The sequence below is a fragment of the Sphaerospermopsis aphanizomenoides BCCUSP55 genome, assembly GCF_001586785.1.
In the GTDB taxonomy this organism is placed as follows: Bacteria; Cyanobacteriota; Cyanobacteriia; order Cyanobacteriales; family Nostocaceae; genus Sphaerospermopsis_A; species Sphaerospermopsis_A aphanizomenoides_A.
The window spans coordinates 1-53,824 of the sequence record NZ_LUFH02000028.1 but is presented as its reverse complement, the minus strand read 5'-3'; the positions used below and the strand labels follow the sequence as shown (position 1 = coordinate 53,824).

Annotated in this window: 41 protein-coding genes and 1 pseudogene; 18 read left to right on the top strand and 24 right to left on the bottom strand. The window is 39.8% G+C overall.

The genetic code is table 11. From position 1 onward, the window contains the following. The first annotated feature begins 155 nt into the window (after positions 1–155). Positions 156–677, top strand: coding sequence for a response regulator (locus A0J48_RS09385; RefSeq protein WP_200322465.1), 522 nt, complete (start codon positions 156–158; stop codon positions 675–677). 8 nt (positions 678–685) lie between these two features. On the opposite strand, the gene A0J48_RS09380 is transcribed toward A0J48_RS09385, so the two are convergent. Further along, on the bottom strand, positions 686–6,229 hold the full coding sequence (locus tag A0J48_RS09380; RefSeq protein ID WP_200322464.1) for a PAS domain-containing protein: 5,544 nt from the start codon (positions 6,227–6,229) through the stop codon (positions 686–688). 72 nt (positions 6,230–6,301) lie between these two features. Between A0J48_RS09380 and A0J48_RS09375 the strand changes: the two genes are divergently transcribed. Beyond that, positions 6,302–7,621 carry a DUF58 domain-containing protein gene (locus A0J48_RS09375; RefSeq protein ID WP_200322463.1) on the top strand — a complete coding sequence of 440 codons (1,320 nt, stop codon included), beginning with the start codon at positions 6,302–6,304 and terminating at the stop codon, positions 7,619–7,621. 176 nt (positions 7,622–7,797) lie between these two features. On the opposite strand, the gene A0J48_RS09370 is transcribed toward A0J48_RS09375, so the two are convergent. The 4 genes from A0J48_RS09370 to A0J48_RS09355 form a co-directional block, all read right to left on the bottom strand. After that, positions 7,798–10,974: an MFS transporter gene (locus A0J48_RS09370; protein WP_200322462.1), complete on the bottom strand. Its 3,177-nt coding sequence runs from the start codon at positions 10,972–10,974 to the stop codon at positions 7,798–7,800. A gap of 248 nt (positions 10,975–11,222) precedes the next feature. Continuing rightward, on the bottom strand, positions 11,223–12,992 hold the full coding sequence (locus A0J48_RS09365) for a sensor domain-containing diguanylate cyclase (RefSeq protein ID WP_200322461.1): 1,770 nt from the start codon (positions 12,990–12,992) through the stop codon (positions 11,223–11,225). A 9-nt stretch (positions 12,993–13,001) separates the two neighbouring features. Further along, a complete protein-coding gene (locus A0J48_RS09360; RefSeq protein WP_200322460.1) occupies positions 13,002–13,982 on the bottom strand; it encodes an ABC transporter substrate-binding protein in 981 nt (326 codons plus the stop codon). A gap of 93 nt (positions 13,983–14,075) precedes the next feature. Then, positions 14,076–15,047: a stage II sporulation protein M gene (locus A0J48_RS09355; protein WP_200322458.1), complete on the bottom strand. Its 972-nt coding sequence runs from the start codon at positions 15,045–15,047 to the stop codon at positions 14,076–14,078. A 79-nt stretch (positions 15,048–15,126) separates the two neighbouring features. On the opposite strand from A0J48_RS09355, the gene A0J48_RS09350 reads away from it, so the two are divergent. Continuing rightward, positions 15,127–15,960: a hypothetical protein gene (locus A0J48_RS09350; protein ID WP_200322456.1), complete on the top strand. Its 834-nt coding sequence runs from the start codon at positions 15,127–15,129 to the stop codon at positions 15,958–15,960. A 4-nt stretch (positions 15,961–15,964) separates the two neighbouring features. Continuing rightward, complete coding sequence (locus A0J48_RS09345; RefSeq protein ID WP_200322454.1) at positions 15,965–16,747, top strand: RDD family protein; 783 nt, start codon at positions 15,965–15,967, stop codon at positions 16,745–16,747. 250 nt (positions 16,748–16,997) lie between these two features. Here the strand turns inward: A0J48_RS09345 and A0J48_RS09340 are convergent, their stop codons facing one another. Further along, a complete protein-coding gene (locus tag A0J48_RS09340; RefSeq protein WP_200322452.1) occupies positions 16,998–17,786 on the bottom strand; it encodes a DUF1868 domain-containing protein in 789 nt (262 codons plus the stop codon). Between the two features lie 159 nt (positions 17,787–17,945). Here A0J48_RS09340 and holA point away from each other — a divergent pair, with 159 nt between their 5' ends. The 3 genes from holA to A0J48_RS09325 all read left to right on the top strand — a co-directional run bounded on the left by holA (position 17,946) and on the right by A0J48_RS09325 (position 20,665). After that, positions 17,946–18,932: a DNA polymerase III subunit delta gene (holA, locus tag A0J48_RS09335; protein ID WP_200322450.1), complete on the top strand. Its 987-nt coding sequence runs from the start codon at positions 17,946–17,948 to the stop codon at positions 18,930–18,932. Positions 18,933–19,162: 230 nt separating this feature from the next. Further along, positions 19,163–19,660 carry a DUF4168 domain-containing protein gene (locus tag A0J48_RS09330; protein ID WP_200322448.1) on the top strand — a complete coding sequence of 166 codons (498 nt, stop codon included), beginning with the start codon at positions 19,163–19,165 and terminating at the stop codon, positions 19,658–19,660. 366 nt (positions 19,661–20,026) lie between these two features. Then, entirely contained in the window at positions 20,027–20,665 is a 639-nt protein-coding gene (locus tag A0J48_RS09325; RefSeq protein WP_200322446.1) for a hypothetical protein, read from the top strand. A gap of 224 nt (positions 20,666–20,889) precedes the next feature. Here the strand turns inward: A0J48_RS09325 and A0J48_RS09320 are convergent, their stop codons facing one another. After that, positions 20,890–22,425 (bottom strand): YifB family Mg chelatase-like AAA ATPase, encoded by a 1,536-nt coding sequence (locus tag A0J48_RS09320; RefSeq protein WP_200322444.1) that lies wholly within the window; start codon positions 22,423–22,425, stop codon positions 20,890–20,892. A gap of 148 nt (positions 22,426–22,573) precedes the next feature. Between A0J48_RS09320 and A0J48_RS09315 the strand changes: the two genes are divergently transcribed. From A0J48_RS09315 to psbA, 4 genes and pseudogenes are all read left to right on the top strand, one after another. Continuing rightward, a complete protein-coding gene (locus A0J48_RS09315) occupies positions 22,574–23,179 on the top strand; it encodes a Uma2 family endonuclease (protein WP_200322442.1) in 606 nt (201 codons plus the stop codon). A gap of 54 nt (positions 23,180–23,233) precedes the next feature. Next, positions 23,234–23,722 (top strand): annotated as a pseudogene (locus A0J48_RS09310) (Uma2 family endonuclease); the annotation flags it as partial. Positions 23,723–23,812: 90 nt separating this feature from the next. After that, a complete protein-coding gene (locus A0J48_RS09305) occupies positions 23,813–24,163 on the top strand; it encodes a histidine triad nucleotide-binding protein (RefSeq protein WP_200322440.1) in 351 nt (116 codons plus the stop codon). Positions 24,164–24,376: 213 nt separating this feature from the next. Continuing rightward, complete coding sequence (gene psbA / locus A0J48_RS09300) at positions 24,377–25,459, top strand: photosystem II q(b) protein (protein WP_200322438.1); 1,083 nt, start codon at positions 24,377–24,379, stop codon at positions 25,457–25,459. Between the two features lie 309 nt (positions 25,460–25,768). Here psbA and hrmK read toward each other — a convergent pair whose 3' ends face one another. Further along, positions 25,769–27,643 (bottom strand): hybrid histidine kinase/response regulator HrmK, encoded by a 1,875-nt coding sequence (gene hrmK / locus A0J48_RS09295; RefSeq protein WP_200322436.1) that lies wholly within the window; start codon positions 27,641–27,643, stop codon positions 25,769–25,771. Positions 27,644–27,825: 182 nt separating this feature from the next. On the opposite strand from hrmK, the gene A0J48_RS09290 reads away from it, so the two are divergent. Then, entirely contained in the window at positions 27,826–28,692 is an 867-nt protein-coding gene (locus tag A0J48_RS09290) for a branched-chain amino acid ABC transporter permease (protein WP_200322434.1), read from the top strand. A gap of 130 nt (positions 28,693–28,822) precedes the next feature. Here the strand turns inward: A0J48_RS09290 and psaX are convergent, their stop codons facing one another. Next, a complete protein-coding gene (gene psaX / locus A0J48_RS09285; protein ID WP_200322432.1) occupies positions 28,823–28,936 on the bottom strand; it encodes a photosystem I protein PsaX in 114 nt (37 codons plus the stop codon). A 277-nt stretch (positions 28,937–29,213) separates the two neighbouring features. Next, entirely contained in the window at positions 29,214–30,113 is a 900-nt protein-coding gene (gene lipA, locus A0J48_RS09280) for a lipoyl synthase (RefSeq protein ID WP_200322430.1), read from the bottom strand. Between the two features lie 309 nt (positions 30,114–30,422). On the opposite strand from lipA, the gene A0J48_RS09275 reads away from it, so the two are divergent. Then, positions 30,423–30,992: a response regulator gene (locus A0J48_RS09275; RefSeq protein ID WP_200322428.1), complete on the top strand. Its 570-nt coding sequence runs from the start codon at positions 30,423–30,425 to the stop codon at positions 30,990–30,992. A gap of 254 nt (positions 30,993–31,246) precedes the next feature. Here A0J48_RS09275 and A0J48_RS09270 read toward each other — a convergent pair whose 3' ends face one another. The 8 genes from A0J48_RS09270 to purC form a co-directional block, all read right to left on the bottom strand. After that, the gene (locus A0J48_RS09270; protein WP_200322426.1) at positions 31,247–32,557 is read right to left on the bottom strand and encodes a DNA cytosine methyltransferase; all 1,311 of its coding nucleotides are present in this window, start codon (positions 32,555–32,557) and stop codon (positions 31,247–31,249) included. A 93-nt stretch (positions 32,558–32,650) separates the two neighbouring features. Further along, positions 32,651–32,926, bottom strand: a complete 276-nt coding sequence (locus A0J48_RS09265; RefSeq protein WP_200322424.1) for a hypothetical protein — start codon at positions 32,924–32,926, stop codon at positions 32,651–32,653. A 193-nt stretch (positions 32,927–33,119) separates the two neighbouring features. After that, positions 33,120–34,274 carry a lipid-A-disaccharide synthase gene (gene lpxB / locus A0J48_RS09260; RefSeq protein ID WP_200322422.1) on the bottom strand — a complete coding sequence of 385 codons (1,155 nt, stop codon included), beginning with the start codon at positions 34,272–34,274 and terminating at the stop codon, positions 33,120–33,122. A 152-nt stretch (positions 34,275–34,426) separates the two neighbouring features. Further along, the gene (lpxA, locus tag A0J48_RS09255; protein ID WP_200322420.1) at positions 34,427–35,245 is read right to left on the bottom strand and encodes an acyl-ACP--UDP-N-acetylglucosamine O-acyltransferase; all 819 of its coding nucleotides are present in this window, start codon (positions 35,243–35,245) and stop codon (positions 34,427–34,429) included. Between the two features lie 189 nt (positions 35,246–35,434). Beyond that, a complete protein-coding gene (gene fabZ / locus A0J48_RS09250) occupies positions 35,435–35,950 on the bottom strand; it encodes a 3-hydroxyacyl-ACP dehydratase FabZ (protein WP_200322418.1) in 516 nt (171 codons plus the stop codon). A 90-nt stretch (positions 35,951–36,040) separates the two neighbouring features. Then, positions 36,041–36,889 carry a UDP-3-O-acyl-N-acetylglucosamine deacetylase gene (gene lpxC, locus A0J48_RS09245; protein WP_200322416.1) on the bottom strand — a complete coding sequence of 283 codons (849 nt, stop codon included), beginning with the start codon at positions 36,887–36,889 and terminating at the stop codon, positions 36,041–36,043. Positions 36,890–37,032: 143 nt separating this feature from the next. Continuing rightward, a complete protein-coding gene (locus tag A0J48_RS09240; protein ID WP_200322469.1) occupies positions 37,033–39,576 on the bottom strand; it encodes a BamA/TamA family outer membrane protein in 2,544 nt (847 codons plus the stop codon). Between the two features lie 67 nt (positions 39,577–39,643). Next, entirely contained in the window at positions 39,644–40,384 is a 741-nt protein-coding gene (gene purC / locus A0J48_RS09235; protein ID WP_200322414.1) for a phosphoribosylaminoimidazolesuccinocarboxamide synthase, read from the bottom strand. A 1,165-nt stretch (positions 40,385–41,549) separates the two neighbouring features. Here purC and A0J48_RS09230 point away from each other — a divergent pair. Next, positions 41,550–41,828, top strand: coding sequence for a DUF7219 family protein (locus A0J48_RS09230; RefSeq protein WP_200322412.1), 279 nt, complete (start codon positions 41,550–41,552; stop codon positions 41,826–41,828). A 54-nt stretch (positions 41,829–41,882) separates the two neighbouring features. On the opposite strand, the gene A0J48_RS09225 is transcribed toward A0J48_RS09230, so the two are convergent. The 4 genes from A0J48_RS09225 to A0J48_RS09210 all read right to left on the bottom strand — a co-directional run bounded on the left by A0J48_RS09225 (position 41,883) and on the right by A0J48_RS09210 (position 47,774). Then, complete coding sequence (locus A0J48_RS09225; protein WP_200322410.1) at positions 41,883–44,459, bottom strand: adenylate/guanylate cyclase domain-containing protein; 2,577 nt, start codon at positions 44,457–44,459, stop codon at positions 41,883–41,885. 157 nt (positions 44,460–44,616) lie between these two features. Further along, a complete protein-coding gene (locus tag A0J48_RS09220; protein ID WP_200322408.1) occupies positions 44,617–45,735 on the bottom strand; it encodes a glycosyltransferase family 4 protein in 1,119 nt (372 codons plus the stop codon). Between the two features lie 169 nt (positions 45,736–45,904). Further along, a complete protein-coding gene (locus A0J48_RS09215) occupies positions 45,905–47,056 on the bottom strand; it encodes an NAD-dependent epimerase/dehydratase family protein (RefSeq protein WP_200322407.1) in 1,152 nt (383 codons plus the stop codon). Positions 47,057–47,255: 199 nt separating this feature from the next. Further along, positions 47,256–47,774: a hypothetical protein gene (locus A0J48_RS09210; RefSeq protein ID WP_200322406.1), complete on the bottom strand. Its 519-nt coding sequence runs from the start codon at positions 47,772–47,774 to the stop codon at positions 47,256–47,258. Positions 47,775–48,012: 238 nt separating this feature from the next. Between A0J48_RS09210 and A0J48_RS09205 the strand changes: the two genes are divergently transcribed. The 3 genes from A0J48_RS09205 (at position 48,013) to A0J48_RS09195 (ending at position 50,459) form a co-directional block, all read left to right on the top strand. After that, on the top strand, positions 48,013–48,360 hold the full coding sequence (locus A0J48_RS09205) for a hypothetical protein (RefSeq protein WP_200322405.1): 348 nt from the start codon (positions 48,013–48,015) through the stop codon (positions 48,358–48,360). A 91-nt stretch (positions 48,361–48,451) separates the two neighbouring features. Continuing rightward, positions 48,452–49,963 (top strand): stress-responsive protein Ycf46, encoded by a 1,512-nt coding sequence (gene ycf46 / locus A0J48_RS09200; protein WP_200322404.1) that lies wholly within the window; start codon positions 48,452–48,454, stop codon positions 49,961–49,963. Between the two features lie 145 nt (positions 49,964–50,108). Further along, positions 50,109–50,459: a DUF1257 domain-containing protein gene (locus A0J48_RS09195; RefSeq protein ID WP_048868763.1), complete on the top strand. Its 351-nt coding sequence runs from the start codon at positions 50,109–50,111 to the stop codon at positions 50,457–50,459. 165 nt (positions 50,460–50,624) lie between these two features. Here the strand turns inward: A0J48_RS09195 and A0J48_RS09190 are convergent, their stop codons facing one another. Then, on the bottom strand, positions 50,625–51,062 hold the full coding sequence (locus A0J48_RS09190) for a putative toxin-antitoxin system toxin component, PIN family (RefSeq protein WP_411841125.1): 438 nt from the start codon (positions 51,060–51,062) through the stop codon (positions 50,625–50,627). Further along, complete coding sequence (locus A0J48_RS09185) at positions 51,049–51,270, bottom strand: hypothetical protein (protein WP_200322403.1); 222 nt, start codon at positions 51,268–51,270, stop codon at positions 51,049–51,051. Before A0J48_RS09185 ends, A0J48_RS09190 begins: the two co-directional genes overlap by 14 nt. A 545-nt stretch (positions 51,271–51,815) precedes the next feature. Between A0J48_RS09185 and A0J48_RS09180 the strand changes: the two genes are divergently transcribed. Next, positions 51,816–53,824, top strand: a 2,009-nt coding sequence (locus A0J48_RS09180) for a GTPase domain-containing protein (RefSeq protein ID WP_200322401.1), incomplete at its 3' end; no start/stop codon positions are given.

The window sequence follows — 53,824 nt, the reverse complement described above, 5'->3', positions numbered from 1 at the left end:
AGTAGTCGTGAAAAATAAATTTTATCTTTTGTAGAGGGAACAGGGAACGGGGAACAGTTAACAGGTAAGGAATACAGAGATTTTTGTTTGTTTCAAAAATGTTAAATTAATTTTGCTCAGGTACTTAAATAAAGCTTGCAAATTCTGGTGGAGAGATGAACAAAATTTTAGTGGTTGAAAGTGATACGGTACTGTTGGAGCTTTTGGCTGAATTACTTGATTTACATGGATTCTGCTCTATTAAAACCACATCATCTGCACAAGGATATGATCTCGCTAAACTAGAAAAACCTGATTTAATTTTGTGTGGACATTTAAGTACAAATATCAGTACAAATATCAGTAAAAATATCAATACTTACGAAACCTGTTGGGAATTTTTGCGAAACATCCGCGAAGATTTAGATACAGCAAATATTCCCTTTATTTTAATGACTGGACAAGTTTTAGACACAATTCCCAATTGGCAAAATTACCTGACACATCAAGAGATTTTACTGAAACCATTTAACTCACAAGTTTTGCTGGAAAAAATTTATATAGCAGGAGTCAGGAGTCAGGAGTCAGGAGTCAGGAGTCAGGAGTCAGGAGTCAGGAGTCAGGAGTCAGGAGTCAGGAGTCAGGAGTCAGGAGTCAGGAGTCAGGAGTCAGGAGGAAGAATTAGAAGCAGCTATTGACTACTGAACTAATCTTTTCTTAAAGTTTCTTTAATCATTTCTGTCAGATATTTGAGGGTCACGGGCTTACTTAAATACTTATTGGCACCAGCTTGGAGGCATTTTTCCTCATCACCGGGCATAGCTAATGCTGTCAGGGCAATGATGGGAATTGAGGCTATTTGAGGATTAGCACGAATGTGGTGTATTGCTTCTAAACCGTCCATCTCTGGCATTTGGATATCCATCAAAATAAGATCAGGGGTGTGTGTGGTGGCTAAGTTGATCGCTTCGCGTCCGTTGTTAGCCAGGATCAGCTGATAACCACGAGCTTCCAAATAGGCAGAAACAGTATCAATGTTAACTAAATTATCTTCCGCTATTAGGATTAATGGAGACTTAATTACTTCCTCAGATACGAAGTTTGCCGCTTGGATCTGAGTGAAATACCCATGCTGTGGTGACGTGGTGAGTGCCAATGGCGGCACACTAGACGCAGACAGAATAGAGAAACTAGAGTTGACAGAGTTTTTGGGGATGTAAGGTAAACGTACTGTAAAACAACTACCTTGACCTAGTTCACTAGTGACATTAACAGAAGCACCATGCAATTCGACTATTTGTTTAACTAAGGTGAGTCCTAATCCTGTACCGCTATACTTGCGATTCAGGCTGCTATCAATTTGCATAAAGGGTTGGAAGAGTTTCCCTAGATCTGTAGTAGCAATACCAATTCCTGTGTCAATAACAGAAAAGCAAAGCGAATAGAGATTATGGGGTTCACCTGGAGGACAACCTTGCTCTGCTGTACAGACTACTAAAGATTCTAGATGAACCTCCAGTATTACCTGACCACCAGAGGGAGTGAATTTGACCGCATTATTGAGCAGGTTAATTAATACCTGCCGCATCCGGCGTTCATCAACAATGATTTCTCCCAAGTCCTTTTGAATATTGGTGTTCAGGTGAATCCCTTTCTGTATTGCCTGTTGTTTAACAAAGGTTAAACTGGATTTGCACAGATGGGAAATGGACACTGAGGACATTTCTAATTCTAGTTTCCCAGCTTCAATTTTCGAGACATCAAGGATATCGTTAATCAATTCTAATAGGTGTCTACCACTGCGTTCTATGGTCGAGAGGGAGTATTTCTGGCGTTCGTTGAGAACTCCAAACACCTCGTCTTGTAAACTCTCTGATAGACCGAGAATAGCATTAAGGGGAGTGCGGAGTTCGTGACTCATATTAGCGAGGAACTCATCTTTGAGGCGGGTAGCACGGGAAAGTTCAGCATTGGAACGTTCTAACCTTTGTTCATATTCCTTGCGAGACCGGATATCACGCAAGATAGTGGAGAAAAATTCTACCTCTCCCTGGGGAGATTTATGGGCGATGATCAGTTGGGATACAGGAATTTCTTCCCTCTGGGCATTTAGCAATGCGGTTTCTCCCACCCAAGTACCATTAGCGATCGCTTCTGGTATTCCTGCTTCTAAAATTATTTTCAGCGCCCATTCTGGATGGTAATTGGGAATGCATTTTTCTTTAACCGATGCGTTGCTATCCACATTCAAGAGTCGTCTAAATTCGGCATTATTCCAGAGTACACTCCCAGCTGCGTCGGTCATGCCAATGTAATCAGTTGAGGCTTCGAGGATAGCAATCAATCGTTTTTGTTCTTGTTCTAAACGTTTGCGGTCACTGATATCCTCAGCCGTGCCAATTGTCAGCTTGACATTGCCGCTACCATCTCGCTTGAACACAGAATCCCGTCCATAAAGCCAGCGCCATTCCCCATTGGCGTGTTGCATCCGATATTCAAATTCTAAAATTTCTCCATCCTGGGTAGCATTGAGCAGGTTATATTGGGCTGGGACTCGCATCAGGTCATCGGGGTGCATGAGATTTTGGAACAAGTTCGATCCCATGGACTGAATCTGTTCTGGGGTATAGCCTAAGACTGCGGCAATTTCGCGGTTAACGTAAACATTTCGCTGTTCTTGGATGTCATAGAGATAGAGAATGTTGGGCGAGGCATCAGCTATTTGTTGAATAAATTGCTGGCTTTCTTGGAGGGCAAGTTCGGCTTGTTTGCGCGCACTTACATCTTTCATGAAACAGTGATTGCCAATGAATTCCCCCTGCTCGTTATAGGCAGAAATCATTGTCACTTGCTTATAAAAGACTGTGCCATCTTTGCAAACACCTCTGGCTTCGGCTTCCACTTTGCCCGTTTTTAACATTTGGTGATAAACTGCTTCCATCTGGGCAATGTCTTCTGGATGCACAGTGTTCTGCCAGGTCATGCCGATCATTTCATCGGGTTCATATCCACACATAGCAGCATAGGCAGGATTAATAGAGATATAAAATCCCTGTGCATCTAATCTTGATATTCCCTCCACGGCATTTTGCATGGCTGCATTCATCTCTCGCATTTCTGCCTCAGCTTGTTTGCGTAGATGCAGTTCGTTGTATAAATCGCTCATGTCAAAGTTAACACCAATCATTTTTTGGGCTGTTCCCTGGTGACGCTGGATAATGGCATAAGCTTTGATCACCTTGATAGTTCCATCCGGCCAAACGATCCTAAATTCATTGTCAAAGTCTTTTTCGCCAGCAATTGCCTGCTGCACAGCTGCACGATTAGTTACCAAATCATCGGCAAGTAAACAGTTTTCCCAGGCTTGATAATTACCTTGAAACTCTGATGGTTGAATTCCGTAAAGTTCGTACATCCTTTGATCCCAAAGCAGGCGATCGCCGATAATATCCCATTCCCAAATACCAATTTTTGCTGCATTCAGCGCCAATTCTAACCGTTCTGACAGATCGCACAGTTGTTTTTCTACCTGTTTGCGATGGCTAATGTCTGTTTCTGAGCCTGTGAGGCGAATAACTTGACCGGATTCATCCCGTAATGCCTGCGCTCTATCCAATATCCACAGATAAGAACCGTCTTTGCATAACACTCGGTACTCGATCTCAAAAAACTCAGTTTTCCCAGCAAAGTGATCGTCAATGGCTGCTATGACCCGATCATAATCATCAGGGTGAATATGTGTTAAAAATTCCTTGGGACTATCGCCAATATCCTCTTCATTGAACCCGCGCATGGTTTTCCAACGAGTAGAATAAAAGATTTTATGAGTCTTGAGGTCAAAGTCCCAGATTCCATCGTTACTTCCCCTCAGAGCTAACTGCCAGCGTTCTTCACTTTCTCGCAGTGCGGCAGTTCGTTCTTCCACCTTGATTTCTAGTTCTTGGTTTAAATGTGCTAATTCTCTTTCTGCCTGGACTCGCAGGTGAACATCCTGGACTGTGCCAAATAACCGTTTAACCCGTCCTTGCTCATTGAGTTCGGCTCTGGCGATCGCTTCCACGAATTTGAAAGAACCATCTGGCTGGTATGCTCTTAACAGCAGTTGATAGGGTTCTCCCTGATAAATTGATCTTTCTACTGCTTTGTGAAGTGTTTCTGCATCTTCTGGATGGTAAAGTTGCAGGTTTTCTGCGTAAGTTGGTTCTCCCAAAGAAGGATCACGCCCTAAAATTCGGAATAGTTCCGCAGACCAGGTAATTTTCGCGGTTTCAATATCAAATTCCCAATTGCCAATCTTGGCTACCCGTTGGGCTTCGGCTAATCGAGACTGACTTTCACGCAGGGCTATTTCGATTTGCTTGCGTTCAGTAATTGGTGTACTTGTACCAACGATGCGATAAATGCGGGATGAAGTATCTCGGATTGGAGTTAAGGTGGTAATCCACCAGGTGATTTTGTCCTGAAATTCAATACATTCTTCATAGCAAATAGGGACTCCAGCCTGGATACAATTAGTATAGTGTTGTCTTATTGCTGGTAATGGGGGTTTACCTCGCATTTCTTCAGTTAACATCCCCGTTAACCGTTCACAGGCTGGGTTGAATTCTAGAAAGCGAAATTCGCCATTTTTGAGGACATCGACGGTAAAAACTGCCTGTTCTACGCCTTCATAAATGCTGCGTAAAAACTCTTCTTTTTCCCCCAGGGCTGCTTCTGCTTTTTGCCTTTCTGCTAGTTCAGCTTGTGCTGTTTGGTGAGCGATGGCGTGTTGAATAGCGATCGCCAGTTGGATGGCTATTTTATTTAACAGGCTCAAATCGCTAACTTCCCAATGGCGATAATCTGCACAATGATGGCCAATTAACAATCCCCACAGTTTTCCTGTCACCAATATTGGTACAACTAAATTAGCTTTTACCTGATATGGCTTTAATAGTTGCAGGTAACATTCGGGATAACCAAATTCGTGAATGTTATCAATGGCAATAGTCTGACCTTTGCCATACAATTCCACTGCTCTCTCCTGAAAACAGGTATCTTCAATGCAATGGTTGATGGATGCTACCCAATCTTTACCCACGGACTCGGCAACAACAATACCACTCCAATCTGGCTGAAACTGATAAACGAGTAGGCGATCGCACTTCAAAAACGCCATTACCTCTGTCACGGCTGTGTTGAGTATTTCTTGTAAGTTCAAGGAAGACCGAATCTGACTGGCAATTTTAGTCAGTAATCTTTCTCGTTGTATCTGCACTTCTAAAGCAGCAGTCCGATCTTTTACCTGCTGTTCTAGTTCGCTATTGTGGGCTTGCAGTAACTCTTGGTTGTCAGATTCCAATCGGGTGACTTTTTCTTCTAGGACTTCTAGCATTTGGTAGATTTCCAGCGGATTCAGCACATTTAACAGATTGGTCTGAGTAACAATACCTAATAACCTCTTTTCCTTATCTGTCACCACTACCCGATTAATTTGTCGTTCTTGCATCAACTGCCGCACTGACCACAGGGAAACATCTCCTCGCACAGAAAATACGGGGTAACTCATGACTGTTTGTGCTTGGATGGTGGCAAAATCTAGTTCTAAAGCTAAAAACTGGACTATATCTCGCTCGGTGATAATTCCCACAGGAGTCAGGTGATGCTTGTCTGGTGCTACAATTACTACTGAACTCACCCGATTTTCTGTCATTAATTGCGTTATTTCCACAATAGTAGCGGTGGGTTGGGCATGAACCACTTTTTTTGTCATCACCTCCGATGCTACACGCAAATGTAACAGGTCAATGGGGCGTAATATTTGGCGCAAACTTTCATGGGTGACCAATCCTGCTACTGTTCCCTGGTCATCTACTAAAGGCAAATGGCGAATATGATGTTGTTGAAATATACTAAGGGGGATAAATAAGTTTGTAAATTCGGAAACTTGCAGAGTGACAACTGGAGATACCATGACTTCAGAGATGGTTAAATCTGCAAGGTTTTGTTCTCTAGCACTGATTCGCACTAAATCACGTTCGGTTACAATTCCTACTAGCCGATTGTTCTGCACAACCAGCACGCAACTACTTTGTGCATGAGCTATGATTAGTTCTGGTTGAGAATCAACCTCGCAACTAAAAGAGCAGCTTCTACCACTAGCACTCATCAAAGTGATAGCTTCTACCACACAGGCAGTGGGGGCGATAATCAGAGGATGACGAGAGATTGCAGGTTCTAAGTCCATGTCTGTAAGTATATTTGCAGCCACCTTGTTACCTCATCCAGAAATGGTGGTTTTGCTGATTACCTGGTGGGATAATGCCAATTTTATTCAACATTTATGCTGCCCGCAAATAGAGTTTATTTTTTATTAGGTTCAGCAATAGCCCTATCTCCCATTTTATCTGTGATTATGGGTATTTCCTTAGCTATTGCCGTGATTTTGTTATTTGATGCTGTTGTTTTAGGACTGATGTTTGTTGACGGTTTGCAAGTAAGAAAATACCGCGTTAAAATTAGCCGGCAATTACCCTCACGTTTATCTATTGGACGCGATAATTCCATAGTTTTGAAAATAGCATCGGTTAGTACAAATACTGTTATTCAAATTCGTGATTATTACCCAACAGAGTTTGCTGTTTCTACACCAACTCTGGGCGTTATCCTGACTGCAAATAACGCCCAAGAATTGACTTACACTGTACGACCAAACCAACGCGGAGAGTTTGCTTGGGGAAATATTCAAGTGCGACAGTTGGGAAGTTGGGGGTTAGCATGGGATGATTGGCAAATTCCCCACAATACAACGGTGAAAGTTTATCCTGATTTGTTGGGTTTGCGATCGCTCTCCATTCGTCTGACACTGCAATCCTCTGGTTCTATCCGTAAAATTCGCCAAATGGGAATAGGAACAGAATTTGCAGAACTGCGTAATTATCGCAATGGAGATGATTTGCGGTTTGTCGATTGGAAAGCTACTGCTAGACGTTCCTATGGTAATACGGGACCTTTAGTTAGAGTGCTAGAACCAGAACAAGAGCAAACTTTGTTGATATTACTAGACCGTGGCAGATTAATGACAGCCACAGTCCAAGGTTTGCAGCGATTTGACTGGGGTTTAAGTACCACATTGTCCTTAGCATTAGCAGGATTACACAGAGGCGATCGCGTGGGTGTAGGTGTATTTGACCGCCAAATACATACGTGGATACCTCCCGAACGGGGACAAAATCACCTCAATCACTTAATTGATCGTCTCACACCTATTGAACCAGTATTATTAGAATCGGATTATGTCGGGGCTGTAACTCATGTAGTTAAACAACAAACCCGCAGGGCGTTAGTAGTAGTTATTACTGACTTAGTGGATATCACAGCTTCATCAGAACTTCTAGCAGCACTTTGCAAATTAGCGCCCCGTTATTTACCCTTTTGTGTCACTCTCCGCGATCCACAAATTGACCAAATAGCACACACTTTCACAGAAGATGTTACCACAGCTTATACTCGTGCAGTATCTCTAGATTTATTAGCACAAAGACAAGTTGCTTTTGCCCAATTAAAACAAAAAGGTGTCTTAGTTCTTGATGCACCAGCAAATCAAATTTCTGATCAATTAGTGGAACGATATTTACAACTGAAAGCGAGAAATCAATTATAGGGAATAGGGAATAGGGAATAGGGAATAGGGAATAGGGAATAGGGAATAGGGAATAGGGAATAGGGAATAGGGAATAGGGAATAGGGAATAGGGAATAGGGAATAGGGAATTATTTATTCTCCCCATCACCCCATCATCCCTGTCACCTGTCACCTGTCACCTGTCACCTGTCACCTTTAAAGAATAGGATTAGGAGTGATGACTGCTAAAACTCCAGCTACTGCTGACGCAACTAGGGAGACAACAGCGGCATTAAATAACCACCAAGCAGCATCAGCAAGGGCTTTTTTACTGTCAATTGCTTGTTGTTTTGCTTGTTCTCTAATCACTTGCAGTCTTCTTTGAGTTTCTTGTTGAATGCGTTCAGCTTGATGTAATACGCTATCTCTTGCAGATTCAACGCGATTGATAATTTGATTAGCTTGTTCTTCAGAAATATCTGGACGAGAACTGAGGATAGCAACTAAAGTATCACGGTCGAAATGAGAAAGGCGATCGCGCAAAGCTTCAAACCCTGCTTGCGGGTCATCGAATATTTTGGCAAAATCCTGTTGAATGCCTTCATAATTGAGTTCGGGACGTTCTAAGGAGTTGAGATAGTCACGAATTCTGCCGAAAATTCTATCGACTAGCGATCGCACTCTTTGTTGAATCTGCTCGAATTGTTCCACAATGGAATCCCGCACAGATTCAATTTGGTCTACAATTCTGTTTGCCTCTGCTTCTGAAATATCCTCACGTTGGGAAAGCAAAGCTACTAATGTTGAACGGTCAATTCTAGAAACACGGTCGCCTAAACTACCAATACCTGCACGGGGTGAAGATAGCAACAATTGTAAATCACGTTTGATTCCTTCGGGATTCAGTTCTTCTTTGTGTGTGTTGCGGAGGTAGTTTTCTAAATTGGCTTCAAAGTCTAGCACTTGTTTAGTCGTGCGTTGTGCTAAACGTTGCGGTGCTTTAACAATGTTATTGATTGCTGTTTGTACAGAATTAATGATTTGGTTAACTTGTTCCTCACTCAAATCTTCACGCTGGGACAGCAATTTAACTAAAGTTTCTTTGTCAACTTTTGAGAGTCGGTCGCGCAATGCTAAAACACCTTGTTTGGGGTCACTAAACAATTTTTGCAAATCCCGCTGAATACCTTCAGGATTCAATTCTTCTAAGTTAGTATTCCGCAGATATTCGGCAATAGCCGTTGTAGTTTGTTCATATTGTTCTTTGGCTTTGTCTACCACTTTCTGCGGTACTTGAAGAATATTATCTCTTACTCCTTCTAAAGCATCTAAAGCTTGATTGATTTGTTCTTCGCTTAAATCTTGACGCTGACTCAATAATTGAACAAGCGTATCTCTATCAAATTGGGATAAGCGATCGCGCAAAAGATTAATTCCAGCTTGCGGGTCTTCTAATAAAACTCGAAAATCCCGTTTGATAGCATCAGGGTTAAGTTCTTCTTTATTAGTATTCCGCAAATAATCTTCTACCCTTTGGCGCAATTCATCAGCTTTATTTCTGGCTTGTTCTTGCCATTCCCTTGCGCGATTCAAAATATTATCACGAGTGCTTTCGAGTTGACCAACAATATTGTTAGCTTCCTCTTCACTAATATCTTGACGTTGCTGAAGTAGTTGAACAAAAGTATTACGGTCAAATTCACGCAAGCGTTCCTGTAAATCTGTAAATCCAGCTTCTGGGTCTTCTAGTAAGGTACTAAAATTGCGCTCAATACCTTCGGGATTTAGTTCTTCTTGGTTAGTATTTCGCAGATAATCTTCTATTTGACTGCGTAGGTTTTGGGATTTATGCTGTTTTTCTCCTTGCTGAACAATTTGGAAAACGTCTTGGCGAATATTTGTTAATTGTTTGGCAATTTCTTGAATTCTATCGGCGCTGATGTCACCCCGTTGTTGCAGCAAGTTAACAAAATAATCTTGATTAATTTCTTCTAACTGACGGCGCACAGTGCTAGGGTCTGCATTGGGGTCATAAATAACATCTCGAAATTCATCTTTAATCGTGAGTTGATTAAAATGCCAAGGAAAAGAATTGCGGATATATTCTTCTACATCTGCCTTGATAGTATTTTCAGGTTGCCTTGAGAATCTATCACCGAATTGAGTACCTATTTTACCAGCTTGTTCAGTTGTTTGGTTAGCAACCTGTTTCAACTGATCAATAATTTTATTGACATCAACATCTTGAACTTTAGTACCGATTTTTTTCAGTTCATTGGTAATTTCTTGCACATTTACATCAGCCAGGTTAACTCGCTCTAACACTGCTGTTCCCGCAGCACCTAAGCCATATTGAATAGCTTGTTTTAGGACTCCATTGGTTTGTTTACCATTGCCACCAACCGTTATCAGTTGTTGCAATTTTTCACCTAATTTTTCTGATTTTAATTCTTCTGGACTTGCCGATTTAAGCAAATCAATCACTTTTTCGGTCGTATTTTGGCGATTTATAACTTGTTTCCAAGCACTTTCTAATTGGTCAGCAATTTGATTAACATTTTCAGGAGAAAATTCTGCCTGACTACTGATTAAATCCACAAAGGTTTGACGATTGATATTTTCCAACAAGTTACTATCGCCAATATCTCGCAAATCTACATCTTTTAACAACTGATCAAATTGATTTCTAATTTCTTTGACATCTAACTTTGGCAACGGTAGAGAAGTCAAAGAATTTTGCAAAGTGTTTCTAATACTATTAACATTAAAACCAGAAGTTAATTCTCGACGAACTGCGGCGGTAATTTCTTCAGCGGTTGCTACCGTTTGTCTTTGAGCAATATTAGCACCAATCGCAGAAGTAGCTGTACCCAACAAACCTTGAATACCGGAAGTTACAGTGCTAACAAAAGAACCAATTAATGAGCCTACCGCACCTGAACCTACCCACATAATTATGGTGAAGTAGCTAGACCAAATAATTACACCAATAATTGCTCCTAAAACTGCACTTTCAATTAAGCTCAATTTAACTGCTAAAAAACAAGCGATGAATAAGGCAATACTGGAAGAAAAGATTGCCCAAGTCCCCACTTTAGCTTCAATTTTCCTAATACTTCCTCCTAATGTTTCGGCATCATCAACATCAGCATAAGCACCAGTGCCGATAGCGGAAATTCCCGCAGCTACAGAGAGATTGGTGAATAATAATTGAAATGCTAAGGCCATGACTATGCCACTTAGCAATGCTAGTAAAAATTTAGGACTAGAAAATACAAATGATGTTTGGACTGGAGTTAAAACTTCACCAGTGACTTTGATGGGAGCTAATCCTAAATGTAAATAGTAAGACTGTAAACTATTTACTGCAATTAGCAAAGTTTGAGAAAACATAATTTCATCCTTAAAACTGAAATCAACAATGAGTAAATTTAATTAAGAAAGACGTTTCTCAGGTATTATTGAGTAGTGATAGTTCTGGTTTGCTTCTAGTTTAAAGTTAGTAAAATTTGGGTTAAAATTGTATACATTCTTTATGTATACTTACCCTAGACTCATCTTGACTCTAATTTGTTGTAAATACTTCTGCCATTCGACACATACAGCAGGGAATAGGAAATAGGAAATAGGAAATATACCTATTATTCAGATGAGTAACAATAGCGATCGCGCCCCTGTTGTTTGGCATGGTACAATGCTTGATCGGCTGAACTAATGAGTATATCTGCCTTTATGTCCAAAGAGGGTATGAGTGAGCAAATTCCCATACTAACGGTGACGATATTCTTGATATCAGACTTTGCATGGGGAATTGCCAGATCGTGAATTGCTTGCTGAATATTTTGTGCTACTTTAATTGCTCCCGCTAAGTTAATATTGGGGAGGAGTACGGAAAATTCTTCTCCACCATAACGCGCTACGAGATCAGCAGGACGATAAACTGTTTGTTGCACTGTTTGAGCTACTCTGACTAGACAATCATCGCCTCCAAGATGACCATAATAGTCGTTATAATTTTTAAATTTATCAACATCAAATAAAATCAGTGCTAGGGGTTGTTGTTCTCGTGCAAGGCGGGTCCATTCTGCTTGCAGTCGTTCATCGAAGCAGCGACGGTTAGCCACTTGAGTCAAACCATCGAGATTTACCAGTTGTTCTAGTTTCTGATTTGCAATTACTAATTCTGTTGTTCTTTCCTGTACCCGTTGTTCCAAAGTTTCCAAAGATATTTGTAATTCAAGTGCCATGTCGTTAAACGATCTTGCAAGTTGACCTATTTCATCTTTTGAACCAACTTTGGCGCGGATATCTAAATTACCTGCGGTAAACTGGGACACTATATTTGTAAGGTAAATTATTGGCTTTGTTAGCAGTTGCCCAACAGCAAAAGCGATAATTGTCACTACTGAAGCGATAATTGCCAAGAGAAACATTGCGTCACGAATTTGCTTTTCTACTGGTGCTAGGGCAACACTAAGGGGTTGTGCGAACAACACAGACCAAGGTTTATATTTTAAATGAGCGATGGCAATCAGATTAACCTGATTACCTGTTGATGACAAAGATGAAATTAAATACGATTTTTTTTTATCTAATGCTTGCTTCAGTTTTGACTCATTAGTGGCCAATTCTTTAATAGGAGCATTAGGCAAACGCCCTTCTTTTTGCAGTTGATTTACAACAGCCAAAGGCAGAGGTACAATTGATTTAAAAAGTAGTTCTGGTGCTGTACTATGTGCTATATAAATATTATTTTCATCTAAAAGAATAGCAAAAGAATTTGCCCCAGCCCTTTCAGTTTCTCTAGTTACTAACTGCTGCACAACAGTAGCATTGTAGGCAACTCGCAACACGCCCAATATATCGCCCTTGGCATTGCGAACCGGACTACTAAAAAAGAGAATAACAAGATCAGGAATTTTTAGCGATCGCTTCATGCTAGAAACAAAAGATAAGCCTGTTTGCAGTGGTTGTTGAAAATAATCTGCGGCTGATTCGTCTTTGCCAATATTCGATTTCTCTGTATCCAATACATTTTTCCCGTTTAAATCGAGCAAAGAGTATGAGAGAATATTGAGCATATCTTTGCGACTCAGACGGCTTAATGTTTCTGTCGCTAATTGCATTTCGGGGCTATCATTTAGTTGTTGTGGAGTTAAGCTAAGGAAGCGTGCCAAACCTGGTAAAATTGCCTCTACGCGCACAGCATTAAGATTGACATCAATAAAGGCATCTATCCTATTAGCGGTTTCCTTAGCTGCCACAGATAAAGCCTGTTTGGCATTGTCAGTAAGTGCTTTTTCTGTTGTCTGTTTGTTGATAGATGCTAATAACAGCAATGGAATTAAAGCCACAATTAGAAACGAGGCGATCAACTTACTACGAATTCCACCCAAAAAAGTCTGCTGCATAACTTTATACTAGAAGGGAGGATTCAAGAAAGAAGAATTGAACAAACTTTTTAACTCAGGAAGGCGCGTTATGTTTCCAGCGCGAATAAAAAAGTCTGCATATATCTTGGCAGTTTTGTAGATGGAGTTAGGGTTACTAGATTCAAATAATTTTTGATTTTCTGCTAAATCAGTTAGATTTATTTCCTCAAGATAGATTGTATTGCTAGGAATTTTTAACTCTTTGCTGATGATAGCGTTTCCTTCTTGAATATTTGCTTTCCAGTAGTTTACTGCTTGCAGCCATGCTCGCAAAAATGCACGAACATCTTCGGGGCGATCGCGGATTATCTCTTTGCGAAAGACAATCAGATCTAAAATCAAGCCAGGGGTTTGTTTGCTGGTAAATAAAATATGTCCCCCTGATTTGATAGCTTCAGAAAGATGGGGTTCCCAAGTGTGTCCGGCTTGAATAACATTATTTTTTAGACGTTGAGGAATGTCTGAAGCCTCTAATTTAACCAAGTTCACATCATCGCTGGTTAAGTTAGCTTTTTTCAACATCTTAGTCACGAAAACTTCGCTAAAACCGCCTAGATTTGCACCCAACTTTTTACCTTTCAAGTCAGCAACGGTTTTAATTTCTGATTGGGCGACTACTACATCTGCTCCTGTTGATTCATTTACAACCATTACGCCTTGTATATCTGGATTTGTCGCACTCAAGATGATAAAACTTCCCAAGGAAGGTATAACACCATCATACTTACCCGCACTGAAATTTGCTGCTTCTAATCGGATGTATCGTTTATGAATTAGTTCCACATCTACGCCTTGGGCTTTGAAGAATCCTTTTTCTTGAGCAATGATGGCTGGATACTCCCCAACAAAATATCCAGATAGTATTTTCAAGGGAGGGCGTTTTAATTCTGTTGGTGTCGAAGCATGACAAGCAAATAGCAAACAGGAGCTAATGAGACAAATACTAATGTATTTGAGTATTTTCAACATATAATGTTTGATATTTCCTGATTTTTGCTGTTTAAAGATTATAAATATTCTATAATAGATTTACCTACTGCATTAACCCTCTTGTTTCAATTTTTAAGTTTTATGAATAACTCTGATATTTTTGCGACTACAATATATAACTAAAATAATAAATAATCCCATCCCTACTAAATATTTAATCGGGTCTGGAACAATGGGATTAGGAGAGAAAAATCCTTCAATAATCCCAGCAATAATTAGCATTGGTACAATACCAAATACTAATTGTGCAGCTAAAGAACCATAAAATTTAATTGCATCTCGACGACGATATTTACCAGGCAATAAAATTGCTTTGGCTATTAAAAGTCCTGCTCCACCTGCAAAAAAAATCGCAGGTAATTCCAACGCACCATGAGGAAGTACAAAAGCCCAAAACGGATACGCGAGATTATTTTGACCTACTAAAGTTCCAATAGCACCAATTAATAAACCATTAAATATCATTATATAAGTTGTATACAGCCCGGCTGTAATTCCCCCGGCCACAGCACCAAAAGACACGGAAATATTATTAATCATAATATTGGTGGATGCTACAGGTTCAGTGCCGACAATTGAACCCATCCATAATTGACCTTTATCTCGTACTTGGGAAATTAATTCTTCAGATGCTATCAGCGAAATAAAATTGGGGTCTTGCCAAGCATACCACCAAGCTAATAAAGCACCAAATATAAACATAGCAGTAGCAGTGGCTATGTATGGAAATGTTTGCTGCACTACAGCCGGAAATCCTCGACGGTAAAATTCTGCGACTGCTTGCCATTCTTGTTTACGAGAACCCTGGTAAATTTGTGTATAAGCACGAGTTGTCAAGGATTGTAAACTTTGGATTAAAGTATTACCGACTTCTTGGGTCCGCGCACGGGCTAAATCTGCGGCTACGGAACGATATAAACTGGCTAACTCTCTAATTTCACTCGCTCGTAAAGATTTTAAGCGTTGTTGTTCAACTTTCCTTAATAGAGAGTCCAAACGCTGCCAATTTTCTTCTCGTCGTCCAATCCAACGTTTAATATTCATAAAATTTACGGGTACTGTGTTTAATTTAGCTTAAGATGGCCTCAAATCAAGCTCCGTAAATCAAGGAACATTTACCACTATGTATGAAAACAGGGGTTTGCCCAGTCCCTTACAGCCGTTAAGTATTGGTAATGTGGTCAGTGCCGCAGTCCGCTTATATCGCTCTCATCTCAAAACTTATCTGCGATTAGCTCTGACTGCCCATTTGTGGGTGTTAGTTCCCATTTATGGCTGGGCTAAATATGCAGCCTATTCTGGACTTATTTCCCGTTTAGCTTTTGGAGAATTAATTAACCAGCCTGAAAGTGTGGAAGATGCTAGAAGTCATGTTAATCCACGTTTATGGTCATTCTGGGGAGTTTATTTGCGAATAGGGATAAATGTATTTTTAGTTTATCTAGGACTAATCATTGCCGCTGGTATAGTAGTAGGTTTGTTAGCAGTAGTATTGAGTACAATCTTAGGTCGTAGTGGAGCGATTATCGTCACTACTTTAGTTGCTGTTTTAATAGTAATTTTTGTAGTGCTGGGATTAACTTGGTTCTATGCCCGTTGGGTGATAGCTGAAGTACCATTAGCTGTGGAAGAAAATATTAATGGTAGGGAGAGTGTAAATAGAAGTTGGGAGTTAACGAAAGCTTCGGTTTTTCGGATTCAAGGGATAGTAATAGTTGGTGGTATTGTCACACTGCCAATTGTGTTTTTATTTAATTATTTACCAAGTTTCTTCCTCATACCACTGGAGCAAGGTTCTACTATCTACTGGATTGTTTATACTATTTCTCTGCTGATTAGTTTGATAGGAGGAATGTTTGTCATGCCATTTTGGCAATCCATGAAAGCTGTTTTATATTATGACTTACGCAGTCGCCGTGAGGGTTTAGGTTTGCAATTACGCGATCGCGGAATTTAAAATCATGCACTTATTCAACAGAATTAAATTCAGCACTCCAGAAAGCGTTGAGTTGGAATTTACCCTGGCTGGAATAGGAAGTAGGACTTGGGCGCTAATTATTGACTATAATATTTTGGGTTTGAGTTTAGCTCTTTTTATCTTTCTCTGGGTGACGATTTCCGCACAGTTAATTGATACTGGGTTAGAAATTTTTGGAACTGGTTTCGGTTTATGGATGACGGCGATAGGTTTATTGAGTCTCTTCTTTATTTACACAGGTTATTTTGTTTTTTTTGAAACTATTTGGCAGGGACAAACTCCTGGTAAACGCATTGCTAAAATTCGGGTAGTGCGAGATGATGGTAGACCTCTGAGTTTACAACAAGCTGCACTCCGGGCTTTACTGCGTCCGATTGATGAGACTTTATTTATTGGTGCTTGTTTAATTATGTTTGGTAAAAGTGAAAAGCGCCTTGGTGATTTAGTTGCTGGTACTATAGTAATTCAAACTCAAACAGTTAATAAATCTGCACATCTGATTATTTCCGCAGAAGCAAAATCCTTTTATATCAGTTTGCAAAAAATATCTGATTTATCACAATTGTTACCTGATGATTTTGCCATCATTCGTGAATATTTACTGCGACGTAATGGAATGTCGCACAAAGCTAGGACATCTCTATCACTAAAATTATCTCAACAGGTACAATCTATTATTAACTTAACAATAATGCCAGCTGATATTTCATCTGATGTATTTTTAGAAGCTGTTTATTTAGCTTATCAACAACCAGAATTTGAGTAAGTATTCAGCAGTCAGCAGTCAGCCATCAGAGATATGCAGAGAATAATCACTGACAACTGACCAAGCCCCGTTAGGAGTTTGGGGTGTGGGGTGTGGGGCTTCCAGATAGCCCCAACCACCTTTGGGATACAAGCTCCGTATTCTCAATACGCTTGCGTTGAGCCAAGATCAACCTCTGTCCAACGCTGTCTTCCCTACACCCTATACCCTACCCCCTACACCCTGTTTCTGACAACTGACCACTGACAAATTAAAACTCCAAACTAGTCCACTCTGGTTGACGATAATATTTTGTCATGTTGTCAAACTTCCGCAACTCAGCCCGATGGATTAAAATTTCTGGGAAATTCAATAACCATTGTTGATTTAACTCTGACAGCTGATCACTGAGTTTTATTCGGTCTAGTTCAGTGGGAATTTCACCAAAATAACCTAATGTAATATGAGCAGTAAAGTTATAATGTTGCTCAATCCCTAAGCCCATTAACTTCCGATTTTGATAAATTAATCGTCGGAGTTGAATAATCTCTTCATAGCAGCGTTCATCTTTAGGGATTAAGCACACACCTACAGCCCTTGGCATCACTATCAGTCCTAGCATTTGCCAGGAAATTGGATTAGGGGCTTTGTTTCTTAACTGTTGATACTGGTCAAATAAATTACCTAGGCAAGAGTTTAACTCCTGTTCAAATTGGGGATTTTTTTCAGTAGCATGAATGAAAGCATGATCCCAAATCAAGTCTGCAACGGTCAAATGAAAACTGGCAGGAGGCACGGGTACAATCAAATCACAGTTGACTGGTAACTCTAACAGCGACCGTTGATAGGTCTTGATTTGATTGTAAAAATCAGCGTTTTGTGTATCTTCTTCTGCTGGTGGGGTGATCAGCGTATAGCCAGGAAAAGAGGTTGGTTGTCTGACTCCAGCATGGAGTTTGAATTTATAAGATTCCTGGATATGCTGAACTTGGGTTTTGTAAGATTCTGGTAGCGTCATGCGTGCTACCCGATTTAAATAGGTTTGGTAGTTGTCGTCCAATCTTCTTAGCCTCGATCTCTCTTGATAGATTGTAGGAAAATTTACTCAATTTGACCAAGTTATGCCAATTAAAAATTAAAAATTAAAAATTGGGCAGGTAGGAACAATCAAGATCAATAATCCCTGTTCCCTGTTTCCCATTCTCTATTTGGAACTGTTATGCCAATTTATGTTTACTGGGGTGAAGATGATTTTGCCATTGAAAAAGCCGTGACAGTTTTGCGCGATCGCATTCTTGATCCTCTATGGATCAGTTTTAACTATACTGCTTTTCCCCCAGATCAAGCAGATGCTGTGATTCAGGCTTTAAATCAAGTCATGACACCCTCTTTTGGCGCTGGTGGACGTTTGGTATGGTTAATCAATTCTACTCTTTGTCAACAGTGTCCAGAAAATGTGTTATCAGAATTACAACGCACTTTACCCGTAATTCCTGAAGACTCGTTTTTATTGTTGACTAGCCGTAACAAACCTGATGAACGCTTAAAAGCCACAAAATTTTTAAAGCAATTTGCCCAGTTCCAAGAATTTCCTCTCATTCCTCCCTGGAAAACGGAATTGCTGGTACAAGCTGTTAATCAAGCTGCTCAAACTGTGGGTGTAAAACTAACTACTCAGACTGCTGAACTGTTGGCAGAATCTATAGGTAACGATACACGGCTTCTCTACAATGAAATGGAGAAATTACGGCTTTACACAGAAGGTAGTAACAAGCCGTTAGATGTCAATACTGTAACTCAATTAGTCAGAAATACTACTCAAAATACTTTACAATTGGCAGCAGCCATTAGAACTGGAGATACACCTAAAGCTTTAGGAATTGTAGGTGATTTAATTAATGCCGCCGAACCTGGATTACGGATTGTTGCCACTTTAATAGGTCAGTTTCGCACTTGGCTTTGGGTAAAGATTATGATGGAAAGTGGAGAGCGTAACCCCCAAGCGATCGCTCAGGCTGCGGAAATCAATAACCCTAAACGTATCTATTTTTTACAGCAAGAAGTTAAATCTCTTTCTGTACAGCAACTAGTATTATCTTTACCCCTACTCCTGGAATTAGAAGTTAGCCTGAAACAAGGGGCTTCAGAAACCTCAATCCTACAAACTAAAGTGATAGAGCTTTGTCAACTATATCAGAGAAGGTAATTGGTAATTATTGCTTTTTTATCTGTCACCTGTCACCTGTCACCTGTCACCTGTCACCTGTCACCTGTCACCTGTCACCTGTCACCTGTCACCTGTCACCTGTCACCTGTCACCTGTCACCTGTCACCTGATAAAAATTAACTTGATTTCAGATTGAGTGGAACTTCTTCTTCCTAAAATAATTCAAATCCATTATCATACCTCTACTATTATTCTGTGTCATCTATCCTATGCGGGAAATTTTCTTCGTACTTGTCCGAAATCAAATCAAGCCAATACTGTCTGGGTCTTTGGTATTTGCAACTCTCACCACAACGAGTTTGATTTTCACCTCTTTAGGTCTGAGTCACAAAGCTAATGCTCAAACCTTGACCGTTAATAAGACAGAAGTTACTAGGTATGCTCAGTCTGTCCTCACAATGGAACCAAAACGGCAGAAGGCTTTTGAGGAAATTAAAAAACTGATAGGTGGAACAGAAATTCCCAAAATAGTTTGCAATGACCCTAACAGCATCAATTCTCTTCCGAATAAGGCCAGGGGTATAGCTGTTGAATATTGTAACAATTCCCAACAAATAGTTGAAGACAATGGTTTGAGTATTGAACGATTCAATCAAATCACTCTAGAAATCCAAAATAACAATGATTTGAAAAAAGAAATTTATAATACGTTATTAAAAATACAGAATACCCCTAAACCTAAAACTGATGCGTCTAATAACCGTTAAATATTATCTGAACAATCAGGTTTAAAACCGGACTTCGTCCAAAGTTTTTGGATCGGGGTACAAATCCCCGTTAAAAAAACTGCCTTCTGCCCTGTGCCTTCGTTAAAAACTGTTTTTTTACGCTTTTAATTACATACTTCTCATTTAATAATCAGGAGTTATTAAGTTGGTTCGGAAAAAGTTAAAGGGTAAAGGAGCAAAATTGTCTTTTATCCTTTTTTTAGTGACTTTTCTCCCAATTCACCACGAAATCTATCAAAAGATAGATATTGGAATTAATCTCCTTTTACTTACGAAAATACTCTTCCCACTGCTGAATCTATCAGAGTTAACGAATCCATGTAATTGAGCTAAAAGGAGTAAATTATGAAAATATCCTACAACAGAAATATACACAAATTGCTGTTTAGTTCAGCGTCAATAGTTGCAGTTACCGCAATAGCAATCACATCATCATCATCTCCATCTTTCAGTTATGCGTCTACAAATGTAGCACCAAAAACATCTACAGAAAAACTGGTTGCCTATAATCTAAGTGTTTACCGCAGTAACTTCGGTTTCAAGTTTAACTATTCCTCTAAGGACTTTGTTGTCAGTCAAAAAACAAATAGAGGTGGTTCTAATTCAAGTTTAGCTATAGTTAATATTTGGACTAAAGAACATAATCGAAAAATTCAAGCTGGAGCTTATGAAGGAGGTACAGAATACCCAGCAAATGTACAAGTGACAGTTTCCAAAAATCCCCAACGCTTACCTTTACTTACATGGATTCAGCAAAATCAGAATTTTGCAGCAACTAGAAACTTTAAGACCGCCAAAATAGCAAATAAAAATGCTATTCAATTTGAATCTAGTGGGTTGTATGAACATAAACACATTGCTGTAGTTAACCCTAAAAATTCTCAAATCATTGTTGTAACATTAGCTCAAGTTGGCTCTGGAAATAATGATGCTGTATACCGCAGAGCTTATGAACAGGTGATCCAATCTTTGTCATTTAATTGATCATAGGAAAGAAGTGATAGATGACAGTGAGCAGAGGAAAAGGAGAAGATAGGATAAGCTGTTGTACATTTAAAATGCACAACAGCAAGTCAAAAGTCAAAAGTGAAGAAAGTTTCAGGGTACTTTTCCTCAATATCGCAATATATAATCTAGCTGCACAGCAGCTTAAAATAAATAATTACGAATTACTTATCCCTTACGGTAGTCGTAGACTCTATTATGAATTATTGCATTCTATCAATTGTCCGATATTGAATTGCTTCTGCTACATATTGGGGTTTGATATTTTCATCTCCGGCTAAATCTGCAATTGTGCGTGCTACCTTGAGAATGCGATCGCTCGCTCTTGCAGATAACCCTAATTTTCTAATTGCTGCTTCTAATAAATTCCGACTAGCATCATCTAATTTACACCATTTTTGTAAATGACGACTTTGCATTTGGGCATTACAACGCAGATTTGCTTCTGATTGAAAACGATTTGTCGCAATGTCCCGCGCTTTCTGCACCCTTTCCCGCACAGATTTTGATGGTTCTCCTGTTGTTGCAGTTTGGGTAATTTCCTCTGGTTTCAAGCGATTTACCGCTACTTGTAAATCAATTCTATCCATCAAGGGACCTGATAACTTTGCCCAATATTGTTCTCTTTGTCTAGGTGAACAAGTACACTGTTGAATTGTATCACCATAATAACCACAAGGACAGGGATTTGTACTAGCAACTAATGTAAATTGTGCCGGGAAAACTACAGATTGACGAGTACGAGAAATCGTTACAGAACCATCTTCCAAAGGTTGACGCAGAAACTCTAAAACATCACGTTTAAATTCTGTGAGTTCATCCAAAAACAAGATACCAAAATGTGATAAAGATATTTCTCCAGGACGAGGAAAACTACCACCACCAACTAAAGATGGACCCGATGCAGAATGATGGGGACTGCGAAAAGGTCTTTCCCGTACTAATGAACCACGATTTTTTAATAATCCAGCAACAGAATGAATACGAGTTACTTCTAAAGATTCCGAAAATTCCAAAGGTGGTAAAATTCCTGGTAAACGTCTTGCTAACATTGTTTTTCCGCTTCCAGGTGGTCCGACAAAAATTAAATTATGTCCTCCAGCAGCGGCAATTTCCAAAGCTCGACGTGCATGAGCTTGTCCTTTTACATCTTGCAAATCGGCTAAATTTAAAGATGTTACTGATAAGGTTTCTACTGTTTCATTTAATTTTACAGGTTGATAATTTCCAGGATTATTTAATAAATTTACAACATCAGTAATATTACTACAACCATAAACATCTAATCCTTCCACAACAGCAGCTTCTTGAACATTATCAATAGGAACAACTAAACCAGTAATTCCCATTTTTTTTGCAGTTGCAGCAATTGGTAAAACACCAGAAACCGGACGCAAAGTACCATCTAAAGAAACTTCACCTAAAAATAAAAAATCACCTAATAAATCGGCGTTAACTTGTTCAGAAGCAGCTAAAATTCCCACACTAATAGGTAAATCAAAAGCTGGCCCTTCTTTCCTTAAATCTGCGGGGGTGAGATTAATTACAATTTTTCGCATGGGAAAAGCAAAACCTGCATTTTTTAATGTTGCTTTTACCCGTTCTTTAGATTCTTGAATCGCGGAATCTGGTAAACCTAAAATCACAATTCCCGGTAAACCACCAGAAACATCAACTTCCACACCCACTTTTACAGCGTCAATACCAACAATAGATGCACTCCAGACTCTAGCCAGCATTTTTCATATATTAATAAACCTTGAGAATATCAAAGCAGATCAGGAGGTGCATTAACAATGAGTGAAATCACGCAATAAGTCTGTTAATAATCATAAAATCAGGAAAACTTCCAGCTAAAATAATAGCAGCTAAAGATTTAGGTGACTTATGGTTCAAGCATTAACAAAACCATTAACCTTGGAAGAGTTTATTATTCAATATGGTAATAATCCCCGCTATGAACTTGCAGATGGAGAACTGATTGACATGGAACATACAGGACCACATGAAGCAGTAGGTGGTAAAATAGCTACTCAAATAGGTATTACTATCAGTGCGGAAAAACTTCCCTGGTTTATTCCTCGCACTTGTTTGATTCGTCCTTTCCCGGAAACTGCTACAGCCCGCCGTCCTGATATTGTAGTATTAGATGAAACAATGCTGCACCATGAACCTTTTTGGGAATATGAACCAGTTATTGCGTTAGGACAATCAATTAAATTAGTTGTTGAAGTGGTAAGTACAAATTGGGAAACAGATTATGCACGTAAAGTTGAAGAATACGCTTTATTAGGAATTCCTGAATATTGGATTGTTGATTATCGTGGGTTAGGTGGAGTGGTTTTTATTGGTAAACCAAAACAACCGACATTTACAGTTTGTCAATTAATTGGTGAAGATTACAGTCAGCAGAAATATCGTTTAGGTGAGTTGATTAAATCTCCTCTTTTACCTTCGCTGCAACTGCGGTTAGATGATGTGATGCCAAGATAAATATTAAAAGTATAATCAAATTATCCATAAGAGCAAATTTAAGGTACATAAATCATGGTTCAAGTCTTACAAAAACCAGTAACTTTTGCAGAATTTGTAGATTGGAAACCAGACGGAGGAAACTATGAACTGCATAATGGAGTAATTGTTGAAATGTCACAACCATCAGGACCACATGAAGATATTATAGGCTTTACAGCTAGAAAAATAACTGTAGAATTTGATAGATTAAATCTTCCTTACTCCATTCCTAAACAAGCATTAGTTAAACCACCCGAAAGTGAATCAGGCTATGTTCCAGATATTTTATTATTAAACCGGACTAATTTAATAAATGAACAACTTTAGCACAAACAATCAACTGTAACTCAAGCTGCTTCCATTCCCCTGATTGTTGAAGTTGTTAGTACAAATTGGCGTGATGACTACTTGACTAAATTACGCGATTATGAAGAAATAGGTATTCCTGAATATTGGATTATTGATTATTTAGGTTTAGGAGGTATTCGTTATATAGGTAGTCCTAAACAACCTACTATATCTTTTTCTCTGCAAAAAAGCGATCGCCTACCTTACTCCGCGCAATCGCTACGCATAGCCTAAAATTTCTAACAGATGAACAGGTAAAACTGCATGAATCAACCCACAGACACCATTTTCGGTAAAATCATTCGTCGGGAAATTCCCGCAAACATAGTTTATGAGGATGACTTGGCTTTAGCGTTTACAGATGTTAACCCCCAAGCACCAGTTCACATCCTCGTTATTCCCAAGAAACCCATAGTTAACATAGCTACCGCCGAACCAGAAGACCAAGCATTACTAGGACATCTATTGTTAACAGTCCAAAAAGTTGCCGCAAAAGCAGGATTAGAAGCCGGTTATCGCGTGGTTATGAACACTGGTAATGATGGCGGTCAAACAGTTTATCACCTACACATACACATCTTAGGTGGTCGTCCTATGGCATGGCCTCCTGGTTGATCTTTACCTATCAATCATCTACAAATCTTGTGGGATGGGCAAGATGCCCATCCCATTATCATTTCTGTTAATCTCACTACATTAGAAAAATCTATAACTGTTATAAGTTACACTAAATTAATTTATCTTTACAAAACTAAACATACAGTTTAAGCTTTGTATACAGGTGAGAAAAAAACTCGCCGACATTATAAAACACGCAATCATAAGAAAATGACCACAGCTATTCAACAGCGCCAAAGCGCAAATATCTGGGATCGCTTCTGTGAATTCATTACCAGCACCAACAACCGCCTATACATCGGCTGGTTCGGTGTATTAATGATCCCCACCCTGTTAGCAGCTACTACTTGCTTCATCATTGCGTTTATTGCCGCTCCTCCCGTTGACATCGACGGTATCCGCGAACCAGTTGCAGGTTCTTTGATCTACGGAAACAACATCATCTCCGGTGCAGTTGTTCCTTCTTCTAACGCTATCGGTTTGCACTTCTACCCCATTTGGGAAGCAGCTTCCTTAGATGAGTGGTTGTATAACGGTGGTCCTTACCAATTGGTAATTTTCCACTTCTTGACCGGCGTATTCTGCTACTTAGGTCGTGAGTGGGAACTTTCCTACCGCTTGGGTATGCGTCCTTGGATCTGCCTAGCTTTCTCTGCACCTGTAGCAGCAGCTACCGCAGTATTCTTGATCTACCCCATCGGTCAAGGTTCTTTCTCTGATGGTATGCCTTTGGGTATCTCCGGTACATTCAACTTCATGATCGTGTTCCAAGCAGAACACAACATCTTGATGCACCCCTTCCATATGTTAGGTGTAGCTGGTGTATTCGGTGGTAGCTTGTTCTCTGCAATGCACGGTTCTTTGGTTACTTCCTCCTTGGTTCGTGAAACAACCGAAAACGAATCTCAAAACTACGGTTACAAATTCGGTCAAGAAGAAGAAACCTACAACATCGTTGCTGCACACGGTTACTTCGGTCGCTTAATCTTCCAATACGCTTCCTTCAACAACAGCCGTTCTCTACACTTCTTCCTCGCTGCTTGGCCTGTAATCGGAATCTGGTTCACAGCGTTGGGTGTAAGCACAATGGCTTTCAACTTGAACGGTTTCAACTTCAACCAATCCATCATTGACTCTCAAGGTCGTGTAATCGGTACTTGGGCTGATGTAATCAACCGCGCTAACTTGGGTATGGAAGTAATGCACGAGCGTAACGCTCACAACTTCCCCTTAGACTTAGCTGCTGGTGAAGTTGCTCCTGTTGCTTTGACTGCTCCTGCAATCAACGGCTAATCTGAAAGCTTCAGATAAATAAAAAACGCTCTCCAGAAATGGGGGGCGTTTTTTTTGTCAGAATCAGGATTTACAGGATTTAAGGATGAACAGGATTGTTTATGAATATTTACAGAATATTGCAGGTAAATGATGTACGAAACAAACTAGACATAAATCTAGACATAAATACAGCTAATATAGCCTCTATCATCTACATCCTGAAATTCCTAAAAATTTGTAAATCTTGATTCAAACTATTAACAATATAGCTGTAGACAAGGCAGTTACGACACTTTCAAAAGCTAAAAGCTAGTGATAATAAGGGTTTCACTTTTGCCTTTTGCCTCTTGCCTCTTGCCTTCCGCTATACTTTGCCACCATACTACCTAAAAGCTGTAAATCTATTGGTTTAGAAATATAGTCATTCACACCAGCAGCTAGACAAGTTTCTTTATCCCCTTTCATAGCCATTGCTGTTTGAGCAATTATTGGTATGTGTTGATATTGGGGATTTTGTCGGATTTTTTGTACCAGGTTTAAGCCATTGGCATCTGGTAAACAAACATCCATTAAAATGACTACTGGTTCTATCTGCGCTAACATAGTCCACATTTCGTTAGGATTCCGGACACAATTTACTTGATAACCTAATCTACCCAGATAAATTCGCATTAATTCCGAATTTGCTAAATCATCTTCTACCAGCAAAATTATTCGTGATGAAGCTTTATAATTATGAGCAGCAAATTGGGAAACAGAGCCATTACTGACTCCTTGAATAACTTTTAAATCCTTTTCTGCCTTGATTTCGATTGCTTCTAAAACTTGACCCTGGGGTTTGATAGGGAGGAAAATAGTAAAACAAGAACCTTCGTTAATAGCAGATTGTAACTCTAAATAACCACCATGAATTTCTGCTAGTTGCTGAGTAACTACTAAGCCTAAACCTGTACCTTCGTTGTTGCTAGATGTCGAGTTAACAATTTGACTGTAGGGACGAAATAAGAGAGTTTGGTTGTCCGGGGAGATGCCAATACCAGTATCCCAAACTGTAAATCGTAAATATAAATCTTGTTTTTTCACCCGTAAACCAACGCTGCCTGAATTTGTAAATTTGACAGCATTAAATAATAAATTCAATAGCATTTGCTTAAGTCGCAAGGGATCAGCTACTAAATTTGTAACATCATCATCTATTTCTAGACGCAGTTTCAAACCCTTATTAGCAGCTTTTTCTTTCACTAAAGCTAAAACATTACTACAAAGTGTCGGTACATCGACTATTTCCCATTGCACTTCTAGCTGATTAGCTTCAATTTTAGAGAGATCCAAAATATCGTTAATCAGGTCTAGCAAATGCTTACCACTGGATTGGATAATGTGTAAATACTCTTGATGGCGTTGTCTCTCTGGTTCGTAACCTTGTGCTAGAAGCAGATGAGTAAATCCGATAATAGAACTTAAAGGAGTACGGATTTCGTGGCTAGTATTAGCAAGAAACTGGTTTTTAAGTTGATTGGTGCGTTCTAGTTGTTGATTAAAGTTTGTTAACTCTTGACAACGTTGTTGCCAAGATTGAATTTGCCTTAGTTGTGCCAAAGCTGTATGAAAATATTGGATTGTTTTTGTGATTAATTGCGATCGCAGTTGAGTCTGTAATGGATGGATTCGCTGACCATTGTGATTGGGTTTGATTCTGGCAATCATCAGCCATACCAGCAGATGACTGGAGTCATCAACTAAACGCCAAGCACTGCGTGGTTTTTGTCTCTCCATCTGTTGTAAATCTTCTAGTCTGATGGCAGCGTCTAATTTAAACTCCAGCTTTGTGTGTTGTTTAGAGCTAATTTCTAGAGTGCGTGTTTCTAAGGTAGAAATACTAGAAACATAGCAAATCTTACCGACGTTTTCTTGTGGTTGACATTGAGCGATGCCTACGGCATACTGCGTGAACGCTATCCAATCAGCATTTAGAGCCTGATGAAGTTCATTTACCACGGTTTGAAAAATTTCTGCTTCTGCGGCTATCCCTTGTGGCATCGTGTTTACAGCCGAAAGTAGACATTCATGCAACCGACTTTGCAACCGATTCAAGCTGCTTTCCAACCACAAGGCGTTCCGCAGTTGCTGGATTGTTTGCAAAAGTTTTGGTGTTCCATCTATCTGTGAGTTCTGTTCTGGTAAGCTTGAAGATTGCTGCATGGTCAACTCGACCGCCAAAGAAATTGATCTGGGCAAGAAAATGCGAAATTTATTTTATGTATTTTAACGGATAAATCTCTTTCAATTGTAAAACATAACTGGTAGTGTCGGTGATAATGCTCAATCCAAATACTTATTAAAAAAAGTAAATATTGATTTTTTTGCTAGAGAAACTGAAAACAATGGATACACAACTAGCTCAATTAATAATTAATGGCATTGCTGTGGGTAGTATTATTGCCCTAGCAGCAGTCGGACTAACACTTACCTATGGAATTTTACGATTATCTAATTTTGCTCATGGTGACTTTCTCACACTGGGAGCTTATTTGACACTACTAATAAATAACCTGGGTATAAATATCTGGATATCAATGATACTAGCTGCTGCGGGAACAGTAGCCGCAATGTTACTAGCAGAAAAATTGTTGTGGTCAAAGATGCGCTCGATTCGTGCTACTTCCACAACCCTGATCATTATCTCTATTGGACTAGCTTTATTTCTCCGCAATGGCATTATTTTTATCTGGGGTGGTAAAAACCTCAACTATAATCTTCCTGTCATTCCTGCTCTGGAAATTGGGGAATTAAGAGTACCACAAAATCAATTATGGGTACTGGGGTTAGCAGTGCTGGCAATTTTATCTCTCCACTACTTACTGCAAAACACCAAAATTGGTAAAGCTATGCGAGCAGTGGCCGATGATTTAGATTTAGCTAGAGTCTCTGGCATCAATGTTGACCGAGTAATTCTTTGGACTTGGGTAATTGCTGGTACTTTAACTTCTTTAGGTGGCAGTATGTACGGTTTGATGACTGCGGTACGTCCAAATATGGGTTGGTTCTTGATTTTACCCTTATTTGCCTCTGTCATTTTAGGGGGAATTGGCAACCCCTACGGTGCGATCGCCGCTGCTTTTATCATTGGTATTTTCCAAGAAGTCAGCACCCCTTGGTTGGGTTCACAGTACAAACAAGGTGTAGCACTGTTAATCATGATTTTGGTGCTACTCATTCGTCCCAAAGGTTTATTCAAAGGCACGATTTGAGCAGTTAGTAGTCAGCAGTCAGCAGTCAGCCTAACGGTAAGCCATAGCACAACAAATACTAACCTGCTTAATTCAAAAGCTGAACGCCGATAGCTGATAGCTAACTTGAGCAGCACCATTCCACTTCTAATTATTCAATGATGTGGAAATAATAAGCTGCTACCAAAAAGTTGATAGCCAACAGTAACAACGCCCAGCCTGTACGAAAAGCATAGGTTGGTTTAGCAGCTTTACCTTTTGTCATAATTTGGTTCTCCTGTTTTGATGACTTTTTAACAAATACCAAACAGAAGCACCAATTCCCCAGAATCTTTAAAAATATTTGTGTGAGAACAGGAAACAGCTAAGAGGAAAAGGAGCAGGGAGCAGGGAGTAATGGGGAAAACTCTTCTACCCCACACCCTAGAGTAGCGAGTAGCGAGTACCGAGTACCGAGTGGTTGACTCGTCTTCTTGTCACCACTCATGACTCATCGCTCGTTACTTGTCTGTCCCCTACACCCTACACCCCACACCCTAACCTTATTCCCCAGCGTGATAGGAACTACGCACCAAGGGAGCGGAACGAACATGAGTAAATCCCATTTCTGCGGCTATTCTGCCAAGTTGATCAAATTCCTCTGGTGTCCAGTATTTTTGTACTGGCAAATGTTCTAACGATGGACGCATATATTGACCGAGTGTTAGGCGATCGCAGCCTACAGCCCTTAAATCTGCCATTGTCTCAATAACTTCTTCCTTGGTTTCTCCATGTCCCAGCATCAAACCTGACTTGGTGGGAATACTAGTATCAATTTCTTTAACTGTTGCCAGCACTTCTAAAGAGCGATCGTATTTCGCTCCCCGTCTTACTGGCCCCGTTAACCTCCGCACCGTCTCGACATTATGGTTGTAACAAGCTGGTTTAGCAGTAACAATCATTTCTATTCTTTGCTTTTGACCAGCCACACCAACACCCCCACCACCCCAAAAATCTGGTGTCAGCACTTCTATTTGTGTTTCTGGGTTAATTTGGCGAATTGTCTGCATCGTTGTGACAAAATGACCTGCACCTCCGTCATGTAAGTCATCACGGGCTACTGAAGTCAGTACCACATAGCGCAATCCCAAAAGCTGCACGGACTCGGCTACCTTTTGCGGTTCTTCCTGATCTACAGCCATTGGGGCATGACCTTTATCTACTTGACAAAAAGCACAAGACCTGGTGCAGGTGGGTCCCATCAGTAAAAAAGTTGCGGTTTTTTGGGCATAGCACTCTCCCCGATTAGGACAGCGGCCTTCTTCACAAATCGTATGAATTTGGCGCTGCTTAATAATACGTTGTACAGTAGAAATCTCACTGGCTTTACCGATAGAACGACGCAACCAAATAGGCATTGCGGCAATTTCTGATTTGAGTTCAATTTGTCTTAAAGAATTCATAAATATTTCATCTATCTAAAAAAATAGAGATAAAAGATATACTACTATAGGTTAAGAGAAATCATTGAGCAGCTTAAATTACCTTGAAAGTCTGTTACATTAAGACTCGTAAAGGTAAAGCTAGTGATAGCTTACTAACCATTAATGAAAAAACAAGCAAAAGTTGTATACCTAACTTGCAATTTTGGCACTTATACAGAAATATACTGTCCCCCAATTTACACAAATCCTGTATATAGTGGGAGAATTCTTAATGTCAAGCGGCAAATCAGCCATCTAAACTTATAGTCTTTGGTAGAGTAATCAGTCGTGGCCAACAAAATTTTAGTTATCGATGACACTACAGTTGTCAGGGTAAAAGTACGTGAAATGTTGCCTCCGGGCAATTTTGAAGTATTGGAAGCAAAAGACGGCTTAGAAGGATATAACCTCATGCTTCAAGAAAAAGTCAGCTTGATCATGTTGGATTTTATATTACCTAAGATGAGTGGCTGGGAAGTATTCCAAAAAATTCAAGCCCAGTCAGAATTAAAGAAAATTCCTTTGGTGATCATGTCTGGTCGCAAAGAGGAGGTAACGGAAAAAATTCCTGAACCATTTGAAAGCTTTGAATTTCTCAACAAGCCTTTTGACCAAAGACAGCTAATTAATTCTATTAAATCAGCTATGGCTATAGCTGCTAGAATAGGTCGTCAAGATGTTGTTACCCAACCAGTGCAGAAAGAACCAGTTGGTTCAAAATCAGCTGCTACAGAAGGTGCTTCAGCCGCAGAAATTCAGGCGTTAAATGCCAAAATTACCAAAATGCAAGCTGAAATTGATAGCTTGAAGAAACAGCTAACTCAGATTGTGACATTTATTAAACAGAAAATTAAATAGTGTTGGCTTTTTCTATTCTTCGTAAGAATTCAGGAGTCAGGAGTCAGAAAATTTGTTTGTAGCAGTGAGCTACAGAAGTACGTTTTCTCATCAATTATCCAGAATAACTCGAAAACTCTAATTCATTCTGTAGGCGTAGCCGTGCCGCAGGCTATCCTGTATTCTGTATCCTGAATCCTTACTATTATTCTTGTCACTCAAAATATTTCAGTCCTTGAAAACAGTTATTACTGACTAAACCTGCCAGCTTATTCTTAGATAGAGACAATGGCAGGTTTTTTACTTTCGTTCAATATTTGTTTTTTTCTAGTTCTAGGTTCTATAACATGAGGATTAACTCTAAAATATTTAGCTGCTTCTGACATATCAAATGTTAATAAACTAGCTTCATCTAAAATTTTCAATTCTTTTGTTCGACAAATTTCTACATTTAAAACCTTAATAATTTCGGCAGCTACAGCTTGTGCTAAAAGTGGGGGAACAGAATTACCAATTTGTCTAAAACCATGCCATTTTGTGGGATGAAATCTAAACCAGTCAGGATAGGAATGTAAACGCGCTGCTTCCCTAACAGTAATACATCTAGGTTTAAATGGATGTATGGGACGAGGAGAAGTAAATGCACCTTTATTACTCGCTGTTCCTGCTCTAAGTGTATTACATAAACCGTCAGGAGCAAGTTTATAAAAACGGCTTATTGGTTCTGTTTTTCCCGGAATAGTTGATGCAAATCTTTTGATAGATTCAGGACTATGTTTTGTTCTTAAACTGGAGGTTAAAATGCTATGATCAAATTTACGCGGATATGAAAAATTTGATTTTTCTCCGCAAAGATTACGCATTTTCATTCCGTAATTACTGGGGTTACCAAAATCAGCTACTACCCAATCTTGTATATATAATTCTGGATAATTTTCTATTTCGGGTAAATCTTTCAATGCTTCCCAAACGGTAGGTGTTTTTGGTAAATTGGAAGATTTATTTGACTTAGGGGGATGGGTGATTTGATCTGGATAATTAGGCAACTCTAAATCTTGACGACAACCAAGCAAAAATAATCTTTCTCTATTTTGAGGAACTCCATAATGAGCAGCATTTAAAACTTGGTAATTATGATTAACTTTGTAACCGTTATTTTCAAACTGATCAATTATTTCGGTAACAAATTCTTTGTGTTTACCTACAGTCATTCCTTTGACGTTTTCCATCACAAAGAACTTAGGCTGCAATTCTAAAACTAACCTAATAAAATGAAAAACTAAAGAATTTCTAGGATCATCAAAGTAACGTTTACCAATTAATGAGAAACCTTGGCAGGGTGGTCCACCAAAAACTACATCAATTTCTTGATTATCAATGTCGCTATTATTTCTAATTTCTGACCCTGTGGTATCTTCTACACTTTTACATAACACTTTCCAAAAGGGAAAATTAAATTCATGAACTGCACAATGAATAGGGTCTAATTCTACAGAAGCAAGGACATCAAAACCAGCTTGTTCAAAGCCAAGGGTCATACCTCCTACACCTGCAAATAAATCAACTGCTATCGGTCTTTTTTTCATTAGTTATTAGTTATTGGTTATCATCATAACATCATAAATTTTAAGGGTTTAGCAGTCCTAAACCCTTACTGACTGACTTATTTTTCCTATTAATTATTCTGCAAATCTAGCTATTAATTCCTCACGGGATAATTGCAATAACATAGGAGTAAATTCTTCTCTACTCATGAGAATTAATTTTTCGATAATTGTCGCTAGTTCTGCATCAATTCCACCAAAACGCACTTGTAGAATACTCTCAATCATTGCGCGTCTTTCTCTTTCTATACCCCTACCAATTCCTATTTTTTCCCCTTCTTCTATTCCTTGTTGAAGTCCTTGTTTTTTCAATTCTTCTAGTTGTTGTTGATAAATTTCCGATAATTTCATAATCAACTTCCGATCATCTGGATCAATATCTTGTTGTTGACGTTGACGTGCGGATAAAACAGCAATCAGGTCATTTACTAATTTTATGATATCTACAAGTAAGGGACTGTAGTCATATACAAGGGAATGGGGAATAGGGAATAGGGAATAATCAAATAAATATTATCACCAATTACCAATTACCAATTACCAATCACCGCATTTCCAAAATTTCCTTAGCAGCGCGATCGCACACTCCCAATTCTCCCAAACATTGCCGCATTTGCTGATAATCTGCTAAAGTTTTTTGTCTGTTTTCAGGATTTAATAATAATTCCATCGCTGCTTGAGTAATATTTTCAGATGTCGCTTTTTCCTGTAATAATTCTGGAACAATTTCCTTCATCACTACTAAATTCACAGGTGAAGCAAAAGGAATCGAACCTTTGAGAATATTCCTTCCTACCCAAGCAGTAAAAGCATGGAGACGATAAACAACAACTTGGGGAACATTTAACAAAGCCAATTCTAAATTTACAGTTCCAGATTTGGTAATTGCAAAATCAGCCGCTGCAAAAACTTCCTGTTGTTGACTTGATACTATACTTGCTTGTAACCCGTAATCTTGAATAGCTTTTTCAATTGTATTTCTAAATTTTTCCAAAGATAGCGGAATCCAAAAATGTGCTGCTGGTAATTGAGATTGGATATTTTGGGCAGCTTGGAAAATTACAGGTAATAGATATTTTAGTTCTTGACTACGGGAAGCTGGTAAAAGAGCGATCGCAATTTCATCTGGTTTAATTCCCAAACTTGTCCGCGCAGTTTCTCGACTGGGTGCATTAGCCATCCTATCAACTAAAGGATGACCAACCCAATGAACTTTAGCCCCTTTTTCCTGATAATAACGAGCTTCTTCTGGAAAAATTGCTAATAGCTTATCTGTAAAGCTAACAATTCGTTTTGTTCTCTCCAAACTCATCGACCACACCCATTCTTGGGGGGCAATGTAATATACCACAGGTACATCGGGAAAATGTTCATGCATATAACTACCAATCCCGATATTAGGAGTCATGTAGTCAATTAGCACGATTAAATCAGGGGGATTTTTTTTCAGATAGGCGATCGCTTTCTTTTGTACCTGGATAGTAGGTATAAAATAGGGCAAAGCCTCAATAATACCCATTGAACCGATACCGCTAGTATCGCCCAAAATTGTCGCTCCTGCTGCGGCCATCTTATCGCCACCCAAGGCCACAATGTCTAATTTTAACCCCAAAGCCATAGTTTGACGCTGAAGCGCCGTAATTAACAGCGCCCCCTGCAAATCTCCAGAAACTTCCCCAGTGCTGATAAATATCCGCATTTTAATTTTAGATTTTAGATTTTAGATTTTAGATCATGTCCGGGTAATTGCTTGTAATATCTTTTTTTCTCTTACCTGTTCCCTGTTCCCTGTTCCCTGTCTTAAACATGAATGATGAATTTAGGCGTGATTCATCATTCATCACTCATAAATCACGACTCATCACTTGTGCCTTTTGTCGCCTTTCCAGGAATCAAACCGCGTCTTCCTGGCATTTGCGAGAGTAGCAAGAAACGGCGTAGATGTTGCAACTGTTCTGTATCTCCCAACATTTCCAATTCTGCTAAAGCATCTTTAAACAGGAAATTAGAACGGTAGAGAATACGAAAAGCTTTTTTGAGAAGTTGGAATTCATTGGCAGGCATTCCTGAGCGTTTTAGACCCACCAAGTTGAGCGATCGAATCCGTGAAGGATTCCCCTCAACCAACATATAAGGAGGAACATCTCGGTCAATGCGAGTCATACCGCCTATCATTGACATACCACCGATATGCACAAATTGATGGACACCCAAAACCCCGCTTAATCTGGCGCGAGACTCAATGTGGACATGACCCGCTAAAGCCACAGAATTAGCAATTACCACTGAGTCCTCAATCACGCAGTTATGACCAACGTGAACATAAGCCATCAGTAGATTACCATTACCGATGACAGTCGCTTCCCCCCGACCTGTAGCGCGGTTAATAGTCACATACTCACGAATGGAATTATTGTCGCCAATTTTGACCCAAGTGGGTTCTCCCACATACTTGAGGTCTTGGGGTTCCATACCAATCACAGCACCAGGAAAAATATGATTTCGCGCTCCGATTTCACAGGGACCTTCTAACACCGCATGAGCGCCAATTACCGTTTCCGGTCCGACTTTGACATTCGCTCCAATCACAGCATAAGCACCGACTTGCACCGTTGAGTGGAGTTCCGAATTGGGATGTATTACAGCAGTTGGATGAATAAGTGTCTTCAAGGGTGACTCTCCAGAACTGAGTTCAGTGAAAAAAAGTGTCGGGCAAAATGGGCAAAATAAATTATGTGTGAGGATGACAAAAGTCTAGAAATCAGTAAATACGCTTGAGCTTTTTCGTGGTTACTGTTATCGTTGTTAATGATTAACTGAGGGCATTTCACGGCTATGCCCAAATCAGCAAAACCAATTTTAGCTCACCAAAGAAAACATTAGTTCCCCTTCAGCAGCTAGTTGTCCGTCTACTTCGGCGCGACCTTGCATTTTACCAAAACGACGCTGCTTGATTGATAACAGTTCCACTGTCATAATTAACTGATCACCAGGTACTACTTGACGGCGGAAACGGACTTTATCAATACCCACAAACACAAATAGACCTTTTGGTATATCAGGCATTTGCGTCATTACCACCCCTCCGACTTGCGCCATTGCTTCCACAATCAGTACACCAGGCATCAATGAGCGGCCAGGGAAATGACCCTGAAATTGGGGTTCATTAAAACTAACGTTTTTTACACCTACAGCTAATTTTCCTGGGACATAATCAATAATCCGGTCTACGAGTAAAAACGGATAACGGTGAGGTAGGAGTTGTTGAATCTCTTCCACCGTAAAGGTTGTTTTAATTTCCGGTGTATTGGCTTCCTGATGATCTTCTTCAGATGCAGTCACGTTAGTAGAATTAGCTTGGGTGAGAGTTGACATTGGTACTTTAGTTTATTGAAAATCTGGAAATGAAGTAGGCTAGATGATAGCGTACAATCTTAAATTTTAGTTAATTTTTAGGCCAATTCTTTAGCCCAATTCTAAAATCTTCTGCGCTAATTGAATATGCAGATTGTGACTGGCTTTGTATGCTAAAAAGTGAGCAACGGGAAATTTACCCAGTAAACTAATATCTCCCACTAAATCCAATATTTTATGACGTACTGGCTCGTTGGCAAATCTTAAAGGTGGATTTAGCCAACCATCGGGACCGCAAACCAAGGCATTATCTAAACTTCCACCCTTGATTAATCCTGACTTTTGCAGATATTCAATTTGATGCAATAAGCCAAAGGTGCGAGCAGGAGCAATTTCTGTAACAAAGGTATTTTTGGTATTTTCTAGATTGGGAGATAATGACCAACTGTACCATTGATTACCAATCGCAGGTAAATCAAAATCAATCCCATAGCTAAAGCGGATTTCCGAAGCTGGAAAAGCACAGACAAAAGCATCCTCTTGGTGAACCGAAATAGGTTCTTTAATAACTACAGGGGCTGATTCATCACTGACAGGTTGTGATACCAAGCCTATCGCCGCAATGCTATCAGTCCACAGCTGCGCCGAACCATCTAAAAGCGGTACTTCCGAACCATCAATTTCAATCCGGGCATTATCTACACCCATAGCAGCCAAAGCAGCCAATAAATGCTCTACTGTACGAACATAGACGGTATCTGTACCCAACTGAGTCGAGAGAACCGTTTGATTAACTGCTGCAATTTTGGCGGGAATAATGGGAGCATCTGGTAAATCTACCCGCACAAAATAACGACCGCTTCCCAGTTCTGCTGGTAAAATTCGCACATTGGTACTCACACCGCTATGCAGTCCCACACCCGTTTGGGTAATTTCCGCAGCTAGAGTGTGTTGGTGCATAGGACACAAGCTAATATATTATTTTGCTGATTATTACTCATTTTTTCTGTTCGTAGTAGACACCCTAAAAGGCAGGAGATGGGGCGATGGGGAGGCGGGGGAAGTTGATAACTCGTCAACTATCCACTATCCACTATCCACTATTAAAATCTTTCCCCAATTCCGAAGTTGATGCGGCTATCTCCATCATCACTAAGTCCATAGTCTATGCGAATTGGTCCCAATGGTGACTGTACGCGCACACCCAGACCATAACCATAGCCAGTACCATTTTTGTTGAGAATTTCTGCTGTTCTGGTACTGCTTCCCAGGTCACTACCATAATCAAAAAATAGTGCGCCGCTGACTACAGAGAACACAGGGAAGCGATATTCTACAGATGCTTGCACATAACTGCGTCCAGTTGCTAATCTGCCTTCATCGTAGCCCCGGACAGAATTACTACCACCAAGGGTAAAGGCTTCGTAGGGGGGTAAGTCACCCAGGATAGTACCGCCTTGGAGGTTAAATGCCAGGGTTTGTGGTCCTTTACCAAAACTGAGAAATTTCACTGGTAAATATTGGCTGTAGTTACCCCGTACCCTAGTCAGTAAAATATTGCCTTGTCCTACGGGTACAGATTGATCAACACCAAAACGCAGGTAAGAACCACTGGTTGGTTGTAGGGGATTATTACGGCGATCGCGTTGTGCGCCTAGTTGTAATAATAGTAAATCGTCTTCACCTGTTCCAGATTGGGTCAGGGGAATTGTGGGGCTAATTTGAACACCATTATCATCAAATATCGCCCCTTCTTTTCTCAAATTACCATCAGCATCACGGCTGGAAACTCGTTGATATTGCAAACCTGCTGAAGCTGTCCATTCTGACTTTTGGTAGGGATTAGCAGAAAGGGGACGAGTAAAGGATACACCACCACCTAAACGGGTAATCCGGGGACGATCCTGGTCATCTTCGTTTGTAGGATTACCGGGGTCAAAGGTTTCTATAGCGTCATCTTTACCCTCAAAAATCAAAGAAATTGAACGACGACGGAAAATATTTGCTGTATAAGAAGTGCGGTAAGGATCACCACCAATCCAAGGATCTGTAAACCGCAGGTCAAACAGCAGTTCTCTTTCTCCTAGCTGTACTTCAGCCCCAAGTTTCTGGTTTCTACCCCCCAGGTTTTGTTGTTGATAACTAACAGTACCAAATAACCCACTTGCCGAACTAATACCCGCACCGGCAGCAATTGAACCACTGCTGCGTTCTGCCACATTAAGTACCACATCTACCTTACTTGGGTCTGTACCAGGGTCAAGGGACACATTTACATCTTCAAACAATCCCAAACCAAATACCCGTTGTAGGTCTTTTTGGACAATGTTGCGGTTAAATACTTGACCTGGCTTTAATTCCAATTCTCGCTGAATAATATAGTCCTTGGTCCGTCCGCGAATTGGGTTGCCTTTCTCATCTACTTCCTCACCCTGTTTATTGCGGAAACGAACTTTGATATTTTCTACTACACCTTCTGCTACTTGCAGGGTGACAACTCCATTTTCTGAGACTTTGGGCGCTCCAATCACGTTGGCCAATACATAACCTTTGTCTTGATACTCTTTGGTTAACTTTTTAACTCCTTCTTGTAAATCGCGCAAGTTCAGGATTTTACCATACTGCTCACTGAAGATTTTATCTACTGTGTTGGCAGGGAGTACGGAAGCCACACCTGTTCCCGGATTAGCTTCCACTTCTACTTTACTGAGAACCGGGTTAGGACTGACAACGAAACTTACCCTCACACCCAAAGGTGTATCTTCTGGAACTGCTTGGACATTGGAGAAAAAGCCGGTGGCAAAGATAGCATTAATATCTTCTTGGAGTTGGGAGCGAGTTGTTGTTTGTCCTGCTTGGGTACGAATAGCATCATAAACTTTTTTTTCCAGGTCTTCGGAAATTGCACCTGTTGGAGTTTTGACTGCTACTTCTGAAACTAATACTCGTGGTTCTGCTGTTTCTGTTGTTTCGGGATTTGCAGGAGTAGCTGGTTGTGCTGCGGGAGGTTCGATGTTTTCCGGTGTAGAGTTCGTGTCAGGTGTTGCTTCTGTTTCTTGTGCTTGTGCAGTTTTTGATGATGTGGTGAAATTAGTAATAATTGCTGGTGATGTCCCTATACCTACTGCATTGGTAGATAATAGTTTGGATGAGGTGCTGACATGAGGGATAATTACCGATTTTGTCTCTACTTCTGCTGAATTATGAGCTAGTGCTGTTTGTAGGGCTTGTGCAGTTTTTGATGATGTGCTGACATGAGGGATAATTACCGATTTTGTCTCTACTTCTGCTGAATTACGAGCTAGTGCTGTTTGTATGGTTTGTGCAGTTTTAGCCGAAATTCTGATATCTGGGGTAATTGTCTCTGGTGCTGCTATTGCCGCTGAGTTATCAGCTAAAGCTGAAACAGGAGTTATGGCAGATGGAGATTCGGTTTCTATAACTACTGCTTTTGACGTGGGGACTGACTCTAGCTTTTGGCTAACATCATTCTCATTAGTTTCCTTTGATAGCTGTGGGTTCGTTTCTACCGTGGCAACTTCTGTGACTTGCTGGGGTTGATCAGGAGTTTGTGCAGTCGCACTCAGTGACTGATCGAAAGGGGCAGCGATCGCCACGACTGCCAATAATACAGGAGACAAATGCATTTTATTCATATTCCTCTTCACTACCACACTTACCACTTTGCAAAATTCAAAATTAAAAATTAAAAATTCAAAGATTTTGGCTCTCCACCACTTTTAATACTCTTTGTAAAACCTCCTGGTAGGCATTTTCTATATTCCCTAAATCACGACGAAAACGGTCTTTATCCATTACTCTGCGGTTGGGATCGTTTTCGGTGATGTCCCAGAGACGACAGGTATCAGGACTAATTTCATCTGCTAGAAGTAGCTGCTGTCCCACGTCCAAACCAAATTCGAGTTTAAAATCTACTAAGGTGATGCCACACTGCTGCCAAAAGTCCTTGAGAAATTCGTTGATTTGTAATGCCAGATGGGTAATACTGTCAACTTGTTCCTCTGTGGCTAGTTTGAGCAATAGTAAGCGATCGCGTGTCAAAAGTGGATCTCCTAAGTTATCATCTTTGTAGTAAAACTCTACCAAAGGCTTTGGCAGAACTGTACCCAATGGCAACCCTGTTTGTTGACACAGACTACCAGCAGCAATATTTCTCACAACTACTTCTACTGGCACAATTTTAACTGCTCTGACCAGCATTTGATTGGGAGCAGGACAATCTATGAAATGAGTCTTGATGCCATGCGCTGCTAATTGTTGAAACAATTTACTGGAAATAGTGCAGTTGATACTGCCTTTTCCCTGGATGCTGCCACGTTTTTGAGCGTTAAATGCAGTTGCGTCATCTTTAAAATCAGCCAATAAGATTTCAGGATCTTCTGTAATGTAGATAATTTTCGCTTTGCCTTCGTAAAGTTTGGTGTTAACAGACATAATGGTAGATACAGTTGGAGGTCAATTAATACTTGTCGGGGTTTTCTCTTCCAGGGTAAGGAGCAAGGGGAAAGAAAAAACCTTTAAACCAAACCTAGTAACTTTTTCCCCAGCAGCATTACTGGGAGGTAAATGGTTTCAAGCTTCACCATTTTATCTTTACTTATAGCTATTGGCCATAAGTTAACATCAGGGTGTAGGAGGCAAAAGGCAGGAGTTCCAGAAAAAGAATTAATTTTTTTTATTCCTTTCCCCTACACCCCACACCCTACACCCTATACCCTTGTCTTTCTCCTGCAACGGGTAAACTCTAGATAAAACTTTTACGATTTTAGTTAACTTTTTGTAATTTTTGGTAAATAAAATTTTATAATACTGTAAAAAAGTATGTATTAATACTTTGATTGCTGGATTTTTGGTTGAAGCTAATTAAAATCCATTGTTGTAAATTAAGGAATAAAATGAATTGACACTCACCGACCTGAAGGTAAGGTGATTCTTGGTTCAACGAGTCCACTTAGTTTAGATCCCTTGGGGTGTCTAACCCAGAGGTGGTTCTCTCCCCAAGCGTTAATTTTTCCCCTGTCCGGAGGTAGCTGCATCACTGCAAATTTTGTTTGAGTTAAATTCTGTGTCGCCTAGTACCTGTAAATCTTTTACCTACTTCCAGGTGATACTAGAACTACGAAGTAGAACCCCATAGATTTAGTTGTCAAGGTACAGATTGCCGTTAGGCAGTTAGGTTTTTATACAGGTTGATTACCGTTCCTGTTGGGATGATCATATCACAACTCACTGAGGCGTAAACGCCTCAACCGGCTTACCCTTCGGGAAGCAAGCTACATCCCTGCTATCAAGGACGGTTAAGTGTTGAAACTTGGCTCCAACACTTAACCGTTCGGCTGACGCTCACGGCGAAGCCTCAATGGTTTTCAGCCTTTTTTCTTATAAAGTCATATACGAACAGACTTTTAGCCCTATTTGCTGTTCCCCAATAGATGACTTACGTTTTGATTCTTTTGTCAAAGTTGAGATTGACTAATCCCTTAAACACTTTGCCGTAATCATGGTTTAATCATTAGCGTTTTCCTGGCTGAACACAATACAGATCAGAGTAGCTAGTGGTTCTGCTACAAACGAGAAAATCAAGAGGAGATTTAAATATATGGAGAAAAAAATGGTGAGTAAAGATGATTTTCTCTATCCTCGTGGTCGCTACTACGGTCATGTACAGCCTGAGAACTTGGTTTTTAACGCAAACTTACAGGAATTTGCCCAAAGAGTAAGTTATATATGCAACCTAGAAACCAGTGGCAAACTTCCACCAGAGGAAGCTTATGAACAGATTAAATTGTTATGGAAACAGTTAAAACGCTCTAAAAAACAATTACGGATTGGTGAAGAACCTTTTCAAGACAAAGACTCTGACGCGGGAGATGAGTGATTGGGTAGCAGAGGAGCTAGGTAGAAAATTCTTTACCGACACCCTATACCCTTCCTATTTTGTAATCATTGTCCAAACACCATCCCAGGAATTTGGCGGTGGTGTTTGCTGGTAGTTGTAGGAGCGTTCTAAATGGGTATCTACGGCTTGATCTGTAGGTCTGATACGCTTTGCAATTTCAAAACTAGCGATCGCTTGGCAGAAATCTTTTGCTACGTAAGCGGCACGACCCGCATCGTAATGATATAAAAATTCTTGAGTATTGGCATCTAGGGGAATGGAGCGATCGCCAATTAATTCATAAATATCTACAGCCTGATGTTTGCCTTTGACACGAATTCTATCTAATTGACGCACCCAAACACGCTCACTACAAAGATTATAAGTAAATTCACTGATGATAATATCACATCCATATTCTTTGGTCACTCCTTCCAAACGAGAACTCAGATTGACCCCATCGCCAATCACTGTATAATCCATGCGTTTGTGAGAACCGATATTTCCCGAAACCACTTCCCCAGAACTAATACCAATGCCAATATGAATTTGTGGCTGGGACTGAATAATCCGCTTGCGATTAAATTCTGCCAGTCGGCGGCGCATATCCAAGGCTGATTGTACTGCTCGCCAAGCATGATTTTCTGTTAATGGTAGCGGCGCACCAAAAACAGCCATTAAAGCATCACCAATAAACTTATCCAGAGTTCCTTCATAGTAGAAGACTGACTCTACCATTGTTTCAAAATATTGATTGAGCAGGGATACCACCTCAGCTGCTCCCAGGTTTTCCGTTAAAGTGGTATAACCCCGGATATCAGAAAATAAAATGGTGACTTCCTTACGCTCTCCTACCATTAAACTATCATCTCCCAGTGCCATTACTTGCTCGGCTACGTGGGGTGTGAGATAACGGTACATAGTGCTTTTGAGGCGTTTTTCTCGGCTAATATCTTCCAAGACTACTAAACCGCCTCTGACTCCTCCTTCGGGGTTAGTTAAGGGATTGATAGTTAAATTGAGACTACGTTCTAATGTTTTGACTACATCAGCACTCAGTAACTCAGATTGAGGAGTGAGGGGTTGATTCCAAGGAATGAAAATTTTTGGGTTAGTGCGATCGCGTACCGCTAAAATTAACTTCTGATTTTTCTGTCCAGAAAGCTGATTTCCTGCATTTTCTAATTGATATAATCCCACTTGTAAACTTTGCTCTGGGACATAATGCCTAGCTCCATATTTTAAGCTATCTTCCAGGCGCATTTGCAAATTTTCAATTGGTACAATTTCCCAAACTGGGCGACCCAGCAAATTTTCTTTCCATAACAGCTTATTTGCTATTTTGTTAGCTTCCTTTAAAGGACAACCCAGCAACTCCAGTGCTGCATCATTAATAGTAACTATTTGACCTTGCATATCTGTAGAAATCACAGCATCAGATAAACTTTGAAGGATATCTTTTTGATACTGTCTTTCTAACAAGACACTTTCAAATAAACGAGCATTTTCCAAAGCTATTCCAGCTTGGATATTAAAAGCTCGCATAAACTCTTCATCTGAGGTAGTAAAACTGCCTTGTTGTTTATTAATTAACTGGGTGACACCAATCAATTCATTGGCAGAGTTAAAAACTGGTAGACATAAAATATTGCGAGTTACATATCCAGTCTTATGATCTGTTGTTGGATCAAAACGAGGGTCTTGATAAGCATCAGGGATATTTAATGATTGACCTGTAGAAGCTACATAGCCAGCAATACCACGATTAGAAGGGATGCGGACTTCTATCAAGTTTTTGCCATCAGCCACAGCTACCTTTGTCCACAGTTCCCCCATTTCCTTGCGATACAAAAACAGTGTACTGCGGTCTGCTTGCATTAAAATCCGGGCTTGTTCCATGACTATTTGCAAAGTTGCCTCTAAATCCAAACTTTGCCCTAAAGTCTGAGTTGCACGTAACAAAGCTGTTGCACCCCGTTGATTTCGAGCTGCTACATAAAAAGATTGGCAACTTTCCAGAATAATCCCAATAGAAGCAGCAAAGTCCCGAAAAGATTCTTCATCATCATGATCAAAAGGAATATCTCCAGCTTTATTTGCCAGTTGTACTACAGCGACAATTTGCTTTTTACTACTCACAACCGGCATACACAAAAGATTGCGAATCTTATAGCCCATTTGTTTTTCTAACTCTGGACTAAAAAGAGGATGAGTAGAGGTTTCACAGATATTGAGATATTTACCTGTGCTGGCTACATGACCGGGAATGCCTACATTTAAGGGAGTGCGGATTTCTAAGAATTTTTGACTATTATCTTGGGGAACTTTTGACCATAATTGAGCCTTATCATAGTCAACTAAAAAAATAGCTGTATGTTCTGCTTGGAGAATTTGACCGATTTTGAGGGTCACGGCTTCTAGCACTTTCTCCAACATACTTTCTAGGGCTTCATTATTGATCAGATCAATAGCTCTCAAGAATTGCTGAAACTCAGCCGTGATAAAGTCAAGTAAGCAAACAAATTCGTTCACAGAAAGGTCTTTGACGCGACTGAGTAGGGCGTGGGTGCGATTAACTTGTGTCAGTTCAGTTAATGTAGCCAAGACGCTACCGGCGTTGGGGAGTGTCATAAAGTCACTTATCAGTTATCAGTTATCAGTTATCGGTAGCAAAAGGCAAAAGGCAAAAGGCAAAAGGCAAAAGGCAAAAGTTAATGAATCTTCTCCTGACTCCTGACTCCTGAAGGGCAGTTGCTTCACTTGGGGAAACCCCCAAGACCGCGCTGCGTCACCTGTCACCTGCCACATTTTGGTAATAATCTTGTAATTGCCGTGTAGCGGCTGCCCATCCCCATTTTTCTGCTTCTGTACGGGCATTTTTACGGATAAAAGCTATTTCATGTTTCTGTTGTAACAACTTTATAGTAACATCAATAGCTGCTTGAATATCAGCTTGAGGGTCAAAAAGATAACCATTGACACCATCTGTCACAATATCAGGAATGCCGCCAGAACGGGCTGCGACGACTGGACAACCTGCGGCCATTGCTTCTAGTAGCACCAAGCCTAATGTTTCTGTACGGGAAGGAAAAATAAAGGCATCAGCACTAGCAAAGGCAGAACCTAATTCTTTTCCCCGCAAATAACCAACAAAATAGGTGTTTGTGCCTGCAAAGTGCTTTTCTAAGTTTTGGCGATTCGGCCCATCTCCAACTAATGCCAATCGGGCATCAGGAATAGCTTCTAAAATGGGTTTAATACGTTCAATTTCTTTTTCAGCCGAAAGACGACCAACATATAACAATAAGGGGCTTTCTGGATGATTTTGCGTGAGGCGCGATCGCATTTCCTGGCTGGCTAAATCGGGATGAAATAATTCTGTATCTACTCCCCGTTGCCATAAATCTAATCTTTCAATCCCATGTTCTGATAGTTCCTCGATCATTGCTGTCGAGGTACACAAATTTAACGCTGCTTGATTATGCCCTGCTTTTAGTAATTCCCATAGTAGCCCTTCCAACATTCCTAAACCGTAATGTTGCAGATATTGAGGTAAATGGGTATGGTAGGAAGCAACTAAAGGAATTTTTAAAACTTTACTATAAAAAATACCTGATAATCCTAAAACTGCGGGATTAACAACATGAATAATATCTGGTTGAAACTCTTCTAATTCGTAACCAATGGCAGGACGAGGCAGTGCTAATTTTAACTCCGGATACAAAGGCAGTGGAAACCCCGTCACACCGTAAACTTTCGCTCCTTTATGTTCTGTGATGCCACCTTCCGGGGCAAATACTAATACTTGATTTCCATCCCTTTGGAGATGATCAACAGTGTGACGTAGACGGGTGACAATCCCATCAATCTTGGGTAAAAAAGTTTCAGTGAATAGGGCAATTCTCATAAATAAGTAGGAGTCAGGAGTCAGGAGTCAGGGAGGTGGGGTGTAGAGAGGTGGGGTGCAGGGGAGAAATAAATTCAAAATTCAAAATTCAAAATTCAAAAACTCTTGCCTTTTGCCTTTTGCCTCTTGCCTTCTTTCTGTCACCTGTCACCTGTCACCTGTCACCTAATTATCTATGCCAAGTGACTTTAGGCAGAATTTGGTTATTATCCACTCGCTGTTGATACTTGACTGCAAAGTTTAACAGTGAATCAAGCAGAGAATCAGAAAGATAGTGAGGTTCTAAGCCTAAATCTAGCAGTTTGGTGTTTTTGGCGTTGAAGTAGTGTTCTTCTTTTTCGATTCTGGGGTTATCAATGTTGTTAATGTCTACATTTAGTCCCATTGCATTACCGGCTTTTTTCACCATCAAGGCCAAGTCACCAACGCTGAATAATTCGGTAAATTGGTTAAATACGCGGAATTCTCCAGGTTGGGCTGGGTTGGCGATCGCTAGTTCAATACATCGTACTGTATCCCGAATATCCAAAAAGCCGCGAGTTTGTCCACCTTTACCGTAAACAGTGAGGGGATGTCCTATTGCTGCTTGAATACAGAAACGGTTTAACGCTGTACCAAATACACCATCATAATCAAGGCGGTTAATCAGTAGTTCGTCCATCCCCGTTTCTTCGGTGAGAACGCCATAAACTATACCTTGATTTAAATCTGTTGCCCGTAAACCCCAAATCCGGCAAGCAAAGTGAATATTATGACTGTCGTGGACTTTGCTTAAGTGATACATTGAACCGGGCTGTTTGGGATAGGGCAGAGTATCCTTACGTCCATTGTGTTCAATGGTGATATAACCTTCTTCAATGTCAATATTGGGTGTACCATATTCACCCATTGTTCCCAATTTCACCAAATGACAATCTGGGAAATCTTCTCTCATGATGTACAGCAAGTTCAATGTACCAACGACGTTATTAACTTGAGTGAGTACCGCGTGTTCACGGTCAATCATGGAAAAGGGTGCTGAACGCTGTTCACCAAAATGTACTATGGCATCTGGCTGAAATTGGTGTAAAGCTTTGTGCAGAAAACTGTAATTGGTAATATCGCCAATAAACAGGTCGATTGATTTACCAGTCAAATCTTGCCATCGTTGGAGACGTTGCTGAATTGGTGCAATTGGGGTTAGAGTCTCAACACCGAGTTCATTATCCCAGTGCCGGCGCACCAAACTGTCTAAAATTCCAACTTCATAACCTTGCTTAGAAAGGTAGAGTGCAGTTGCCCAACCGCAATACCCATCGCCACCAATAACCAGGACTTTCATTTTTACCAGTTTTTACTCGCTGATAGCTAAATCTATCAGGTTTCTGTCCCCTGTTCATCACTAATTCTGGTCATTGGTTATTGGAAAAAGAGGCAGAGGAGAAAAGTTTTCCCCCTTACTCCCTGCTCCCTGCGACCTTTCCTCTTTCTTGCTCCCTGCGACCTTTCCTTCTTCTCTGTCACCTGTCACCTGTCCCCTGTCACCTGATTTTATACTGCTTGGCAACGTAATAAAACAACCGATAGTATTCTTTAAATTCCTTGCTGTTGCTTTGTCCTTGCCAATGATATTTCACCTGACCTTGAGATATGGTCAGTGTCATGGAAGTAGTTTGTTGACCAACGTCTACAGACAGTACTCCAAAAACTCCCTCAGCAGTTTGAAAATTCTGTGTCTGCTCTCTTATGTATTGGTCTTGAATACTAACTTCTAAGTGCCTACTAGCCCACGCCCGCATCTCTACATTCCTGTTATTTGGTGCAACAAAGGCAATACCATCGTTGTTATCAGAATTTCCTGAAGAATTCCAATTGCTGGGATAGGGAAACTCAAAACTATAGCGCGTGTTGCTGTAAGTTTTCCAGGTAGCTTCGGATGCATAAATATTGATGATAGTACATCCAGACAAAATCATTGCTGTGCCAATAGTGCCAATACTGGAGACTGCACCCGCTATTACTCGCATCCATCTGCGAGTTTTTAACACAGCAATAGACATAAATCACACCCTTTACCCTACTTTACTTTCAGTATATTCTGATTGGCTTTGCAACTCAGGTTCTTGGGCATTGGGAATTATTTTCTGATTCTCCTGAACTCCTGAACTCCTGCCTCCTGAACTCCTAATTATGAAGATATGTAACAAAATAGCTGTCAAAACGTCTTTCTGTCTTGACAAGGGAGAAAGGAGGCGATAGGGTAGGATACATACCCGGGTAAGACCGTTAATAAGTTATATGCAAACTAAGCAAAAGGTAACATTGTATTTATCGCCGGAATTGCACAGAAGGCTAAAGATTCGTTCCGCAGTAGACACAGAACCAATGTCAGACCTTGCAGAACGGGCGCTGGATTTCTACCTGACCAACTCGGAATTAGTAGAAGAGTATGAAGAGTCTTCTTACGGCAGAACTCACAGGGTATATTCCTGTCCAGTTTGTGAAAGTTCGCTAATTTTACGAGATGGTGAGTTAGTAGCTTTGGGCAATCAACCAGGAATCATTGGTCAAGATCATCTGCCCATTGATGAAATGGAACAAGAAGAAACCCATCCCAAGGGTGAGGAAGAATTAGTTCCCTGCTAGTTAGGAATTATGAATGGATAAATTCATAGTTTGTCTTTAATCAACGGCGATGATTGTACTGTCTCTATAAGGTCTCAAGTAGGTCGATAGTATGAAAGAAGAGCTCAATATTCTCATTCAAGCTCAATACCCTTTAATCTACCTTGTGACCTCCGAGGAAGAACGGGCAGAGCAAGCAATCCATACAATCGCTCAATTGTTAAAGCCTCAACGTCGAGTTTATGTTTGGACAGTAACTCACGGCATTGTGGAGTACGGTCAACCCCGGAGTGTCACTCAACATAATACCGTTTCGCCAGAGGCGGCGATTGAGTGGATCATTCGGCAGAAAGAACCCGGTATATTTATTCTTAAAGATTTACATCCTTTTATTGATGCTCCGGCAACAACTAGATCGCTTCGGGATGCGATCGCTAGTTTTAAGGGAATGCAAAAGAACATCATTTTGATGTCTCCCATGCAGCAAGTACCAATAGAACTGGAAAAAGAAGTTGTTGTCATCGACTTCCAACTGCCGGATATGTCCGAGTTAAACAAAGTTTTAACTCAGCATCAAGAGCAGCATCGTGGTCGCAGGTTGACAACTGAAGCTAGAGAAAAACTTCTGAGAGCCGCTTTAGGTCTAACTAAAGATGAAACTGAGAAAGTATATCGTAAGGCTCAGGTGACAACTGGACGCTTGACGGAAGATGAAGTAGATATAGTTTTATCTGAGAAAAAGCAACTCATTCGCCGTAACGGTATTTTAGAGTACATCGAAGAAGATGAAACTATTGAAGCTGTTGGCGGTTTGGAAGAGTTGAAAAGGTGGCTCAAACAACGCTCTAACGCTTTTACAGAAAGAGCGAGAGAGTATGGTTTGCCTCAACCTAAAGGGATGTTAATTCTTGGTGTTCCTGGTTGTGGTAAGTCACTGATTGCCAAAACTACCTCCCGTCTGTGGGGTTTACCAATCTTACGATTAGATATGGGGCGGGTTTACGATGGCTCAATGGTGGGTCGGAGTGAAGCAAATCTGCGGAACGCCCTAAAAACAGCAGAATCAATTTCCCCGACGATTCTGTTTATCGACGAGTTGGATAAATCTTTTGCCGGTAGTGCAGGTTCTGGTGATTCCGATGGCGGGACATCAAGTAGAATTTTTGGTTCTTTCTTGACTTGGATGCAAGAAAAGAAGTCACCAGTATTTGTTATGGCGACTGCTAACCGGGTAGAACGCTTACCTGGAGAGTTTTTGAGAAAAGGTCGCTTTGACGAAATTTTCTTTGTGGATCTGCCTACACCTGAAGAACGTCAGGATATCTTCAACATTCATCTGACTAAAAGACGAGAAGATATTGCTAGATTTGATCTAGAACAACTAGCAAAGATGTCAGACGGTTTTTCTGGGGCAGAAATTGAACAGGCGATCGTGGCGGCGATGTATGAAGCTTTCGCCCAAGATCGGGAGTTCACCCAATTAGATATTATTGCTGCGCTCAAGGCAACTTTGCCGCTGTCAAGAACGATGCAAGAACAGGTCACAGCTTTAAGAGACTGGGCCAGACAGCGTGCTAGACCCGCAGCGTCCTCTGTCGCTGAATATCAGCGGATGGAGTTCTAAAAGCTTTCCTCTGTATGCCAGAGGGGAAAGGTTAGCTACGAAGCTAACAGGTTACGAAAACAGCCGCTTCCCAATTAATGCGGCTTCGCTGAAAAAGAAACCGTTGTCGTTTTTCTCATCAATCTTCTCATTGGAGGAAACCCAAATGTCTCACTTTAGCACTCTGCGTACCAAAATCACCGATGCCGAAATCCTCAAATCTTCTTTGCGCGACCTGGGTATCAGCGTAAAGACTGAAGCTGATGTTCGTGGTTATAACGGTCAGCGTGTACGTTCCGACATCGTTGCTGTATTGGAAGGCGAGTACGATTTAGGTTGGTCTCGCAATAGCGATGGTTCTTTTGACTTAATCGCTGACCTGTGGGGCGTTGCTAAGAAGCACAACCAAACCGAGTTGATTAACTCCATTAACCAAAAATACGCCGTTAACAAGACTTTGGCTGAAGTAAAACAGCGCGGCTTGCAAAACGCTAACGTTAAGTTGGTATTGCAATAAGAATTTCTCTGCGCGTTCCCAAAGCTGAACGGGTTAACCAAGCATTAGCGGTTAGCCCGCTTTTTTTTGTCTGATAGCTAACGCCAAGCGCAAGCCATATCAGGATGTCCAGGATTTTAGGATTTACAGGATTTAGAAAATTTGTGATTTGAGCAGGTGGGAAAACTATGTAATTGGCGTTTCATTGGAAGATATACTACCTAAAAACTGACTTGGTGTAACAATCAAGATATCTCTAAAAGGATGCAGTTCTAATAAGTCTTTATCTCCTGTGATAATATGAGTAGCATTTCCAGAAATGGCTAATTCTAAGAATTTATTATCTTTAGGATCTCGACAAATATCTACTGTTTCAGTAATTGTGATTAATTCTGTTTCTCTGGCTAAACTTGCTAAAAAGTCTTCACGAATTTCTCTCGATAGATAACGATCAAATTTTTTACGACTGAGTACATCAATTAATTCTGCTAAAATTTCTGCTGAAATTAAGATTGATCCGGTTTGTTTAGCTTCTCTGAAAGCTTGCATTGTGGTAGATTGAGAAAAGATTAATGCACTGATAATTACATTCGTATCTATTACGAATCGGTTAGTTTTCATCATTGAGAATTGATTCTAAAATTTCTGGGGTGATTCCGTTAGCAATTGCTTGTTGACTCGCTGCTTTCATGATGTCTAAGAGTGGTTTTTCACTGACTGCTTTTTGCAGCATAATTTTCAAAAACAGTTGGATTTTTTGCTGTTTTTCTGGTTCTGCTTCTCGGTACGCTTTGGCAATTTCTGGGTCAACTTGAATGGTAATGTTTTCCATAATGATTTAAGAAGCTATCAATTTACTTTTTTGATTATAACAATTAGATGTAGCTTGGATTGACGCAAGGAAAGCCAACAATTTAACAATTGGTCAGAATCAGGATGTCCAGAATTTAAGGATTTACAGGATTTAGAAAAGTGGTGATTTGAGCAGGTATGAAAACTATGTTATCAAAATCATCTTGGTTGATGTAAATATACTTAAAAAACTGGTTTAGATGGGTTAAATGTAGTATCATGTTTACTCAGTTATTTATAATGATGCTGAGTAAAAAAGATGCTGGTTTATGAATATTGATTTAGATGCGATCGCACGTTATCTGATTATTTATTTTATCAATTTGTCAGAATCAGGATGTCCAGGATTTAATGATTTACAGGATTTAGAAAAGTTGTGATTTGAGCAGGTCTGAAAACTATGTTATCAAAATCATCCTGGTGGATGTAAATATATTTAAGAAATACTGGTTTAGATGGGTTAGGTTTAGTATAATGTTTACTCAGTTTATTTATGATGATGCTGAGTAAAAAAGATGCTGGTTTATGAATATTGATTTAGATGCGATCGCACACCACCTTAACCAATCTTTAAGCCTTAACGGTATTATAGGCGTTACCGCTAAAGTTTCCGTTAACCATGATTGTCTCAAAATAATCCTAGTATCCGAAGAAACAAAAGAAACTACAGATAAAGACGAATTATTACAAGTCACTATCACATCACTACGTGATTTAGAATTAACTACTATTCAAACTGTCAAAATTCATGGACAGCAGATTAATAGTTTCGATTTAGATTGGTCATATAAATACAAGTCTGGATTATTTTCAGAAAATAACTCTAATTATTCCCAAGATAATCAAACTAAACATCAAAATAAAAAACAAAATACTACATCGAATAATCGGATTAAAAGAGATCAGATAAAAGTATCTCAAGATGAATTTGAAGAGGCATTAAAAAACTGTTCAAAAACAGCTAACTCTGCTTATGATCGTAGTATTAGATATGCAAAGAAAGTAGAAATAACAATTAAAAGAATTAATGGCGATCTTGAAGCTGTTAGCCATAAAATTGTGAAATTTAAGGGTTCTGAACAATTCCAATTTGCAGAGACACTCAAACAAATTCAATCAGATATTCAAAAATTATCCGAAGCTAGTTTAGCCGATTTGTTTATTTCTTTAGATCAGAAAAGAAAACATCTAGAATATTTTACAGTTGCATTATTTGGTAGAACAAAAGCTGGTAAAAGTACCTTACGAGAAACACTAACTCGCGGTAATGGTAGCACAATTGGTAAAGGTTCACAACGCACCACCAGAGATGTAACAGAATATTCTTGGCAAGGTTTACGGTTACTTGATACACCTGGAATTGAGGCTTATCAAGGTGATGATGATACACAAAAAGCTAATGAAATCATTGATCAATCTGATATCATTTTGTTTTTAACCAGTGATGATTCTGTGCAACCTGGTGAATTTAAAGCAATGGCACAATTACAACAAATCAATAAATATTTTGCTGTAATTCTTAATGTTAAACATGATATTTCTAATAACTTAGAAGATTTAAAAATGTTTATTGATATTCCAGAAATGGTATTTGATGAAGATAGGTTATCACAACATAAACATCATATTCAAAGTCACATTCAAGAATATTTGAATTTAGATAATGTAGATATAGTTCCTATTCATGCTCAATCTGGTTTTTTAAGTACGCAAGCAGAATATCAAGAGTATAGCAGTCAACTTTGGCAGTTGAGTAAAATAGAAGAATTATATTCTTTAATTGCTTATCAAATTTATACTAATGGTCAAGATTTACGCTTATCAACTTTCGCTGATAGCTTGGAATATTTTATTAAGTCAATTAATCAAAAATTAGCTGCTGCAAAATCTCAGTTATCTGTTCAGTTAAACTTTATTGAACAGAAACAAAGAGAAATCGAAAAGATATTTGCAGAAATCGAAAAAGAAGGTGATAGAAAAATTAAAGATAAATGTGACTCTTTATATGATCTGATAGAAAATCAAATAGGTAGTTTTGTTGATAAATATTCAGATTCAGATATGGATATCAATGGAAGACAGAGAGAATGGAATAAAATAGTTAATGAAAAAAATCTTGAAGAAACTATGAAATCTTGCATAGAGGCAATATTTTCAGATTTAGGAGAAAAATTCAAGGAATTTGAACAAGAATATGAATATGATATTAAAAATATTCAGATTGATATGGCAATGAATTTGAGTAACATTAACAAAGACGATACAGGAAAGTGGATAAAATGGGGTAGTGTAGCTGTTGGTGCTGTTGGTGCAGCAGCTTTTGTAGCAGCAAATTGGTGGAATCCTGGAGGGTGGGTTGTGGGAGCAGGGTTAGTAACTACTCTTGCTAGTATGGGTGGTAGTTTTGCTGGTGACTGGAAAAAAGTAGATGATGATAAAAATTATAAAAAGGATATTGAAAAAGAAAAAAAATCACTGAAACAACAGGTAAAACAAAAAAGAGAGATAACTATAAAAGCCTATCAAGATTCATT

Bases quoted from the DNA above. Each gene is read 5' to 3' on its own strand.
- A0J48_RS09385 (WP_200322465.1), top strand. From the start codon at position 156: ATGAACAAAATTTTAGTGGTTGAAAGTGATACGGTACTGTTGGAGCTT.
- A0J48_RS09375 (WP_200322463.1), top strand. From the start codon at position 6,302: ATGCTGCCCGCAAATAGAGTTTATTTTTTATTAGGTTCAGCAATAGCC.
- A0J48_RS09370 (WP_200322462.1), bottom strand. From the start codon at position 10,974: ATGTTTTCTCAAACTTTGCTAATTGCAGTAAATAGTTTACAGTCTTAC.
- A0J48_RS09365 (WP_200322461.1), bottom strand. From the start codon at position 12,992: ATGCAGCAGACTTTTTTGGGTGGAATTCGTAGTAAGTTGATCGCCTCG.
- A0J48_RS09360 (WP_200322460.1), bottom strand. From the start codon at position 13,982: ATGTTGAAAATACTCAAATACATTAGTATTTGTCTCATTAGCTCCTGT.
- A0J48_RS09355 (WP_200322458.1), bottom strand. From the start codon at position 15,047: ATGAATATTAAACGTTGGATTGGACGACGAGAAGAAAATTGGCAGCGT.
- A0J48_RS09350 (WP_200322456.1), top strand. From the start codon at position 15,127: ATGTATGAAAACAGGGGTTTGCCCAGTCCCTTACAGCCGTTAAGTATT.
- A0J48_RS09345 (WP_200322454.1), top strand. From the start codon at position 15,965: ATGCACTTATTCAACAGAATTAAATTCAGCACTCCAGAAAGCGTTGAG.
- holA (WP_200322450.1), top strand. From the start codon at position 17,946: ATGCCAATTTATGTTTACTGGGGTGAAGATGATTTTGCCATTGAAAAA.
- A0J48_RS09330 (WP_200322448.1), top strand. From the start codon at position 19,163: ATGCGGGAAATTTTCTTCGTACTTGTCCGAAATCAAATCAAGCCAATA.
- A0J48_RS09325 (WP_200322446.1), top strand. From the start codon at position 20,027: ATGAAAATATCCTACAACAGAAATATACACAAATTGCTGTTTAGTTCA.
- A0J48_RS09320 (WP_200322444.1), bottom strand. From the start codon at position 22,425: ATGCTGGCTAGAGTCTGGAGTGCATCTATTGTTGGTATTGACGCTGTA.
- A0J48_RS09315 (WP_200322442.1), top strand. From the start codon at position 22,574: ATGGTTCAAGCATTAACAAAACCATTAACCTTGGAAGAGTTTATTATT.
- A0J48_RS09305 (WP_200322440.1), top strand. From the start codon at position 23,813: ATGAATCAACCCACAGACACCATTTTCGGTAAAATCATTCGTCGGGAA.
- psbA (WP_200322438.1), top strand. From the start codon at position 24,377: ATGACCACAGCTATTCAACAGCGCCAAAGCGCAAATATCTGGGATCGC.
- hrmK (WP_200322436.1), bottom strand. From the start codon at position 27,643: ATGCAGCAATCTTCAAGCTTACCAGAACAGAACTCACAGATAGATGGA.
- A0J48_RS09290 (WP_200322434.1), top strand. From the start codon at position 27,826: ATGGATACACAACTAGCTCAATTAATAATTAATGGCATTGCTGTGGGT.
- psaX (WP_200322432.1), bottom strand. From the start codon at position 28,936: ATGACAAAAGGTAAAGCTGCTAAACCAACCTATGCTTTTCGTACAGGC.
- lipA (WP_200322430.1), bottom strand. From the start codon at position 30,113: ATGAATTCTTTAAGACAAATTGAACTCAAATCAGAAATTGCCGCAATG.
- A0J48_RS09270 (WP_200322426.1), bottom strand. From the start codon at position 32,557: ATGAAAAAAAGACCGATAGCAGTTGATTTATTTGCAGGTGTAGGAGGT.
- A0J48_RS09265 (WP_200322424.1), bottom strand. From the start codon at position 32,926: ATGAAATTATCGGAAATTTATCAACAACAACTAGAAGAATTGAAAAAA.
- lpxB (WP_200322422.1), bottom strand. From the start codon at position 34,274: ATGCGGATATTTATCAGCACTGGGGAAGTTTCTGGAGATTTGCAGGGG.
- fabZ (WP_200322418.1), bottom strand. From the start codon at position 35,950: ATGTCAACTCTCACCCAAGCTAATTCTACTAACGTGACTGCATCTGAA.
- lpxC (WP_200322416.1), bottom strand. From the start codon at position 36,889: ATGCACCAACACACTCTAGCTGCGGAAATTACCCAAACGGGTGTGGGA.
- A0J48_RS09240 (WP_200322469.1), bottom strand. From the start codon at position 39,576: ATGCATTTGTCTCCTGTATTATTGGCAGTCGTGGCGATCGCTGCCCCT.
- purC (WP_200322414.1), bottom strand. From the start codon at position 40,384: ATGTCTGTTAACACCAAACTTTACGAAGGCAAAGCGAAAATTATCTAC.
- A0J48_RS09230 (WP_200322412.1), top strand. From the start codon at position 41,550: ATGGAGAAAAAAATGGTGAGTAAAGATGATTTTCTCTATCCTCGTGGT.
- A0J48_RS09225 (WP_200322410.1), bottom strand. From the start codon at position 44,459: ATGACACTCCCCAACGCCGGTAGCGTCTTGGCTACATTAACTGAACTG.
- A0J48_RS09220 (WP_200322408.1), bottom strand. From the start codon at position 45,735: ATGAGAATTGCCCTATTCACTGAAACTTTTTTACCCAAGATTGATGGG.
- A0J48_RS09215 (WP_200322407.1), bottom strand. From the start codon at position 47,056: ATGAAAGTCCTGGTTATTGGTGGCGATGGGTATTGCGGTTGGGCAACT.
- A0J48_RS09210 (WP_200322406.1), bottom strand. From the start codon at position 47,774: ATGTCTATTGCTGTGTTAAAAACTCGCAGATGGATGCGAGTAATAGCG.
- A0J48_RS09205 (WP_200322405.1), top strand. From the start codon at position 48,013: ATGCAAACTAAGCAAAAGGTAACATTGTATTTATCGCCGGAATTGCAC.
- ycf46 (WP_200322404.1), top strand. From the start codon at position 48,452: ATGAAAGAAGAGCTCAATATTCTCATTCAAGCTCAATACCCTTTAATC.
- A0J48_RS09195 (WP_048868763.1), top strand. From the start codon at position 50,109: ATGTCTCACTTTAGCACTCTGCGTACCAAAATCACCGATGCCGAAATC.
- A0J48_RS09190 (WP_411841125.1), bottom strand. From the start codon at position 51,062: ATGATGAAAACTAACCGATTCGTAATAGATACGAATGTAATTATCAGT.
- A0J48_RS09185 (WP_200322403.1), bottom strand. From the start codon at position 51,270: ATGGAAAACATTACCATTCAAGTTGACCCAGAAATTGCCAAAGCGTAC.